This window comes from Paenibacillus oryzisoli (genome assembly GCF_050467285.1).
In the GTDB taxonomy this organism is placed as follows: domain Bacteria; phylum Bacillota; class Bacilli; order Paenibacillales; family NBRC-103111; genus Paenibacillus_E; species Paenibacillus_E oryzisoli_A.
Genome location: NZ_JBCMUN010000013.1, coordinates 1 through 57,671 on the forward strand (window position 1 = coordinate 1; position 57,671 = coordinate 57,671).

The following is a 57,671-nucleotide window of genomic DNA, read 5'->3' on the forward strand; positions in this document are numbered from 1 at the left end:
GAGATTTTTCAATCTCATTATAGTTGATTGCTCAACCGATTTGCTTACTCACTCGTTGTTCAGTTTTCAAAGATCAATGTCTTTCTTCTTTCGTGCACTGCCGCGTTTCCGAAGCAGCGAGAAATAATATACCACACTGATTTTTCAATTGCAAGTACTTTTTTCAATCCGTTCGTGAAGCTGTGCAACACATGCAGACGTCTTTAGTACTCATTTGCCCTGCCCGTTTGGGACAAGGATCATAATATAGCACACTCGTTTTCAGAATGCAACTCAGGTCTTCAATTATTTTAGCCGGATGCTCTTCAAAAGAAATTCGAGCGGCTCCTTCTCCTCTGCCTCGCCTCTGTGGTCGTGGTCTACCAGCTTCTCGAGCCGAACGATTTGATGACCGTAATCGTACATCGCCGCGGCGACGACAGATAGGCGCAGCATGCCTTTCGGATTTTGCGCGTAGCGCTCCAACAGCTCGGCCATGAACTGCTCATTGTCCGCTTCAATTTCGACGGCGTCGGAACTGGATGCTTTGAGTTTGTCGTCGAATTTGAGATGGACGAGTTCGTGGTACTTCATCAATTTTTCCAGATGGTGGTCAAAAAATACATCGGTCTCCTCATTCCGGGTAGACTGAAAATAGTGCTCGTCCACGGCATCCAGCACTTCCAACCCCTTATACATCGTCAGCAGCTTCTGCTTGTAGACGACGAGCTCGCGAATGCGGTTCATGCCGCCGCCTTTGAGCTTTTTGATCTCTTCTTCCATTAAGCTGTACTTATCGGATAGCGCTTTTAGACCGCCTCGGAGCTTATCTTTCTCGTCCCGGGACACAGACTCCTTCATTTCATTGGAAATGACTGTGCGTAGCAGCAGCGACATTTGACTGAAAACGCGGCCGATCTGCGACGCAAATTGCTCTTTGGGCTTTGGCGGAAAGAAAACTACATTCACGACAAATGCGCAAGCGATGCCGATGATACTGAGCAACAGCCGATTCAAAGCGAAGCGCCACTCCCCGGACGCCTCCATCACCGCGACGACGGTTACCAGTGTGAGGCCAATCGTCTCTTCCATGCGCAGCCGAATACTGAGGAGAATAACGACGATACAGACGAGGCCGATGGCAATAATATTTTGCGAAAAAAACATCCCCGCCAAAAGCGCGAAAGCCGCGCCGACAATGTTCGTTTGGAGCTGTTCCAGAAAATAGCGCCACGATCTGTAAATCGACGGCTGCATGGCAAAGATAGCAGCAACGGCAGCGATGACCGGCGGCGTGAAATTCAGCCAAGCGCTAATATATAAAGCAAGTACGACGGCGATCCCCGTCTTCCACACACGTGCTCCAAAAACCAAAAGAACCCCACCCCATTAATCGGTTCGACGAATTCGCTTTTTTTGTCAGCGCAAGATCATCTTCTGATCTCTATCTTACACAGGTCAAAGATTCTTTTCAAAAAATACAATTGAGCAAACAAAAAAACAGCGAAGCGCCGCGTTGTCGACGTCTCGCTGCTCTATTCCATCTTTTTATATGCTGTGTCAGTTCACAACGACGCCTCTGCAATATTTGCAAATCTCCGCATCAATCGCGATCTCCTCATTGCAATATGAGCATGCCTTATGGGTCTGAACGGCAGGCGGCGGAGCTGCACGATTTCTTCTCACACTCATCGCAATCAGTATGCCAATCACCACCACAATGACGGCCAACACCCAATAAATCATAACGAAACACCTCCGAGTTGATTGTCAACTTCTGATGTTCTCGGTATATGTATATTCGGCCTATTGAAGCTTATGAGTGTGTTTCGCGACAGAATGGCGCATCATTGTAAATAATCGGCGGCGAGGCGTATACTGAAACCATAGAAAAACTTTTGTCAGGAGTGTAGACATATGCAAGAAAAACCGTGGAAAATAGCGCTCGGCACCTTCAATCAAGCCAAACGTGAAGCCGTCGTACTGGGTGCAGGCGTGGAGCCGACCTGTCATGCGGTCCCCTCCGGTGTCTCGGATCAACCAATGACCGAAGACGAAACGATTCAAGGCGCCATCAACCGCGCCAAAAATGTGCTGCAAGCCGTGCCGGAGGCCGCCATCGGGCTTGGCCTGGAAGGCGGCCTCACCTATGATGCGGTCCATGCGAAGCAATGGTACCTGTTCTCGGTGTGCGCCGCATGGGACGGCAGCCGGCTGAGTATTGGCCGGGGGCTGTATTTTCCGATTCCCTCTGCCATCGGGGATAGATTGCTCCAAGGCGGCGGCGAGCTGAGCCAGATCATCGACGAGCTCAGCGGCACGAGCGGCAGCAATCATCGGGAAGGCGCCTATGGGCTGTTCACGGACGGCCGGATTACCCGGACGGATGTGTTCCGCGATGCGGTCATTGCCGCGTTGACGCCGTTTCAGTCCTCTTTGTACCGGAGCTAGGGCTTCTTCTTATAGAGCGGGCCAATGCGGTCGATGCGGTTCGTCCAGATGCCGGCGTTGTAGCCTTGGGGTAGATCTTTCAAATCCTCCGGCTGGTCGAAGCCGCTCGAGAATTCACTGCCGTTGCCGCGCACGGTAATGACGCGGGCATCCGCGCGGTCCATCCGGTTCAGGAACTTGTCAGGCCAGCCCCAGAGAAAAGGTGCGAGCTTGTCGGGCATGTGAATCTCTGTGTGCTTGCACGCAGCTGGCGTGTAGCCTGTCCAGCCAACGGCGAGGTACGGGATGAGGCAGCTTTTGAGCGTTGCCATGGACATGATGCGCAGATCGGGCAGCTTGTCTCGGGCAGAGGCGACCGGCTGGTCGCCGCCGTACAGCGTCAGCAGGCTGCGCCGCTCGGGAGACAGCTTGCCCAGCACGTCCGCAAGAAGCTCCCCTTCGCGGGGGTCATCGCTTTTCACATGGATGAGAAAAGCCTGATTCGGGAAGCGCTCCAGCACCTCGGTAAGCGAGGGCATGAGGCCGATACCTTTCCCACGAAAAGGGTACGTCTGCCCGTTGTCGGCGGTGTAGCCGTAGCCGATGTCGACTTTTTTCAGCTCAGCCATGGTGTAGTCCTTGCTTTGTCCCTTCACATTCGTCCGGCAATCCAAGGTCCAATCGTGGAAAACGGCAAATTGTTCGTCCTTGGTAATATGGACATCGAACTCGATCATGTCGGCTCCGTCCTTGATCGCCGCTTCCATGGAAGGAATCGTGTTCTCCAGATACGGATGCTCGGGCGGGTAGATGCGCTCGGCGGTGCAAGTGTCGTTCTTGAGATTCTCCATATGAAACGTCTGAGATTCGCCGCGGTGTGCGAGCAGAAACGGCGCCCCCGTGCGAGGCTTGGCGAGCAGCGAAGTGTTGTTCAGATAGATGAAGACGATCAGGAGGAGCAAGGTGAGAACGATTTTGTTGGTGAAAATTTTGCGCAGACGGCTCATGGCGCCTCCTTGGCGGTGATGGCCAGGAGCATGCTCCAGGACCTTGTCCAGTGCAGATTGACCTGCTGATTAAGATGAAAATTGGGGTATTCCGCTTTTTTGACGCGGATTTTTTTGAGTTTGCCGTTCTCCTGACGGATGTGGACGCGATACTCTTCAAGGAAGATCACTTCGCCTGATAGGATGCGCGAATCTTTCTGAGTGAGATCTAGCGTGAGCACCGCGCCACAGACCAGAAAAACGGCAAAAATAATCACATAGAAGATAATTAATCCAATAGGGGAATGCTGAGCTACGTTGCTAATGATCTGCAGCAGTGCACACAAGGCCATCAAGACGCACATCACAAGCTGAAAGCCTAGAGAACGTTCGTAAAGCTTCAATAAAATCCCTCCTTGTCGCTAACCATGCTGAGAGGCCTACCTCTATCCTATTCGCGTAAGCGGAACGATTCCCCTTTTTCTGTAAAGTGTTTATAAAAAGAAGCCCCGCCGCCACCTCTCGATGGAATTGGAGCTTCGCTGTGTGAAGGTTAAAGTTGATTGTCTCCCGTGCTTTGGAAAAACTCCAGAATCTCTCCGTTCAAGCCTTGAACGAAAGCGATCCGTACCGGTGTCGGAGGCGTATTGCCCAGCACGGCATCTTTTGGTGCAACAGTTACGACAGCACCTGCTGCAACCGCAGTCTCCACCGCTTGGTCTACGTTGTTCGTGCGGAACGCCACATGGAAGTAGTATCCTTCCGGTTTCGGTTCCCCGCTGCCGCCAGCGAAAACCTCCAGGTAATTGCCATCCCCTGTATCCAGCAGCACAATGCGCTTGTCGCCTTCGCCCCAAGCTTGTACCTGCTGGAAGCCCAGACCTTCCGTATAGAACTTCACTGTTGCTTCAAAATCATTTGCTCTCAGCGCGACATGGTGGAAACCGCCGCCGCCGATTTTTGCGTTCGTGCCCATGGAAATAGGCCTCCTTCTTGTTCATGACTTCCAGTCTCCCCCAGTATACCCGATTATCCCGATCTCGAAAATCAGTTACTTTGAGGTAAGTAGGTTGTGGTGCGGAGGCGTGGGGGATGCAGAATGTGTGGGAGATACACGGAGTACGGGAGATGCGCGGGCCGGGGCGGCATTCGGCTAAGTATCCAAACCTGCAAATAAGCAGGAATTTTCACCGTCCCTCTCCTCATTCGATGAAATGCCTGCGGTACTGCAGGTATTTTGGGCGAGAACCCTCTTATTGCCCGGACTCGGCCTAAAAAACTGCTTTTTCGCAGGCATTTTGCGGAAAACGCCTTTTTTAGGGGAAATTCCTGCATAATCGCAGGAAACTCTGCCTGTCCACCCGGGACATAGTGTTTTCCTATTCGTAAGTGATAAAGTCCAAGTAGCGTTCTTCTTGCAACTTCTTCTTTTCTGCAGCGGTCAGCACCATGACGAAGGTCTCGTCATCATAGTTGGACACAACGGCAAATTCATAGCCGGCAGGCTTGATCATGGCGTTCAGTTCTTTCACAATGCCAAGATCGAAATAACCGTACACATAGTCAGCATGCAGCTCTTTCTTCTGTCCGCCAAGGGTAAAGCTAATTGTAATCGGACCGTCTTCCTTCTCCCAAGTTTCCTTAACATCGGCCGGTTTGAAGGAACCACGGGATATTCGGCTCAAAGCCTCCAGAAGCTGTTTGTATGCATCTTTCCCCTTCGAAACGTCGGTTTCCGAATTATCGTACCACACGCGGTCTTCATCTTTTTGAAGCACGTAGAGATCGGCATACTCGTCATAGTACTCGCTGGAATCGAAAGGATTCCAGTCTGCGGACGCATAGCTGCTGCGATAGGCATCGCCAAATTTGGTGTCAAACTGGATGTCGTTCAACGCTTTATCCTTCTCGAAAAAGCCCATATTGCGGTAGTAATGCGCTGCATCCATATAACGTTCCGCTGGCTTCATCGCTCCGAATTTTTCTTCGCTGAGCTCATAGGGTTGCTTGATCTCTTGAAAGGTTTGGAGCATTGCAGCATACTCGTCATTCACAGTGGCATCAATCGCATCCTGACTGACTAGAATCACGCGAAAGTAGCTGAATTGCCCTTCGATGAGGGTTTGTATATACGTAAATTTCAGGTCCTTCGTAAGAGAGTAAGCATAGGTAAATTGGCGAGCCTCCAATCCGTTGACCGTAAGCTTCTTGCTTGGCTCCATATTGATTATATGCTGGGGATCCAGGGATTGACGGATAACCGCATCAAAGTCATCGAGAGTCTTCACGTCATCAAGCGACCATTTCACATTTGTCGAAGTAAGCACTCCGTTAGTGCCGGATTTTACGTAAATTTCCGCATCCGTACTGGAAGGCAGTTCCTGTGATAACCACTTTCCACCAATGGTAAGCTTTGAGCGCCCGTCCGCGCCTACAACCTCACGCTCCGGCATCAAATAAATCGTTTTGCTGGCGGCCAACCAAGTCACTTCATATCCAGAAGCTTCCCCGACAAAACGAACCGGCACGAACACGCTGCCTTCGATGTTCTTAGGCGCAACATCCAAGGTATTCGGCTTATTGTTGAGGCTTGCCTGCGCGCTGCCTACTTGCAGCGAGAGATTCACGCCTGGCTTGCTGGCGTGGATCGTGCTTGTCGCGCCGTCCCATTCCATCGTGAAGCCGAGCTTTTCGAAAAGCGGCCGGAACTGCACGAGTGTGGTACCGTTCTCGATGACAGGCGCATGATCGAAGAGAATGCGGTCTTCGTTGATTTTGACGGTGATGCTGGATGCTCCAGCCGCATTGATGGCGATGCCGGATCGCTCGAATTGCTCGAGCAGCTGTTTGGAAGCATCGCCCAGCGAGTCGCGGTCTATGTATAGATTCGCTAAGGTGTCTATCCCGCTAATCGGCGATAAATCCTGCACCGGATTATGAGCGATGTTCAACCATTTTAGAGGAGATTTGGCTAACGGTTCGATGTTCGAAATCTTATTGTGATCTGCCAACAAATCAGTTAATGCCGTTAAATGCGTTAAGCAGCTCAAATCTTCAATTTGATTGTTGCTGATGATCAGCTTTTCCAGCCCATATAGGGAGGAAAGTGCACAAACGTTGGCAACTCGGTTATCATTGATCGCAAGCATCTTTAATCTGTACAGTCCGCTAAGCGGGCTCAGGTCGGCAATCTCTTGGTTTGGCAAATACAGCCCCTCAAGATTATAAGCGAGGTTCAGGCCTGCCAAGCTTTTGATCTTGGCGTCGCCATGGACATAAAGCGAAGTCAACTCCTTCAAATACTTCTCATCCAGGATGGCGCTATCGTCCAGCTTGAGTTGGGCACGGATTGCCTTATCCAGCACAGGATCCTCGATTTTTCCTTGCGGCGCTGCCGCATAGGACGGCGTGGGCAAGACACCGGAAACAGCAAAAAAGCTAAGCAGTACGACAGACAGAAATCTCAACTTCATAGGGTCTCTCCTATTCTCTCATCAATTACAAATAATGGATGATTTTCATATACTAAGTACCCATTATAGTAGATTCCCTTGCTTTCGTATACTGAATCTTACAACTGCGAGCAGTGCAAATGGTAGAGTCTCTCCGAGACTTCATCCAACTCGCTCCTGATCAAAATCTTAACGGCATAAGCCTTCGGCAGCTGTGCGAAGCCGCAGGCGATGCCTGCCAGCCCGCCCGCGATGGCGCCGATCGTATCGGAATCGCCGCCGAGGTTCGCTGCGCGCTGCACGGCATCGCTGAAGTCCGCTGCCTCGAGCACGATATACAGCACCCACCGGAACGTGTGCACGACGTACCCGGTCGGCTCGCAGCCCGGCAGCGCACCGGCGGCGATGTCGGCGTAGGCCGTGCCGACAAGTTCCTGCCGAACGGCGGCGGCAAGCCCCTCGCCGCGCAGCAGGCGGTGCGCGATGCGGTTGTAGATGACGCAGGCTTCCGCGCAGCGCTCATCATAGTGCGTCATCGCCGATTGCTGGCGCGACAGCCGCTCGACCTCCGGCAGCTCGGCGCAGCCCAGCGCCACCGGCAGGCAGCGCATCAGCGTGCCGTTGCCTGCGCTTTGTCCCAGCGCGTCGTGCGTCGCGAGCGCCGCCGCAAACCAGTCGCCGCGGTAACTGGCGAGCGTGCGGCGGACGATGTTGCCGATGTCCTTCGGCCGCGAGGCGTACCACGCAAGAAACCGCTCCCCGATCGCGGCAACCGGATCAGCCGGACTCGCTAGGAGTCCCTCCGCCACGCACAACGTCATCATCGTATCGTCCGTGACTTCCCCCGGTCTCAGGCCCCAGACACCGCCGCCGATGATGTCAGTCAGATAACCGTACTCCGCCGCCACTTCCGCTTCGCCCATAAACTCGGTCGTGCCCCCGAGTGCATCGCCGATTGCGACGCCGTAGAGACCGCCTTTGATGCGGTCCTGCAATTCTGCGTTTGTTAACATGGTGAATCATCCCCTTATTCGTCGTATCCCATCAGTTCCCCGAAATTCTGATACTTCTCAAAGCGCGCCAACACTCGATTCACCTGCGCCGCACGCTCTTCAACAGTTCCACTAAGCAAAATATAGGGAATTCTTCGTATGGCGAGGTCGGCCAAGATTTGTTTTTGGAAAACGTTCCGCTGCACGTCGCCCGAGCGATCCCACGTATCCGCGTACGGAATGTCCGTGTCGCAGACGAATACGAGATCATAGTGGGCGGCCGCCTGCACCGCCAGCTCCGTCAACCGAGGCGTCGCCGCTCCGTGGTAATACTGTGCAAATCGATACGTCGTGATCGCATTGGTATCAATGAACAGCACCTCGCGCGCCTCTTGCACGAGCTGATCCTCCCGCGCTAGATGCCCCTCCGCGATCTCTTCGAGCTGCTCCGGCGTCAAGCGACGCTCGATCTGATGCTGCTCCCAATACTCCCGCCCGTATTCGGGCATCCAGACGGTGCCGTGCTGCTCAGCAAGGTGGGCGGCCAGCGTTGTTTTGCCTGTCGACGGGGCCCCAAGGAAGACGACTTTCAGGGCGAGGTCGCGGTACACGACCGGGTCGAGCAGATGCCGGTTGTCATACGGCGCCTGCCGTACCTGGGTGGCGGACACCGGCACCTGCGCCCGCTGCGGGTCGACCTGGCGGTTCTCCGCCTGCAAAGCCGCGCTCATATGCTCGCCATAGAACTCGCTCGAGTAAAAGTTCGTGATCCGCTTCCCGCCGAGCAGCCCGAGCATATACGTCTCGTGCATGCGCTTGATCTCCGGCGTGTCGCCGATCTCCGTCGGGCCGTCCCACGCTTCGATCACCTGTACCTGCGGGTACAGCGTTCGAATCCAATTCGCTCGCACCGGCAAAGGAACCCGGATCGTCTCCGGGCAGTCGTAGATGACGACGATGACTTCGTCATTTTCGCGCAATGCCGTTTCCACGACGAGCTGATGCCCGCGGTGAAAAGGCGCAAATTTGCCCAGCGTTAGACCTGTTGTGCGTTGTTGTTCCATCGAGCGTCTCTCCTCTGCTCAGATTGGCGCAGCTCCCGCTTCCACGAAATAAAGCCGGCTGTTGCAATGAGTAAAAAAATCACATACAAAAATGCGACGGTATACAGTTCTTTGTACATGTACATCCCAATGGAAAGGATGTCGACAGCAATCCAGATCAGCCAGTTCTCCAGTATCTTAGATGAAAGGAGGAATTGGGCGATCACGCTGAGCGTCGCGATGAGCGCATCGGCGTAAGGAATCGACGCATCTGTGTACGTATGCAGGATGAAGCCCCAAGCCCACGTTGCAGCGACCAAAATCAGGGCCAGCGTCCACACAAGCCGCCGCGTGATTCTGCGGGTCGGACGAACCTGCGCCCCTTCCCTTTTGGTCAGCCAATAGATCCAGCCATATACGCTAAGCACCAGAAAAAACAGCTGCAGCGTCATATCCGCATAAAGTTTGGCTTCCTCGAACGTGAAGAAAAAGCAGATGACATTCACAATGCCGATCGGCCAAGCCCAGATGTTCTGTCGTGCGGTGAACCAAACGCTCAGAAGGCCGGTCGTGGTCGCGACGATTTCAAGCGTAGACGATGACGTGTAGACTGCGATCGCCACCGTCAGGCTCAGGGCTGCAAGCAGCGTCCAAACATTTTTCATAGAAATTCCTCCTCTTTCGAATAAAAATGTATAATCTATATTATTAAATTGACAATATCAAACCGCAAAAGAGAAGCGCCTAGCTGTAAATCGACAGCTGAGGCGTCAAATCCGTAAACCGGTAAAGCTGCGCAGCCCGCTGGGAATAGCGATTCGACTGCTTCGGCTGGCCGCTGCGATCGAGCACTTCCTCGATGATGCCTTTGCGGCTTTGTGTGGACGTGATTTTGCGAATGAAATTCCGCTCTTCAAATTCCGGCACTACCGTCTGAATCACCTGATATAGCTCACTGATCGTAAATTCTTCAGGCAGAAATTCCTTCGCGATCGTCGTCGTGAGCATTTTCTCACGGATTTTGCCCAGTGCGTCCGTCACGATCTCCCGATGATCGAACGCCAAATCCATCTGCAGCGCCTCTTCAACCGGGAACAAGCGCACATCGGCGGCATCGTCGTCCGCGCGGCGATTGGCCAGCCACTTCTCATGAACCAACGCGAAAAACGCATGCGAAATGATCCATCCCCGCGGGTCCCGGCCGGGCTTGCTGTAAACGTTGAAATATTCCATGTGCACGTCCGTAACGCCCGTTTCTTCCTGAAGCTCGCGGAGCGCGCAATCGTACATGCTTTCCGATTCGTTGCAGAATCCGCCTGGCAGCGCCCACTGCCCCGCGTACGGCCACCCTTTTCGCTGAATGAGGAGAATTTGGAGCTCGCGGATCGGCAGCGCTTTTTTCAGTGTATTCTTCTCCGTTGACGTTATGCTGAAAATGACAATATCACTCGGCGCGCCGTCTGGCGTGCGGTATTTGCTGGCGGAATAGTTGGATGCATTGTCGCTGGATTCCATGCAGGCACCTCGGTCTATCGTATTGATAATTTCATATTAACATTATTGGTTAAAGAGGTCAAGAGGATCCCGCTAAAATGGAAAACCCAACAAACGGCCCTGCGGAAGCTCAATACCGAAATGTTTGTGAAGCGCCGCCAGGTACGCCTCTTCTGATTCCGGACGGAACGTCGTAACGCCTTCCCCTGTGAAAATGCGGAACTCCCCGCCCGCGACCGTATTTCTCCCCTCTCGGGTGCGGACAGCCACAATCGGCGCTTGTCGGAACGGTGAAGCCGGCGCCTGTTCGCACCAGAACGTGGCAAACTGGAAATCGTCCAGATACTGTGGCTCTTCCGTGAAAGAGTAAATATCTTTCCAGGTATCGTCTTTCTTTTCGCTCAGCATCCAACCGTAACCCGCATCACGCTTCAGCCTATAGCACTCGTCACCTTGCACCTGCTCCAAGCCCTCTACCCAGGCGACTGGCTTGCGGGGGACAATGCCGCCGACGCCAACATCGCACAAGTACGTTACGCCTTCCGCTTCCACTTGAAGCACATGGTGGCGCCGCTTCGGGGGCGCGTCCAGCGCATGATCGCGCCAGAACCGGGCGACCAGATCCGTGACCGGGTAGCCCAGCTCCCGCAGCAGCCAACCGAACAAGGCATTCAGCTCGAAGCAGTAGCCGCCGCGCCCCCGTTCGACCACTTTGTCGTACACAGCCTCCGGGTCCAGCGAGAGAGCGATGCCGCTCAAAATGTCCAAATTTTCATAGGGCACCGCATGTAAATGGCACTCTTGCAGATCAGCAAGCGTCTTCGCGCTGCCGTCGAGGGGGCCGGTGAAGCCGATTCTTTGAAGATAAGCTTGGATACGTGGATTTGTGTTGGACATAGGACCACTCCTTCTATCGGTATGTATCGTGCTGAAAAGCCGCGCAAGCCTGAATCCAACGCTGCACCAAGCCAGGCGACGAGGCAAAATGAACATGCGTATAACCCGCAACCAAGTTCGCTTGCAGATAACCTTCTTGTTGGGCGCCTTTCCGCCCCTTCGTCGTGTAAGCAAACGGCAGCGGCTCGCCGCCATTCGGCTCAAAGACCGAATAATGGAATTCATGGCCTTTTGCCTGATCATGCGGCCCTAACAGAAAATTTCCCGCCGTTCCGGTAATTTCCCGATAACCCAGAGCAGCCAGCTTCGTCTGCATGCGGACTTTCCCCGGCACCACACCGAGCATAGGATACCTTTTTCCCTGCGTATCCTCGATGCTCTCGGTGAGGTACATATAACCGCCGCACTCAGCGAGTGTAGGCATGCCTGCTGCGATTGCTGCGCTGATGGAAGCCTTCGCCCGTGTATTCCGCATGAGGGTTTCAGCAAACTCCTCCGGAAATCCTCCGCCGATGTACAGACCATCCGCCTCCGCAGGCACCTCTTCGCCTGCCAATGGCGAGAAATACGCGATTCGGGCGCCGTTCGCTTCCAATAGTTCAAGATTTTCCGGGTAATAAAAGTTAAAAGCCGCGTCCTTGGCAATGGCGATCGTCACCGTCTTCGGCTGCGCCTCGGCGGGAAACAGGCTCCGCTCGAAAGTAACCGGCTCGCAAGCCGCCAGCTCGAAGAGCCTGTCCAAGTCGATCCGGGCAGCGACAAGCTCCGCAAGCTGATCGAAAAATGGGGCCAACTCACCCCGTTCAATCGAGGGCACGAGCCCTAGATGCCTTTCCGGCATGTGCAGCTTAGCCTCGCGCTCCAAGTACCCGAGCACAGGAATGCGGCATTCCTGCTCGATCGCTTCCTGGACAAGCCGGAAGTGACCTTCGCTGCCGACTTGATTGGCAATGACGCCGACGATGCGAACGCCTGCCGCAAAACTTTGAAAGCCTTTTACAATCGCCGCTGCACTGCGCGCCATGCTCTGGCAGTTGACGACGAGCACAATTGGCGTGTCCAGGATCATGCCGATTTCGGCTGTACTGCCTTCATTCGAGAGCGGATTGCGGCCGTCAAAGAACCCCATCACACCTTCAATAATTGAAATATCCGCGCCTTGACTGCCTCGGCAGAACACCTCTCGGACCGTATCGTGGCTGAGCATCCAGCTATCCAGGTTCCGCGAAGCCCTCCCCGTGACCGCCGTATGAAAGCTGGGATCGATGTAATCGGGCCCGCATTTAAAGCCTTGCACGGCAAAACCTTTTTGACGAAAAGCGGCCATAAGGCCCAGCGTAAGTGTGGTTTTGCCGACTCCACTGCCAGTGCCGGCGATTAGGATTCTTCTGTTCATCCGCAACACGCCTCCCCTTTCTTGTATCTTCCTATTTAACGTGGCGGTGCGTCAACTGCTATAATAAAAATAACTAAAGGAGTGGATACCGATGACCCGATTAATCGATGCGTATATACGCAATGAAGAAGAACGCGCATGGGCCGTTAAAATCGAGCAATTAGCCGCCCGCTTCGCCGAGCGCGCCCCTCAGCATGACCGGGAAGGCTCCTTCCCGTTTGATAATTTTGCCGAGCTGCGCGAAGCCGGCTACCTCGCGCTCACCGTGCCGCGCGAATTCGGCGGCGAAGAGCGCTCGCTCTACGAGCTCGTGCTGCTGCAGGAGCGGCTGGCCTACGGCGATGGCTCGACGGCGCTCGCCGTCGGGTGGCACATCGGCCAAATGCTGCACCTGCGCACGACCCGCAAATGGCCGGAGGCCGTGTTTGCGGAGCTGTGCCGCGCCGTCGTCACGGACGGCGCCATGATCAACACGTTTGCCAGCGAAGCGGCATCCGGCAGCCCAAGCCGTGGCGGCAGGCCGGAGACAACCGCCGTCAAGACGGATGGCGGCTATGTCCTCACCGGCCGCAAAACATTCTCCACGCTCGCCCCGATCCTCGACCGTTTCGCCGTTTCCGCCTACCTGCCGGAGGAGGACGCCACGGACGACTTCCTCGTGCACCGCAAGGACGGAGTGACGATGATCGAGACGTGGAACACGCTCGGCATGCGCGCGACGGGCAGTCACGACGTGGTCCTCGACCAAGTGTTGGTGGAGGAAACCTATCGGCTGCGCAAGCAAGGGATCGATGACGGCGGCGGCTGGCTGCTGCACATCCCCGCCTGCTACCTGGGCATCGCGATGGCCGCGCGCGATTACGCGCTGGACTTCGCCCGCACGTATCGGCCCAACTCGCTGAGCGAGCCGATTGCGGCGCTGCCCCCCGTCCGGCACACCATCGCGGAGATGGAGATCGCCCTGCGGACGGCGCGGACGCTTTTGTATACCGCAGCGGACCGCTGGGACAGCTGCGAAACGGCAAAAAGGCCGACGCTCCGGGAAGAGCTCGGCCTTGCCAAATATATCGCGACGAATCACGCGATTCAGGTTGTGGACCTGGCCATGCGCATCGTCGGCGCAGGCAGCTTGTCCCGCCAGCAGCCGCTGGAGCGGTACTACCGCGACGTGCGGGCGGGCTTGCACAACCCGCCGATGGACAGCACGGTCCAGCAGTTGCTGGCAGGGGCAGCCTTGGCGGAGAAGGCGTAGCCTGGCGGTGAGCTGCTAGAATAAATCGTCGTTGCTCCGGGCAGTTGCCGCCCGATCCCACTTCATAAAATACTCATATCGGCCCAGCTTCGCCAGCGCCTCACGATCCGGCAGCCAGACCCACTCGTCGATTTCGGTCTGGCAGCGGTGCGCGCGGAAGGCTGCGAGCTTCGCTGCTAGATGCGCCTGCACATCGATTCTCATGATGTCCTGAGGCGCAAAGCCGAACCGCTCCGGCCGCGTCATCGCGTCGCCGAAGGAAATGAAGTACAGCGAGCCCTGGTGTCCGGTTCGCTGGAACGCCGCCGTCGTCGCTTTGCCGATGGCGCAGTGGTCCGGATGTCCGCCCAGCACTTCGTGGAACGTCAGGACAACATCCGGCTGCACCTCCTCGATCAGCGCCGCGATGCGCGCGATCAAGCTTTCTTCCTCGACGAACTCTACCGTTTTGTCGCGTATATCGAAAAAAATCAGGCGCTTCACGCCCAGATGCTCGCACGCCTCGCGGAGTTCGAGCTCACGGGCCGCCGCCATCGTCTCTCTGTTGAGATACGGCGGGTTGCCCATGCGCCGGCCCATGTCGCCGCGTGTGGCGCTGACCAGCGTGATCTCCACGCCTTCGCCGGCATATTTGGCCAGTGTGCCGCCGCAAATAAAGGACTCATCGTCTGGATGGGCGAAGACGGCGAGCAGCTTTTTGCCTTTGTTCTTCGTCATGTTCATTCCGGAAACGGCTCCTTTCCCAGGTGCAGCGCGACGTTCATTCGGCCGCGGTCATCATACCCTGCCAGCAGCAGGCGTCCCTGCTCATCCACTTCATAGTGCGTGAGGGCCTCCATGCGCAGCCAGCCGTGCCCGTCGTAACGGAGCGCAGCCCGGTAGGGGCCGTCCCCCGCGATGAACGCGTGCGTCACGCTGATCTTGAAATTGCGAACGAACATATAAGATGTCGCTTCGCTATGCACATAGACGTCGGCCCCGACGAAATTTTGGAGCTCTTTGGCAACTTGAGACTTATCGATTATGTTCATGATGAATGGCTCACTTTTCTATAAGATTAGGTTGCTCCCCTATCGTATCATAAAAAGCTGCTTGAAACGCAGAAAAACCGCCCATCTCTTGCGCAGAGATGAACGGTTGATGCGAATGCTAGCCAAATTGCTTCGGATTCGGCCCGTATTGGTTATCGTACGGATCACTGTCCTGGCAAGAGAAAACAAGCAGAATAATGCCGCCGATGATTGGAATCAGCCCGATGAAGAGCCACCAAGCGCTTCTTCCTGTATCGTGCAATCTGCGGAATGATAGGGCCAGCGATGGCAGCAGAGTGCCTAGCGAATAAATAATGCTTAGTACCAATGGAATACCTAGAATGTTCTCTAGGATGCCAAGCATCACACCCGCCATCAGATTAAAAAGGAAAAACATCCAGTATTCTTTGCGCCGCGCCCTCCCGGAGAATCCTACGTAATTTTGCAGCACGTTTACATACCAATCCATTTGTACAAACCCTCCATTATTTTCGCAAAATTGCAACTTTTATCGACTTTATTTTACAGAAATCCTGGCAAATGTTGATAAATTTCTACGAAAGTCTCAATAAAGATTTGATAAAGTCCTCCACTCCCCTCAACCGCCAGTTGAGTTTTCCTAAAAATCAAATACCGCGTTATTGTTCATACCTCACAGGACCGCCCCATCACGATCTATGAGGAGGCCTACCAAACGCAGAACTACTACTGGGGCACGGAGCCTAATTCCGCTTGCTATCAAGTTTTGCAGCTATTCCCGCCAACAAGGCGCGTGAAACTATTGGATGTCGGTTGCGGGGAAGGAAAGGATGCCGTACTTTTTGCCAGAAACGGATACGACGTTATGGCATTTGACGTGTCAAGTGCAGGTGTTTAAGGCGGATATTCAAGACTATCGGTTGGATACGCAGGTCGATATTATTTTTTCCAGCGGCGTCCTGCACTATATGAAGCCGGAGTTTCGCCGAGAAATCTTCGATAATTATAAAATGTATACAAATCCAGGCGGTCTCCATGCGCTGAACGTTTTTGTGCAGAAGCCGTTTATCGCTCCTCCTCCCGAAAAAGAGCCTATCGCTTACAAATGGTACTCCGGCGAGCTTCTCGGCTGCTACCACGATTGGCTGGTGAGGGACAGCTCGGAGGTTGTGTTCGACTGTAACTCATCCGGGATTCCGCATCAGCATGCCATGAGCAAGCTAGTTGCGCAGAAGGTGTGAGACTAGCACAAATAAGGCCGAGATCCCCAACAAGCGGAAATACCGGCCTACTTCTATTACAAAATCACATCCTCCAACCGGCGATCGGGCAACGTGCCAAGCTCACGCTGCAGCAGCTGCTCCAGTTCGCGGTACTGCCTCATCGCCTCGTTTTTGCGGCCCAGCTCCGCGTACAAGCGCATCATTTTATAATGAATATCTTCCCGCATGGTATCCGTCTTGAGCAATTCGCCATAGCAATGCAGCGCTTGCTGCGGACGGTCATGGCGCAGATGATGCTGTGCGGTCAGCTCCAACAGATCAAGGTACTGCCGCTCTAACGAGCGGCTGAGCTCGCTCGCCCAATCATAGGCTCTTCCTTTCAGCAATGGGCCTGTATACAGAGCCTCTGCCTGTTCCAGCATAGACGCATTCTGGCCGGACGCTCGTCTTATTTCCTTGATTAACCGCTGGAATTCATATAGATCGCACCGCAGGCCATCCGATTCCAGACGGATTTCGCTCCCCGTCGTCGTGATCCCGCCGCCAGAACGATCGAATTCGACCGCTTTACGGATAAAGTACAGCGTCGAATTCAAATTTTTCAAGGCGTTGTCCGGGGCCAGATCCTGCCACAACGTATCCGTCACTTCCTCCCGGGCGACCGTTCCTTTGCAAGCCAGAAAGGCGAACAACTCCTCGGTTTTCGGACTCCGCAATCGAATCGTTTCTTGCTTCCCTTCGCTCGTGCTGCGCATAATTTTCAAACCGCCAAACAGCTGCACTTCCAGGTTCGGGACAGGCTCGTCCTCGCGACGAACTCTGCGAATCTTTTCCATCGTGACGGCCAGCCTTTCTGACGTAACGGGCTTGACGATATAGTCCAGCGCGCTAATCGCGTAGGCCCGTACCGCGTACTCATCGGAACCGGTCACAAACACGATATCCGTCCCCCGCACCATCCCCGTCAGCAGCTCTGACAGTCGCATCCCGTTAATATCGGGCATTGAAATGTCCAGAAAGGCGACATCGACGTTATGCGCTTGTGCATAATCATATCCTTCTTGGGGATCTAAGAAAGTCTCGATACTTCCGATGCCACCGATTTCCGACAAAAGGCGCTTCAATCTCCTTACCGCCATTTCTTCATCGTCTACGATCATCACTCGCAGCATACGCGTAGGTCTCCCCTCTTTCTAAAATATGGCCCGTCGGCAGCTCCATCTCGACCCGCGTCCCCTCGCCCTCCCGGCTGTCGATGCGTAATGTCGTCCCGTACAGCAACCGGAGGCGTTGGCTGATATTCCACAATCCGATACCTCCAGCCGCCGTATCCGGCTTCATAATCGAATCCAGCCGCTCTTCGCTCATGCCGCAGCCGTTGTCTTCGATGCTGATCAGCACTTTGCCAGGCTCCCGTTCGATGACCGATAATTTCACCGTACCCCCTTTCGAGCGGGACATGACGCCGTGTCGAATCGCATTCTCCACAATCGGCTGAATCACGAGAGGCGGAATCATCATCCCGAGGTTTGCCTCGAGTTCATATTCGACCTGCAGCCTTGCCCCGAATCTCGCCTGTTCGATAGCGACATAGGATTTCACAAGCTCCAACTCATTCTCCAGCGTTGTCATCGCCTCGAGGTGCTTGAAATCGAAACTGCTTCTCAAATAGCTCGAAAGCCTAAGCGTAAGCCGCTCCGCCTGTTCGGCATCGATGATGCACAGTTCAGCAATCGCCGTAAGCGCGTTATATAAAAAATGGGGCTTGATCTGCGAACGCAAAAAAGCGATCTCCGCATTTCTCGCGAGCTTGACTGACGATTTCAACTCGGTCAAATTACGTACGCGCGCCATCAGTTCCTCGGATTCGAACGGCTTCGCGACCACATCGTTCGCGCCGTTCTCCAGCGCGATCCGAATATCTTCACTGCTGTTCCGGGCCGTCAGCACAAGCACTGGCAATTCGAACGGCGAGAATCTCTCCCGAATGCGCCCAAGCACTTCATAGCCGGACATGTCCGCCATGATAATATCCAGCACGACAAGCGAAATATCCGAACGGCTGAACACCGTTTCTAAAGCGAGTTGTCCGCGGTCGACGACGATAAAGGTGCGTCCTTCCAGCTTGAACATGTTGATCATGCTTTGCAGATTCGCAAAATCGTCGTCCACCAGCAGAATCGACTCCTGCTCTTTGCCCGCGACGAAAAGCGGGTACTGGGGAGGGCGCACGCTGCCAATTTCGGCTAAGGGTGATGAGACGGACCTGACGGATTCGGTCGATCTGCCGTCAGCGAGAGGGTCCACCTTGTTACCGGCCAGCGGCAGTGTGAAGCGGAACATCGCCCCCTCCCCTAGCTCCGAATCGACTTCAATGCGCCCGCCGTGCAATTCCACCAGACGCTTCGTTATGCTGAGCCCGAGCCCGGCACCGCCGTATTGGGCTGCTCCGCCTTGCTCGAAGTCCAGGAAAATGCGCTCTCGCATCTCCGCAGCAATCCCAATCCCCGAATCGCTTACGCGCACTTCCATCCATTCTCCGATCGTGACAGCAGTCACCTCGACGACGCCCCGTTCGGAAAACTTAATCGCGTTCCCGACCAAATTGTGCAAAATTTGAATGAGGCGATTGCCGTCCGCATAGGCAGGAGGCAAATGATCCGACACCCCGTTAATAAGCTTCGTGCTGCTGCCCTCCAGCAAAAAGCCGTGAATCTGGATAACCGATTCAACATACGCTTTCACATCGACCGCGCTTCGCTGCAGCGCCAAGTCCCCGTGCTTGAGCCTGGAGTAATCGAGCAGTTCGTTCACCAGCACCATCAATCTTCTGCCACTGTCCACAACAATGGACAGGTTGCGCGTCTGCGTGTCCGACAGCGAGCCTTCCACGCCTTTTAGCAGGGATTCCGAAATATTGACGATTGCATTCAGCGGTGTACGCAATTCATGGGAGGTCGTGGACAGGAAATCGTCTTTGATTTTATCCAGCCGCAGCAGTTGATCCTTCATCCTGTTAACGGTCTGGTAAGCTTCGAAAAAACGCAGTACGACAACAGGCAGCATCACGACGTTAAAAATAACGATGCAAAACTGCGCCAGCCAGGCGCTTTTATGAATGCCCAAGGCGAAAAAAATGGTATCCAGTGAATACAAGTTAATCATTAAGACAGCCACGCACAGCATCAGCAATTTCAGCCGGGCTCCACGCTCGCCACGAACGAACAATTGCGCAGCGACGAGGAAATTCCAGAATTGAACGATTTGATACAAAACGATCACATAAACCTGAATGGGCGTATACGCATGGATCGATAGCATCGGAATGACGACCATGAAGCCGACCAATACGATCGATACAACTTGCGTAATCCTCAGCGACAGCTTGCTCCGATGCAAATGGTGAAAAAATAACGCCAAGGACAGGCAAGCAGACACGGAGATGAAATCTTTCATTTTATATAACACTTCGAACGAGAACATGCCATCCAATAGCGGAAATAGCGCCCGCTCCCCCATGAGCCCATGATAAAGCCCGAACAGGAGACAGATCATGGCGAGCAGGACAAGAGAATTGTCTCGGATGCGATAGGCGGATGCGGCCATGTAACAGATCAAATAAATCAGCGTTAGTGTGCCTAGGATGCTGAGCACGACGAAATCCTTACTTAGCGCCAGCTGCCTCTCCGTGATTAAGCGGTCGGCCAGTCCGAAACGCAACGAGTCGGTTATACCCGAATTGACATAATCGTAATTGGCGACCTGCACGATGATCTCCATGCGTCCCTGGACCGCGGAGAAAATACCAAGCTGCGGACTGTTACCTGAGCGATAGTCCGATGGGCCGCCGGATGTTCGTCCATCTGCGAGCAGCTTGCGCCCGTTCACATAAATCTCGCTGGCGAAGCGGATATTCGTTTTTTTCAGCGCCAACTCCTCAGCAGCAGGCAGTCCGGTCAACACCATGCGGTACGTAGCCGCTCCGTATGCCGGCAGTTTGATGCCGCCCAGCGGTTTTCCGTTCCACGGAGAGGGCACTTTTATATAAGAAACACTGCCTGTATCGGGCAAACTCGACCGCTGCTGAAAATCATCTGGCGTCAGCAGCTGATTCCAGTAGAACTCCCATTCACCGTCCAAGGGGATCACCGGATCTCGTTCGGGATTCCATTGCCCAAGATCCAGGACACCGTGCTGGACAATCCATTGGTTGGACCGTTCACTGCCCCCGACTTTCCCAGAAAGAGGAACGAGTGAAAAACCAATCAATCCGATTAGGCTGATAAGCAAGACCCTTGCGAACCAAGAGGCTTTTTCGTTTTGATGCACGCTCGCTTCCCCTCCCCGTGTACACCGATATTTAACGATATAAATGATTTCGTTGTCGAGATCGTGAATTCCTATTAGGTGATGCAATTTAAAATTGCAAGAAACCGCTTCGCTGTCGGCGAAACGGTTTCTTGGTCTGCACGAATTGCAGGTTAGATCAATTCGGATTTCTGAAGCAGGCGCTGCACAATGGCGGCAACTTCCGCACGCGTGATGTAGTCCTTAGGCGCGAGCAGACCCGAGCTTCTGCCCGATACGAGCCCAGCCTGGATACTATCCGCAACGCCGTCACGCGCCCACGAGGACAACTGTTCGGCATCGGTATAGGCATTTAGCATCGCTTCTACATCGTTGGTTTTACTCGTCAGCCCAGTAACCCGCATAGCTTTGGCGATCATAACCATCGCTTGCTCCCGGGTGATGCGGTCGTTCGGACGGAAGGTTCCGTCCTCAAAGCCCGAAATCAGGCTGTAGCCGTAAGCGGTGCTCACCGCACTGCTGTACCAATCTTGCGACTTCACATCCGAGAACGGTACGGCCCCGCCATCCAGCTTCAGTCCCAATCCGCGAACGAGGATGGCTGCGAACTCTGCCCGGGTAATATCCCGATCCGGATTAAACAAACCGTTGCCCGCACCTTCAATAATCATGCGTGACCCCATGCTGTTCACCGCGTCTTTCGCCCAGTGCTTCGCGACATCGCTGAATTCCAGCGGATGCCAGACAACGGCGTATGTGCTGTTGGTCAGGCTGTTAATACGGGCATAATGACGGTCTCCGTCGACGATGACTTTCGTTGGTACATGGCGCACAGTTCCATCCGAGTCCACGACGACAGCGGTCGTTATTTTAGTCGGATCCACATCGTTTGGAATCGTTATCGTGCGCTCCACATAGCTTCTGAATGTATTTAATGTCACTGTTTGTCCTTTATAAGAAACGACAATGTCAAAATCAACTGGAGGCGCAACCAGTTCGAGTTCGCTGGCTTGAGCGGCTGCTTGCACTTGTGGCTTGCGGTCATCAGAAGCATTGGAAATCTGGATCCGCACCGTCAGGTCCTCCAGCTTCACGTCCGTCCCCAACTTCTCGGCCATGCCAGCGATATTCACTTGCGAGGCCGGGAGTGTATAGCTGCCTCGATCCGTCGCGATTTCGATCTGCGCGCCATGCGTCTCGAGCGCTTTCACCAGGCTTCCGTCCAGTTGTCCGACAACAACTGCACTGTCGCCGCTTACTGGAATCGTCAGTTTTTTGCTGTTTTCACGGCTCAGCTTGTCACTTACTTTGCCGCTGTCGAGCACAACGGTTGTTACTTTGCGTCCATCCACTGTCTCTTGCTGAGCCTTTGCCAGTTGATCCAGCTTCACACCATCGATGATGATGTCAACGCCGGGATCGCTTGATGGTGTTGAATAGCCTGGATCGCTATCGGGATCGGGTCTAGCCGCAACCGTTACCGTCGCGTGCGCTTGCTGCCCTTCATATTCCGCGGTGATAACAGCTTGTCCGTTCGCTACCGCTGTTACAAGTCCTGTCGAGGCATCTACAGTAGCGACATTCGTGTCGCTTGACGAGTACGCAGTGCCGGAAGTTACATCAAGGGTGCTTTGATCGGAATATACCGCGGTTACGACCGTTTCATGCGTATCTCCGATGTACAGCGAGTACGCTGATCTGTCCAGTTGGAGGTTCGTCATCGTGACTGGCGGCTGAAAATAAGCGGTATACGTGGTATGCGCGTTAATCACAACGGAAGCCAGTTCGGTACTGGAAAGGAACGTTGTTCCTTCATCGTTGCTCCATCCGAGGAACGTATAGCCTGGATCCGGCGTTACCGTCGGAACGGAAACCGGGGAACCGCCTTGGGCAACGTTCTCGCTGTTTGGGGTAGGGCCGCTCATACTGCCGCCTTCTTGCTTGGCATACGTGACTGTGTACGTCGGAATCGGTGTCCAAACCGCATATAACGAAATACTTTGCGTCATAGGGATCGTATCCCCCGCCGCATAGACGGCAGTCGTTGCAGTAGGCGATGTCGCCCAGCCTGCGAAAGTGCTGTTCGTTTTGAGCAAGCTGCCTTGGCCCGCTACCACAGCCGATTCGTTCGGCTTGTAGGCGATCTTCTCCGACGGCACGGAGCCTGATGTATTGCCATTGCCGTTGTAAGTAACGGTCGACCTCAGTACCACGATATTGCCGCGAGCCGAATTGCTACCGTAGATATAACCTTGGCTGTCTACCGCGACATCGATTGTAGAGATCTGACCGCTTGAATCAGGAATGGCCGGAACGTCTGTCCAGTCATCAGAGCCGCCATGATAGGCAAGCTTCTTCACGCTTGCAGTGGCCAAGTTAATCGTATACAACGTAGCGGAACGATCGACAGCGATGCCGTAAGGAATGAACAGAGACGTCCCCTGTGGTGAAGGTGTAATATCCGTCCAGCCTGATGCCCCTGCCTCCCGTTTTAAAATCTTCCCTCCCCCTGACATCATCCCTGACGTCGGTACCATACTGACATACAGGGTGCCGTCTCCATCCGTGGCAAGATCAAACCCGATCATATTGGGGAAAGTTGAATCCGAAATATCCTGCCAGGTTTCCAGACCGCTCGGCAGCTTCCAAACCTTCGGTTTAGCTACCGTGCTTTTGGTACTCGTAGTCGTATCAGTATCTACCACATACAAGTTGCCGTTCGGGTCTTCCGCTACCCCCATAACATAGCGCATCGTCAGATTATACGTAATGTCGGTCCACGTCCATGGGTTTGTGCTCGTCGTCAATTTCAAGACGCGCGCGACATTGTTTTGAATATCAATCCCAGAGTTCTTATCATTATCGGTTACATAGATACCTCCGTTAGTACCAAACGCAATGCCGACAGGATATGTGACCCCTGCATTATAGGTAATATTGGTAACACTTTGGTCATCGGGCGAAATTTTCAATATAGAGCCGCTGCCTACTACGCTGCTGCCGCCCAATGCGGCATTCACTCTAGGCATAATCATATTACCGTCTCCGTCAAAAGTTAACGTATACGCTATACTGCCCATCGTGCCAGCCGCCGTATAATCCAGCCAGTTCAATGGCCCTGTGTACGGCGGAGCAACTGGATTCGGCCGTGCATTAGCCGTTCCGCCGTAAGGGACAAGCAAAGCAATCATAAGCACAAAGCTCAGCATCACGCCAACTGCTTTGGTTAATGCGTTCCGTCTCATCGTTGTCATCCTCATTCTCTCCCCATGTGTCATGTTTTTCGACAGTATTCGAGGATATTATACAAAACGCCGATAAACAAGAAATGAACAAGAAAAGAGGATGTGCGCTGCGCACATCCTCTTCTTCCTCTTTAACCGTTCTGCACTCCGCGCACAGCTTACGGCTGCTCCACCCAGCTCTCCGTATCTGCAGCATCCTTGGTAAATCGATGGGCTACAGACGCTTCCAGGATATCGGCGAAAGCCCAATGCGTCTTCGGCACGTCGCTCCAAGGCGAAACTTCCAACTCTCCACCCGATTTGCGGCCTAGCATTCGATTGATCATCGTCACGGCTTCCGCACGGCTGATATACTGCTCAGGCAGGAAGCTGCCATCCTCGTAACCCTGCATGATTCCGGCTCCCTGAACCTTCGCAATTGCTTCATTTGCCCAATGGTTTGCGGTATCCGTGAACCCTTTCCCAGTGGTACCACCCGTGATCTGTGCAGCCGCCAGACTCGCCATCTCCGCACGGGTAATCGGCTTATCCGGGGCAAACGTACCATCCGGATAGCCGTTCATCAGCTCCATCACGGTAACTTCGGTAATTCCAACTGCTGCCCAGTAATCGGCAGGTACATCTCTGTAGTTAATGTCCTTGGCATTCGCATCCTTCACAATGACTCTGGACAAAATCGTCGCCATTTCGGCACGGGTAATCATCTTATCTGGACCGAACGTGCCGTTCGTATACCCCTCCATATAGGGAGTGTGACTCTCCACCTTCAAATCCAGATGAACGATTGAGAATGTACTGAACTTGCTGACCGAGAACTGCAAGCCCCAATCGCCTTCTGAAGCGCCATACTCCACCAGTTGGCCATAGAGCAGTTCCTTCGTACCGTCGCTATGCTCGACATAGACGGCAAGGTTCGCCAGTTCCTCACGGCTTAGCTGCACGTCCTTGAGCGGCATAACGAGATTCACCTTGCGGTTTTGTAAATTCGTTTCAATCGTCATAGGGCGGCCCACAATGGTGACGCCATGGTCGCCGACTACCGTCAGCACGATCTGATCTTGATCTGCACGCGTTTTGATCTCTTGCTTCTCCTCGTTCCTCTTGATCGGAACAAAGCGGAAGTACAAATCGTCGTTGAAGTCTTGAAGGGAGTCGTTCGGGATGCTGACTTTTACGTTATCCGTCACAATGCCGATATCGATATTGGCGCCTGCGAACAGACCACTTGCTGCTTTGGGCACGGTCACGTTGACTTCGGACACTTCATCCTTCGCATCCGGAATCATAATGTTGGCCGTCTTCAACCCGGCTTCCCGAATAGCGACAACCGATTGCTTCGCCTGTTCGGTCGTCAGCAGCACTTTATCGCTTTTTGTGCCGTCGGATTTCGTCGTTCTCTCAATTTCAGCCTTCGAAACCGGGGCCGTATCCTTTGATCCCGGCGCCTTCACGTCAACTTGAATAATCTCTTTTGTCGGCCCTTGGGCCGAGCCCCTGGACTCCTCTTCCTGCGATACCGTCACGCTGCCTGCCCGAAGCGTCTTCGTCATTTCCACGCCGAGCGCGTCCGTCAACGTAAATTGCTGGAGGTCAGCCTCGTCAGCGATAGTCAAAGCTTTCACACCGTAAGACGCTGTAGCTTTGATTTTAAAAGTGACCGTAAATAGGCTTTGGCCACCCGCTATGAGATAGTCGCCGCCGGAGCTGTCGACCCAAGCCGTTTTCAGATAGCCGTCTGTATTGCTGTAGACGCTGTCGAACACGGCCGCTTGCGGACCGGCAATGCTTACGATTTCAAGCGCCTCAGCATCGAAGGCAACGCGCATTCCGAACGAACCGACACCGGACGATGCCGTACTCAAAGTAACCGGAACCTTCACGACTGTACCTGGCTGGTTGTCCGCCGTTCCGATGGAGACGGAAGCTGCCGCCCCGGTTGCCGTCACAGGACCCGCTACCGTACTGAATACCGGCGATCCGGAGGTTGTACCGCCTGATGCGACCGGCGTCACCTCAAAAAGGATGTATTTGCCCAGTTGATCGTTCCCTAATTCGAAGGTCTTGCCCGTTGCCGCCGGAATAGGCGTTTTATCTGAACCGGCCGAATCGCTGGCCTGGTACCATTGGTAGATAGACACATCTGCTTCCGAATTACTCTCCGTGTCTGCATACGTATAATTCGCCGTCAGCGTCTCGCCGACATTCAACGTACCGCCGATGCTCGCATTGCTGGCTGTTGGAGCGTCATTCAGTACGGTCACCTTACCCGAAATCAAGTTTGTAATTTCAACCGGATCGTCGATCGAATACGAACCGCCGGCTATCACAATATCTGTGTCTCCCGGGGGAGCAGCAGGGTTAATAACAAACTTCATCGTAAACACTTGTTTTCGCTCGTCGATAAAAAGATTTGGGAACGTATCCGCCTTGACGTACACGCTGCCCGTGACTGATTCCGAAGTGTCGAATGTCGCAGCTTCCGCATCATTTGCGATGTCTCCAGCTATCGTCAATACGTTGGGATCGTAATTCACTTGCAATGTATATTTCCAAAAGCTGTCGTCCTCCATTAAAGCGATCCCCGGCTGCATATATACGGCGACAGACACCGTTTCCCCTCCGCGACCGGCAGCACTGATGACTTCCGCTTGGAACGCCGATACGGGTTCCGCTTGGGCCATCGGCAGAAGGCCAAGCATCATGCAAGCCATCAGCAGCAGCGTAACGGTATTGCGAAACGAACGTTTCGTTAAGAAAGATTGAAGGTTTCTCAAGCGGTCACACTCCCTTTCCGAGGTAAATGCCCAAAATCAGCTGGGCGTCATCCGCATCGACATCATTGTCGCCGTCCATATCTAGCGCTTTGAGCTGCTCGTCGGTCAGCGTCAGTTTCCCTTGCGTGTATCTTGTTACATATAACGCATCTGCCGGCGTGATGACTCCGTCTCCATTGGCGTCGCCCTTCAACACTCCAACCACGCCATACGCCGAGCTGCCGGCCGCAATACCCGGTGTATGGCCAGAAGCTGCCGCAGGCGTCACTTCGAAAAGAATGAACTTGCCGTACTGCTCCGCCTTCAGCGTCAGCGTCTTCGAGGTCGCGCCGCTAATAGCGGTTTTGTTCGTCCCCACGGCATCGTCGGCTGTGTACCATTGAAACGTCGTGCTTGCTTCATCGTCGCCATCTGTATCTACATACGAGTAGCTGCCGGTCAGCGTCTGATTAAGCATCAGCACGCCTGTAATCGTGACGCTCGCTGCCGTCGGCGCTTCGTTCGCAAGCACAGCGCTTGCGCTGGTATGCGCAGCTGGTGTCCCCGTCAGCGTACCCACAGTCGCTACCGGCGTTACTTCAAAGATGATGTATTTGTCCGCTTCAGCGCTCGTCAGATTCAGCGTCGTCGTCGTTGCACCGGAAATGGCTGTTTTACCCGTTCCCGCAGCATCCGTCGCCGTGTACCATTGGAACGTTGTCACGCCCTCGGGATCGCTCTCCGTGTCTGCGTACTGATACGTACCTGTCAAGGTATGTCCTTCTTTCACTGTACCTGTGATGCTGACGCTCGCTGCCGTCGGCGCTGCGTTCGCAAGCACCGCGCTTGTGCTAGTATACGTAGCCGGTGTTCCCGTCAGCGTACCCGCAGTCGCTACCGGCGTTACCTCAAAGATGATGTATTTGCCGACTTCAGCGCTCGTCAAGTTCAGCGTCGTCGTCGTTGCGCCGGAAATGGCTGTTTTGCCCGTTCCCGCAGCATCCGTCGCCGTGTACCATTGGAACGTTGTTACGCCTTCAGGGTCACTCTCCGTGTCTGCGTACTGATATGTACCTGTCAGGGTATGACCGGTCTTCAGCATGCCGCTGAAGCTGACATCCGTTACTGTCGGCTTATAGTTGGATGGCCCCAGCTGAACCACGCGAACCTGATTAACTCCGTTATTCTCCACAAATATCGCATATAAACTGTCATTGTATTCAACCAGAGAGCCGAAAGTCGCATTTGCCGTGGCACTTTTGTTCAGACCTTTGGCACCCCCGCTATCGGCGGACGTCCACGAAACACCGTCATACTTTTTGACGCGAATTTGATAGACATTGCCTTCATGCCAAGTCGCATACAAATCCCCATCAAATTCGATCATTCTGACCATGTAGGCGCTCGCTGTGCTGCTGTTATTAATACCATTTACCGGATCGTCGCCATCTGCGGGCGTCCATGATGCCCCGTTATACATTTTCACACGAATTTGATCTTTGGAATTATTATTCGACTCCTTCCAGGCAAGGTAAAGATTGCCGTTGTACAGAGCCAGATTTGGGGTGCTGGCTGTTTTGGCTGTGTTGATGTTCAAGCCTGTCGAGCCGTTACCGTCAACAGGAACCCAGTTCGTACCGTCAAAAGACTTGACGCGAATTTGCGTCACGCTGCCGTCCGACTCTTGCCATGCAAGGTACAATTTATTTCCATAAACCATAGCGCTCGGCATCTGAGCAGATTGCGTTGTATTCTTATTTAATGCACTGCCGCCATTAAGTGGGGTCCATGAAGAGCCTCCGCCGTATTTAGCCCCCCGGAGTTGATTAATACCATTGCCTCCCGCCTCGTCCCAAAACAGATACAGCGAGTTGTCGTAGACGATCAGATTCGTGTTCTTTGCGTTAGTGTTGACGAGCGCATTGAGGCCGCGAGCTCCGTCGCCGTCAACCAAGTCCCAGGAAGTGCCGTTGAATTTGGCGACCCGCGCTTGCCAATAGGGGGCTTCCTGCTCTTCCCAGGAGGCGTACAGCGTATTGTCGAATATGACCAAATAAGGATTCGATGCATTTTTCGAAGCATCTTTATTCATCGGGGCATTGTTGTCGGCCGTCACCCACGCGCCGTTCTCGTACTTTTTGGCACGGATCTGGTTAGCGGAACCGTTCGATTCCGTCCATACAGCAAACAGGGTACCGTCAAAATCAATGAGCCTCGGATAAATGGCGTTCTTCGTCGCATCAATGTTAAGCCCATCCGTTCCGTCGCCATCGACAAAGCTCCACGATACCGCTGAAGCAGGAAGCCCCTGCAGCAGGAACAGCGCGATCATCAGTGCCATAACAGCCGGGAGACCGAAACGTGTAATCCAAGATTTTTTCAAGCTAAGCCCTCCCTCAAAGTCCTTACTATGTTTCTCCTACGCTAATCCAAACCATTTCAAACAGTCTAAAAGACCCAAAAAACCATCAAACCTCACCTGCTTTTTGACATAAAACGACAAAATAACCGTACTTCTCTCTCCATTGTATGAAATTTGTCCTATATCGGCATAGTGACGAATAGTCACTTTTTTTCGCATGCATGTATGTTGGTGGGAGCTTGATTGAAGTATAATAGAACCATAAAAGGGAGGAGTGGGAGCAAAAGGATGCACAGCCCTTTAAAAGTGATGGTTGTAGAGGACGACGCCCTATTAAGAAGCGGACTGGAGGTTATTATTGCTGCTGAGGATGGGATGGAGGTCTGCGGCGCGGCACAGAACGGACTAGAGGCACTGCAATTGTTGGAAACTTTCCGTCCGGATGTCATTCTGATGGATGTGCAAATGCCCCAAATGGACGGCCTCACCTGCATTCGAGAAATCCGCAAGCGGGATGTGGCACTGCCGATTCTTATTTTGACTACATTTAATGAAGAGGAATATATTTTTCAGGGACTTGCCGACGGCGCCAGTGGTTATATTCTGAAAGGTCTCGATTTCGAAAAGCTGGTTCAGGCGATTCGGGATACCGTAAACGGGCAGTTTGTGCTGCCGGCCGAGGTGGCCGTCAAGGTTGCACAATACGCTGCAGGCAACAGTGATTTTATGAAGGAACAACGGTTAAAGCAATTTTTCGAAACGAATACGCAATTTTCCAAATCGGAGCATCCGATCATGGCTTTGCTGCTCAAGCGATGGTCCAACAAGGAGATTGCCGACAGCTTGTTCCTTACCGAAGGAACGATCAAGAACAAACTGTCTGTCATCTATAACAAGCTTGGCGTTCAGAATCGCCAAGACGCCATCCGCTGTTTGGAAAGCAATTTCCTCAATTAATCCTCTCCCGATATGCAGGCAGAATAAAGTAAAATACGCTGCCTGCCTCCGATTCGCTTCGGACCCCAACCCTTCCCTGATGCTGCTCCACGATTTCCTGCACAATGGCAAGCCCGAGACCGCTGCCCGATTCGTTGTGATCTCGGTTGGTATAGAATCGGTTGAAAACTTGCGTCTGCTCAGCTTCCGATAAGCCCTTGCCTGAGTCGGCCACTTCAAACACGAATTCGCTGCCTGTTCCATTGGCATCCGGCTGTATCTTGCCGCGGAGCTCGACCGCATCGCTGATGCCTTTGCTGAATTTGACGGCATTGGCCAACAGATTCTGGATCACCTGAAGCATCCGGAATCGATCGATCCGGACAAAGAAAGGGGCGGCTTCGCTGTCGGCGCCTGTTATTTTTTTTCGTAAAATCATCCCTTCTCCGTTTAAATCCGCCTCGAATCTGATATAAAGCTCTTCCATCCATGCCCACACCTCCACCTGTTCCAATTGGAACGCCATATTCCGGGACTCCAGTTTGGACAGCTCGAACAAATCGTCAACCAATCGCTTGACGTAGCTTGTCTTGTCCAACAACTGCGCGGTCATCGTCGGATTGTCCGCCGTCAATTTTCCTCTCGCCATCAAATGCAGACAAGTCTGAACGGCTACCAAAGGGGTGCCCAAATCATGCGCAATATTCGCCAGCATTTTCCTTCGACGCTCATTAGCCTCATGCAGACTGCGGGTTCGGTCGTCCACTTTGCGCTCAAGAAGTCGATTCGCCTCGCCAAGCTCCTCCACTAGCGCGTCATTTCGTCTGGACAGCCGTACATACCGGTGTGAGACAATGACCGCCTGGGCCATCATAAATGGCACGATGCTGTAGTCGAGCAGTTCGACCGTGTCCGCCATTCGCAAGTAATACAGTGTATCGTTCACCAAAGCACAGCCGATCAGGAGCAGAGCTGCCATATGAATTAGCGCGCCTTCCCGCTTGCGCAGATATGCTTTTATGCCAACGTAGATAATGAAGTAGAGCAGAAAGACAGCTTTTATGATCGTCTGGAGCAGCATAGACTCTGTGTAAATGCGGGCGGGCGTCAGACAAATAAACAGGAACAGGAGTGCCGCAACGATCACGGCGAGCTGCAGCATCCGCTTGTGAACCTCATGGGGATACAAGCTTTTCATGAGAAACACTAGCGTGATGAAGGCGGCAATTTCACTCAAATATTCCAGCCTGGTCAACCATTCCCAGCTTTCGATATGAAGAAGCTCGGTGGACAAGTACCCGTTAATGAACATCGTTCGCATCGCAACGGCAATCGCGACAAGACCTACGAATAAGGACGGATGATCCCGTTTTCTCATACCGCACATCACAAGATGGTAAACGCCGATCATCAGAAAGCCGCCAATGACAAAAATATCGTAGAGCATCTCCTTGAGGATGCCGGGAATTAGAGCATCCGTATCGCCGTATACGATATCCCTATTGATGCCACCCTCCCGAAACGAGTAGTTGGATACCTGAATAACGATCTCCATCGTCATGTGTCTAGGCTGAAAAAAGACGAGATTCACATGGGACTTCGGCTGTTCTTCCGTCAGACTGGTGCCCACCTGGCCGAGTCCCGGCTTTTCTTCCCCGTCAATCCACAATCGATAAGCGCTCCCGATCGCGCGAAGAAACAAGGCCTTGCTCTGGCCCAGATCGGATTCCGGCACCTGCAGGAGCAGACGGTAGGTGCCGTAGCCTCTGCCCGAGCTGTCCATGCCGGAAAGTGAGGCGGCAGTCCATGATGAGGGCACGGTTATATAAGCAGGCCTCAAGCCGCCCTTCGCAAAATCCACGGGAGCCAGCAACTGCTGCCAGTAAAACTCCCACTCCCCGTGCAAAGGAACAATCCTCTGATTCTCAGCCCCATAGCCGGTAATATCAAGCACACCTTCCCTCGGCTGCGCACTAGACTCCGCTGCCGCCGTAAATGGCTGTAACGAGCTTGACAGTATAACAATCCAGAATGCCAGTATGACAAAAGACTTCATTTTCATGCTGAACCGCCTTCAATTCCGAAGAATGGTATTGTTTTTCTTAGCTTAATAGTATAAGAAAAACCTAGCGGCGGGCTAGGTTTTTATCAAAATCATATGGCTTTTACCTGAAACTAATTAAACAGCCTCATTTCGGCGGCTTTGACGTGGCAGGGCAACTGCTCGTAAGTTCCCAAATCTTGTATGATCACCCCCCGTATCTAAACCCTTAGCGAGCCGCGGAACCCTCTTGCCCCATAGTAGGATTCTGCTCCGTTGTGGTACACGAAAACCGTATCGTAACGACGATCGCAAAAGATTGCCCCACCGAGTTTTCTAATACTATCGGGTGTCTTCACCCAACTGGAAGTTTTCAAATCGAAATTTCCCAGCTTCTGCAGCTCCCGGTATTGTTCTCCGGTTAAAAGCTCAATGCCCATGTCAGCCGCCCATTCGACCGCGCTATTGTGCGGTTTATGCTCTTTCCTAGACTCCAGCGCTTCACGGTCGTAACAAACACTTCGGCGGCCTTTCGGACTTTCGGCTGAACAATCGCAAAAAATGTACGCGCCAGTCGTTTTGTCATGGTCCACAACATCCGGTTCACCGCCGGTTCTCTCCATTTCATGAAGCGTCCACAGTTTTTCAGGATGATCTTCGAGCTTATCTTGTACATCAGTCCATTCAAGGCCCTGATGGCGGTTCATATTCTTCTCAAACCGGACTTTCAATGTTTGGATCAATCCTTCACGTTGTTCCGGCAACAATTCCTTGGCACGGCTAATCTCACTCATTGCCATTTAGCACCTCACATATTTACGCTTAAAACCGAGCTGCCCTCGAGCCACGGCTTTTTGAATATTGTCGGAAGCGTTCAAGAACTTGCTTTTTTTCTTGTCACCTTGGACTTCTACCGGACCGACTGCCTGTGCTGTCTCAACCGCCCGTTCGTGGAGCGCCGAATACGATGTCGCCACAGTGAAGATAAAGTTATTCATCGCGTATTTGGTTCGTTCAGGCGCATCATGAATCGTCTCTTGTACAAGTGTAAGCATATCGGCCAATTTACTTTCAGCAAACTCACCGTCCGGACGGCTGCCCAGCAACCAGCAATAACAGCTCCACCCCGCTGACCTTCTCAGCTCTTTGCCGCTTGCAATCCATCGATCGGCAACAGCTTGGGCAATATCCGTTTCCGCTAACGTGACGGCAACGACATAGTCGGACAGCATATAAAAATAAGCGTCCTCGATCCATCGCTCAAAGTCCGCTTCCGTCATGGCTTTCGGATCTGCGATGACGCCGGCAAAGTACATCGCGTCGTAGTTCCCTGTGGCATAAAGCTGTTCGGCCAGTGGCTGATTTTTCTTTATTTGTTTAGACATCGGCTTCATCGCACCTGTCGCTATGCCAAAAAGCGGCTCGTGCGCACCGTTCGATATGTACATTTTCTTAAGTCGTTCCTTGCCGAGACTTTCAAGTTCTTGCATAACGGCTTCTACATTCATGATGTAAACGCTCCCTTCCATGAATACCTGCCAGCGCAGCCAAATAGGCCGAAGCAATGAACGCTCACTGCTTCAGCCTATTTATGCTCGTAGAGTCCCTACACGTGCTCCTCCGCATGCTTCTTGAAATTGTCCAAAATCGCCTGCCACCCGGCCTGCTGCATCTCGGGCGCATTCTGGCTTTCCGCCTCGAACGTCTCCACAACGCGTGTCGCGCTGCCTTCACGAATAAAATCGATCTTCACCTGCCGGCCGTCGCCGATCGTGTAGGCAATGTGTTCGTGAGGACGAACATCATCATAAACACCGCCGAAGTCGAAGCCGAAGCTGCCGTCCTTCGCTTCCATACGCGAGGAAAAGCTGCCTCCGACTCTCAGATCATTCTCAGCGCGAGGCGTATGCCAATCCGGGGAAGCACTGTTCCATTGGATAATGTGACGCGGCTCTGTCCAATACTCCCAAACCTTCTCAACAGGGCTTTGAATCAGTGCCTCTACCTTCAGAATTGCCGGTTTGCCAGTTTCCATGCCTGCAGCCTCCTTCAAGATCATCCTTCTATTCTTGTCCATCATACCATAAGTTCAATCTTGGGTAATCCTTCCATTCCCACCATCAGCCAATTAGCTGCAAAAAAAAGAGCCAAAGCATTCAGAATGCCGGCTCCTTTCCGTTATTTAGATGCAAATACGCCCGCCCATCGCTCCAACTCATTTGTGCAAGCCCAAATGTGCGGGTAGCGCGACCGCAAATTCTGCATATCCGCCTCGTCGTCAATCGTCCAGGCGATCAGTTGGATGCCTTCTTCACCGCAGCGATGAACGAACTCGTCCGTTAAATAAATATGTTTGACGGAGACGTACTTCGCGCGAATCTCGCGAGCGAGCGGGAACACGGCCGGCGTCGCCCCGTAAAGGACCAGCCCCAGCTCGAGGCTATCGGACAGCTCCCTCATGCGAACCACCGCGTAATGGTCGAACGAGGTGACGAAGACCTGATCCTGCACCCCGGCAGAATGAATCGCGGCTAGCACCTTTTCCTCCAGCCCCGGATACAGCGCCCCGCTCTGCTTCAGCTCAATGTCGACCTTGGCCCGGTCTTTGGCCAGCAGCAGCACTTCCTCCAGCGTCGGAATCGACTGCCCCCCGCCCGCATCCAGCTCGCGGATTTGCGCAAACGTAAAGTCCGCTACGCGCCCGGTCCCGTTCGTCGTCCGGTTCACGGTCGTATCGTGAATGACGACAGGCACGCCGTCCCGCGTCAGCTGAACGTCGAGCTCCAGGTGACTGTAGTTCAACTCTAAAGCGGCCTGAAAAGAGGCCATCGTATTCTCCGGATACTTCTTCGGGTAGCCTCTGTGTGCAAGTCCAGTGATCATATCGAGATGTCCACCTCCGGTTATAGTGAGTACCTCACCATCATAACGCAAATTGGGACAACCGACCACTACATCGATCCGCCTACTCACGCCATGGCAAAATATGAATACGGTCCAGCGCGTAGGTCGAAGACGTCATGTACTTCGTTGCGCCGGATTCGAACAAGATATGCAAGTCTCCGCTGTGTTCAAAAATGCCTTCCGCCATGGGCGGAACCACCATCTTTTTCCCCTTGTCCTTGCTGTCCAGGAACCAGACGGGCACATCGGCTTGCCCCAGTTTTACCGTCGCATGCGGCGCTTCCGATGCCGTATGTTTGTAACGGGTAATGTCGCTGATGCTGTTTCTGCCGTAAGACTGACTGAGCCACACGCCATCCGCATTCAGATACATCCCCTGCACGCTGTCCGGCAGGGACAGAATAAGATCCGGTGTCAAGGCGGCGCCCGCCGTCTCACCCTTCAGGGCTACCGGCATATCCGTCGCAGGGTCCAGCTTGTAGCCGACGGCCCACGCTTTATGCTCTTTCCCGTCCCGATTCGTCATATAGTGCGAAGCATCTGTCGGATAGCTGGTGCCTTGTGCAAATTCACCCGCCCAAAGCACGCCGTCGGCGTAAGCATTGAACGAAGCTCTCGTACCGGTCGAGACAAGACCCTTGAACACAAGTTTGCCGGTCTCCCCAGCTTTCAGCAGATCATCTTTCGGAAAATAGTAGAGATTGCCGTCTGAGGAAAGCCAGACATATTTGGAAGAAACGGCAACCCCGCCAGCGTGGCCAGTGTAAGGCGTCGCGGCGTCCTTATACAATTCAAGCGCTTTCACAAGCTTGCCGCTCCCTGCATCCACCACGGTCAGAAGTCCGGACTTACCCTCCTCCCGATAATGGGAGATGACGATCCAGTTCTTCTCTTCCACATAGGCCATGCCTTGCGGGATCGCATTTTGCTTGAGTGCCGGGATAATCGGCCCCTGCTTGCTTTGCGCCAGAAAATCTTTGATTTCCGGCATATCCACGCGGATTTTGATGCCCGCTTCTTCTTGGGTAATTCCCCCCAATGCATTCACCTGCTTCGCTGTGGGTTCCGTCGCTTTAGGCACGGCGGTCAATGCAGCGGTCGGCGCAACACTCCCTTGCGCCGCCGCCACCGTTTCCCGCTTTTGACAGCCCGCCACGGTCAGCGCAATTAAACTTGCCGCAAGGACAACGCAAGAGAGCTGAGCGATTCTCATTTTTTCACCTCTGAGGGCACACCCTGGTCGGCCAGGATGTCGCGCAACCGGCCCGGGTAATCCGTAATGATGCCCGAAGCGCCGTAGGCAATCGCCTTTCTCATTCTTTTCTCATCGTTAATGGTGTATGGGTACACTTCGATTCCCTTGCTCTTCGCTTCGCGGATATCTTCGCGGTTAATGCGTTTGAAGTTCGGATGCAAGGAGTACACAGGTACACCGAGCCCCGTCGCCAAATTCACATGGCTTCCCGGATTAAAATCATACAGGAGCCCGATCTTCGCATCCGGCAAAAGAAGCTTCAGGAACATCAAGCTTTTATGATCGAAGGAGGAGACGACGACATTGTGCACGCGGTCCTTCTTCTTCATTAGCTCGACCAGCGCCGGCTCCAGCTTCCGATCGTACGAATCTTTGATCTCCACATTGATCATGATGTCTGGAGGCACAAGGTCGAACACCTCTTCCAGCGTCGGAATCCGTTCCCCTTCAAAGCGCGTATCGAACCAACGGCCCGCATCCGCCTGCTTTAACTCGGCAAGCGTCAGCTCATGGACGACGCCTTTTCGATCTGTTGTGCGATCAATCGTAAAATCATGAATCACGATAATTTCGCCGTCCTGCGATAAATGGATATCAAGCTCAATGGCATCGCAGATTTGCTCAAGCCCGAGGCGGAAAGCGGCCAGCGTATTTTCAGGAGCTTCTCCTTTGGCTCCGCGATGAGCGATGACTAATGGTTGGTTCATACGATCCGTTCCTCCTCACCTATTTAAAGGTCGAATTGGCCATGGCAGCCACAATGTATTTTTGCGCGAAAATAAACAGTACGACGATTGGCAAAATAATCAGGATACTCGCGGACATGATGATGTGCATGTTCAATGCTTCGTCCCCGGCAATCGAGTCGCGCATCATGGAGATCCCGACAGTCAGGACGCGCATTTTGTTGGAGTTCGTCATAATGAGTGGCCAGAAGTACGAATTCCAGCTGCTAATAAAGCTGATGACAGCCAGCGTCGAGACCGTCGGCATCGCCATCGGCGTCAATATTTTGTACAGCACCTGGAACCGGCTCGCACCGTCTACCCTCGCCGCCTCGATCACATCGTTATTAATGGAGCGGAACATTTGGCGAAGCAGGAAGATGCCGTACGCAGAAGCAGCATGCGGGATAATCAACGCATAATACGTATTAATCCAGTTAAGTTTGGACATGAGGACATAGACAGGCACGAAGACAACTTGCTCCGGGACGATAAGCGCCGCGAGCACGAGGGCGAACAACTTGTCTCTGCCCGGAAACGTCCCCTTGGAGAAAGCGTAGGCCGCCATAAGTCCGATATTGATTTGCAAGAAGACAATGCCTACCGTTTGAACAACCGTGTTGAGCGTAAAGCGGTAGAAAGGAAAGGCTTTAAAGGCGGAGGCAAAGTTACCCCACATTGCCTTCTCCGGCCAAAAGGTCGGCGATGCCAGTCGGAGCTCCGACGGTGCTTTTAAAGCGGTAATCAACATCCAGTAAATAGGAAAAAACATAACCAGCGTAATGAGAATGGCAACAGCGACACGGGTAGTATGCAGCAGCGGATTTTTCATATTCTTCTACCTACCCCTCGTAATGAACTTTCTTCTTGGACACATACATTTGAAGCATGGTCAGCAAAATAATAATGAAGAAGAAGATAATGACCAGCGCGGAAGCCCGGCCTGTTTTGAAGTCTGTAAAGGCCATTTCGTAAATCCAGTACACCATCGCTTTGGTCGATTCCAGCGGTCCGCCGTTCGTCATAACGTCAACGGATTGGAATACCTGCATGGAGGAAATGAAGTGCGTCACTACAAGGAACAAGGTTGTCGGCGACAGCAGCGGTACGGTGATTTTCCAGAATTGCGTCAACTTCGATGCGCCGTCGATGCCGGAAGCCTCATAATATTCAAGTGGAATGCTTCTTAATCCGGAGATGAAAATGATCATCGTAAAGCCGACGCCTTTCCATACCGCGACCGCAACCAGCACCCACAACGCAGTCTTCGTATTCGTGAGCCATTGGATCGGTTCGAGGCCGAGCCATGTCATAATGCTGTTCATTAGCCCGTAATGGCCGTTGAAGATCCAGAGGAAGATCATAGAAACGATAACCATGGAAACGTAGTGCGGCATGAAAATGACGGCCCGCATGAAATTGAAAGTGCGTGAAGCATAATTGAACAGCAGCGCGAGCAGCAGCCCCAGACCCAGCGTCAACACAACGTCCGCAATCGTATACGTAAAGGTCACTTGCAACACTTTATAGAAGGTCTTGCTGTGAAACAAATATTCATAGTTATCGAACCCGATGAATTTCTTCGTCGGCTTCGTCATATTCCAGTTTGTGAAGCTGATAAACAGCGAGTTGACTAATGGATAATAAATAAAAACAGCCAAGATCACCAATGCCGGAACAGCAAACGAAAAATCTTTCAAATAGTCTCCCCACCGGGAACGGGAACGTGTGGTCACGATACCGTCGACTTCGTGGTGGAGCTGGCTCTGCCTTTTGTCTGTATTCATGGCCTATCCCCTTTCACATCCTCCAAAGAACTGCCATGCAGAAGGCTTTCGCCTTCTGCACGACATGCCGCTGGCAGCAAGCCTTTAGCTTTCATCCAAGATCGTATTGATTTCCTTCACGGCATCTTTCATCAGCGGTTCCGGATCTGCATTCTCCAGAATCATTTTGCCTACGACTTCCATGTATTTCTTGCTGAATTCTGTATATGCCGGATGCTGCGGACGTCCTACGACGTTGTCGAAGTTATCGAATACCGCTTTGTATTGCGGCAGCTTGGCGAAATACGCTTTGCCTTCGTCCGTGTTCAGCACCGATTTGTGCGTAGGCAGGTAACCGGTTCCCTCAGCCCATTTGATGTTGTGCTCGGCATCCGTCATGAACTTGATGAATTTCCAAGCCGCTTCCTTCTGGTTCGCAGGTGCGCCATCCATCATAACGATACCCGCGCCGCCGATATGCGATTTGCGCTCTTTATCGCCAGGAATGAAGGATACGCCGACTTCAAATTTCGCATTTTGCAGATACGTTTTGAGTACCGCGGAAGTGTGCTGTACCATGGCGATCTTCTCGTCCAGGAACATTTGTCTCATTGTATCCGAAGCGCCTTTGCCGTAGCCCATGTGCATCGAGCCGTCTTTGAGCCACTTGTTGAAGTTCTGGATCCAACGCAAGCTGTCAGGCTGATCCAGCAGAGATTTCGTTTTCTCCGGATTCAAGATAGCGCCGCCGCCGTTCGAAATCCACGGATCGTAGTACCATGTATCCCAACCTGGGACGGAGAACGCGTACCGTGTTGTCTTTCCGTTTTCTTTCACGGTTACTTTCTTGTTGAAGTCCTCGATGTCGGACCACTTCTGAGGCGGTTGAACGCCCAGCTTATCGAGCAGCGTCTTGTTGTAAATCATCACGCTTGTGCTGACGATCAGCGGGAAGCCGTACTGCTTTTTGTCATATGAATACGCTTGCAGCATCCCTTGAGAGAAGTCGTTCATATCCACTTTATCCCGTTTGATGTACCCGGATAAATCCGCGAATGCACCGCTGTCCGCAAAGCTTGGCAAAGCCGATACTTCTACGTTGGTAACAGCCGGAACTTCTTTGGCCGCGATGGCCGCTTGCAGCTTCTTCTGAAGATCCGCATAAGCGCCCTGGAACACCGGCTCGACGGTAATGTACGGATACTTCGCTTGGAAAGCGGCGATCATATCGTTAACCGCGGGCATCTGCACTTCGGCGTGCGAGTGCCAATATTGAATCGTTACCGGCGTTGTATCTTCAACTGCGGGTGGAACTGAAGCCACCGCTTCGGTGTCCCCGCCGCCGTCTCCACTGCTGCTGCCGCAGCCAGTTAGTGCCGTCAGTGCCAGGGATGAAACCGCCAAAATAGGTAACCATTTTTTCCTCTTCATGTACAAAAACCCCTCTCCGGATTATATCGAGTAGAATGAATGGCGTCGTTCCTGGACAAGATGGGCACAAAAAAGGAGAGCACCGAGCAGACAAGAAACAGAAGGGCCGCACAAAGCTATGCACGGTCCGTTCGTCTCTTGGGCTGTCTCAGTGATCTCCGCACCCAATCGTTTGGAACGAAATAAAGCGTTTTCTTAGTGAAAGTATGTCATACCTGCGGGGGCTGTGTCAACCATTTTGTTCAATGTACTTTTTGCCAATCCCGCTTTTCTCAGCTAGACCGCATAGGTTTGATTCATGCGTGCAGCGCCGCTCAGCTGCAGCCCTTTGGACTCCAAGGAAATAATATCACTGGATTTCAAAATACTGTCAACCGCTTGCAGCAGTGCTTCCGTATAGCCGTTTTTCAAATGAAATCGAAGCTCCATCACCCCTTCCGCAGTGCCAGAAATCTCCATCATGCCTTCCGCCTTCATCTGAACATTCACAACCTGAATCCCTTGTTCGCCAAAATGCGTCGCAATTGTCCCCAAAACACCCGGTTTGTCGACAATCTTAATCACAACCTCCTGGGTTCGGCGGTTGCGCATCACGAGCTTTTCCCACTTGTTCAAGACGAACAAGCTCAGCAAAACCATGACCGTTGCGAGCACGGCACAGTAAAAGAAACCTGCGCCGACGCAAAGGCCGATCGCGGCAACAACCCATACGGAAGCAGCGGTCGTGAGTCCGGATACCGTGGCTCCCGTTCGCATAATGGTTCCTGCTCCCAGGAACCCGATCCCGCTGATAACCTGCGCAGCCAGGCGCGCTGGGTCCGTTCGCACGTTAGGTTCCGTGACGAACTGTGAAAACCCGTAGATCGACAGCAGCATGATGGCGGTGGAGCCGATGCAGACCAGAATATGCGTCCGCAGGCCTGCCGCGTGGTTGCTCCACTCCCGTTCAAGGCCGACAAGCCCGCCAAGGGTTACCGACATCAGGATGCGGATCGTTAAATCGAAATAGCTAATATGCCAAATGCCAGCCGTCATAACAGTCACCCCTAGTTTCAGATTGCATGATCATTCGCCGGCAGCTCATAGATAGACTGGAACAACGCCTCGACTGCCGCGCGCTGCTCCTGCATCTGGCTCTCGCTGTAAAGCAAGCGGTCAGCTACCAGTTGGAGCACCGTTTCGGCGTATTTCTCGGCCTTCTCAAGCCGGAAATAGGACCATCCCGTATGCAGTCGCAGGAAATCGACAGCGGTCACCGTCATTTCCTCTTCTAAGCTGTAGAGCAGCTGTGCGTAGACACATTGAACGTCCGGAAGCGGCGAGACCCGTCTCGCGGCAGGAAGCAGCTCCACGATCCGCAGCGCGTTCGTCCCATAGGTGTCCACCCATTCCTGCATCGTCGCTCGATCAACACCTTGCGCGGCGCCAAGCTTCAGCATCGCCTGCTTCCAATCTTGAAAGGAACCTGTCCCCTGGTTCTCCCCGCCGCTAACCGTGATCGTATCCGTGCTGCACGGCGCGAATGTCCTGCCCGCTGCATTCGTCAAATTGTGCGCGACGAGATCCACGACCTTTTCCGCCATTTTACGGAAGCCGGTCAATTTGCCGCCTGCAATCGTGATCAGACCGCTGTCGGAGACGAAAATCTCATCTTTTCTGGACAATTCGGACGGTCCTTTGCCCTCTTCATAAATGAGCGGCCGCAAGCCCGCCCAGTGAGAGCGAATATCCTTGACCGTCAGTCGGACGCTCGGAAACATGGCGTTGACCGCCCGCAGAATGTAGTCGCGGTCCTCCTGCGTCGTTCTCGGGTTGTCGATCGACTTGGTGAACGCCGTATCCGTCGTCCCGATATACGTCGCCTCGCCGCGCGGGATGACGAACACCATCCGGCCGTCCGGCGTATCGAAATAAGCCGCTTGCTTGACCGGCAGCTTCGCATAATCGACAACGAGATGAACGCCTTTGGTCAGGAACAGGCGCTTCCCTTTCAAAGAGCCGTCGATTTCGCGCATTTTATCCACCCAGGGCCCCGCCGCATTCACAATATGCTTCGCGTAGATCGCGTAGGTCTGCCCGTGAATCCGGTCCTTGACGGTGACACCGACCGCCTTGCCATCCCGGTAAATAAACTCGGTCGCCTCCGCATAGTTCACAATGTCGGCGCCGCGCGCGTAGGCCGTCTTCATAATGTCGATGGTTAGGCGGGCATCATCCGTCCTGTACTCGAAATACAGGCCCCCGCCCTTCAGGCCGTCCTGCTTCAGCAAAGGCTCCTGCAGCGTGGTCTGGCTGCGTCCCAACATCTTTCTGCGTTCCTTGCGCGCCACGCCGGCGAGCCAATCGTAGATATACAGGCCGATGGAGGAAGCCAAATAGCCGTAAGTGCCACCCTTATAAACCGGCAGCAGCATAGGGGCTGGAATGACAAGATGCGGAGCATTTTTATATAAAATAGCCCGTTCCTTGCCTACCTCCTGCACCAGCTTCACATCCCCCTGCTTCAAATAGCGGAGCCCGCCGTGAATGAGCTTGGTCGATCGGCTGCTCGTGCCGGAACCGAAATCGTTTTTCTCGATCAGCCCGATTTTCATGCCGCGTGTGACGCTATCCAGCGCAATTCCCGCTCCGGTGATCCCTCCCCCGATGACAAGTACGTCCAGTTCGGACTGCTCCATGCTCTTCAAAATTTCACTGCGGCTCTGCGCCGAAAATGTCGCTCTCATCGAAAGTCCCCCCATGTCTGAAAAAAATAAAAACCGCTTTAGAAAAGTGCGCAAAAATAAAGATCGCACTTTTTCCAAAGAGGTTTCTCCTCGTCTCTCCCGCTTGGAATCAGCTGATGTATGGATTTATGTTAGTGCCATAAGTCGGATGCCCCTGCGGACACCGCCAGTGCTCCCGCCTCCAGCGCCTCCGCAATTTCCTTCTGATTGCCGACTAAGCCGCCTGCAATAATAGGAAGCGAAGTCATGTCCGTCATTTCCCGGATAATGCGCGGCATGATGCCCGGCATGACCTCAATCGCATCGGGACCGCTTTGCTCAGCCGCCTTAATGCCTCGATGAACCGCACTTCGGTCGATGAGAAAAATACGCTGGATCGCCATAAGCCCCGCTTCCTTCGCTCCGCGAATGAGATGGCTTTTGGTCGAAATGACGCCGGTCGGCTTAATGACTTGCGCGGCATAAGCCACACCGCTCTTGTCGGAGGCAATCCCTTCAATAAAGTCCATATGAATGAACACATGCTTCCCGGCTTCCTTCAGCCGATCAACCAACTCTTTCAGATTAAAAATGGATCCGACAAGCAAAAATACAATATTCGCCGGGCTTTGAATCGCCAGCTCGAGATCTTCTACTTTTTGAACAGCCGCAATGGTTTGATGTTCTACAAGATCAACAATCGGATACACGTTATTTCCCACCTTTCGTCGATGTTAGAACATTATACCACGATTTTTTATAAGTTATAGGTCGATGACTTCTTTGATACTGGGAATGATATACGCCGGGCGGTACGGCGAGTTCTCCGCCATTTCCTTCGTGGCGACGCCCGTCAGCACCAGGACGGACTTCATGCCGGCATCGTTGGCCATCTTGATGTCGGTCTCCAGCCGGTCGCCGATCATAAAGCAATCCTCGAACGGCAGGCCCAAATGCGCGGCGGCCTCTTCCGCGGCAATCAAAGACGGTTTGCCCACAACAAGGTCGATCGCTTTGCCTGTCGCCACCTCCAGCGCGGCGATAAATGTGCCGGTGTCCGGAATCTGGCCGCCGTCCAACGGACAGGTCGCATCCGGGTTGGACGCGATAATGATCGAGCCCCGGATCGCCGCCTGATACACGCTGTTAAGCTTATCGTACGTGAACTGACGGTCCCACGAGAGCACAACGTAGCGAGCTTGCTCGCTATCTTGCGTAAGCGGAACGCCGTTCGCCTCCAGCTCTTCGATAATCGGCTCCTCGCCGATCACAAACACCAGCTCCCCCGGCTGCAGCCGCCGGTTCAGATACTTCGCCACAATCTGCGAGGAATTGAGCACCTCGTCCAGCGTGACCGGAATCCCCATTTTCGATAGCTTTTCCACATAAGATTGACGGGTTGCAATCGGTTTATTCGATAAAAATACGACTTTGTCGCCCCGTGAACGCAGCGTCCCAATCGCTTCCGCCGCGCCTTCAATCGTTCTATCCCCCAGGTACACGGTACCGTCCAAATCAAACACATAGCCTTTTGCCATCGCTCTCACCCTCGATTCATGAAGACTGAAATGATGTCCGGCCAGACGCAGGCACGCAAAAAAAGACCCTATCCATGTAAACACACTCCGCCAAAACATGGCAGAATGTGATTACGGATAAGGTCTTCTCCTAGACTCGCGCCTAAACCGTACATTCATCGTTTGTAGGTTAACTATAAAGCGGTTACATCGTTCTTGTCAAGCGGGAAAATTTTGGCTGGTTACAGCTTCTGCGATAACTTCGCATAGGCGGAAGGCGTCATGCCGGTAATCCGCTTGAACACCCGGCTGAAATAGAACTCATCCTCATAGCCGACCAGCTTCGACGTTTGCGCCAGCGTCTGCCCTGCGCCTGCGAGCAGCTCCTTCGCCTTAGCCACCCGCAGACGAATGATGTAATCCTTCGGCGAGAAGCCGGTGAGCGCCTTGAACTGCCGCGAGTAGTAGCCTTCGCTGAGCCCCGCCAGCTTCGCCAGCTGCTCGACCATCAGCGGCGCCTGGATGTGATCCGCAATATACCGGCACGTGTACTGAATCGCCGAATCCGCGTCGCTGCTGTATTGTTGATCGTGCATTTGATCAATGAGCGAAAGCCACAGCTCCCTGAATGCCAGTTGGCAGCGATATTGCGAAAGTGGATCGTACGCATGCCATAGCTGAAACACGCGGTCGAAGCCTCGGCGCACTTCGGCCGCCCGAAGCGTCGGCAGCATGCCACGCAAGGGGGCCAGCCAGCTGTCCGGCGCGTGGACGATCCAGTCCTGCTTCTCTTGATAGCACAGCCGATAATCGAAGCGGATATGGTAGATTTCCACATCCTCTTGCTCGGAAATCGCCCATTCGAACGTCGTCTCCGGAACGAAAAGCATGACCGCGCCCGGTTCCAACGTATATTGAACCTCATTCATCTTATAGAAGCCTGAGCCTCTAACGATGTAATGTATCGAATGAATCGTGTGGCTGTACGGCGCTTGGTACGTCCCGGCTGGCAGGATCGTATTCCCGGCGAAGGTGATCGCAAACACCGATTTATGCAAATGATGGGCTAGTTGGCTCGCGTTCACTTCTCCACCTCATCTCTCCTATGCGCTAACCAGCCGTGATTCGTTCGTTACGCCGGCCGCAGCACGATATGCTGCTTGCCTCGACCGAGCGGCACCGTCGCCTCCTGGTACGAAACAATGAACGCGCGCCTTACGTGATCCGTTTCGTTGCCTTTTGAGGAATGCCAGGTCAGCGCGTTAAAAAGCAGCATCGAGCCCGCCTTCATCGGCACAGGCTGCGCGGTGGATAAATCCACCTGCTCTTCGACCAGCGCCTTCCGGCAGGTGCCGTTATTTTGAACCGTGTAGGGCTGCAATCCTTGCTTATGGCTTCCAGGAACAATCCACAAGCATCCGTTCCGCTCGTCCGTGTCCTGCAGGGGCACCCAAATCGACATCCTCGTGTCGCTGTTCACCACTTCCGTGTAGTAGGCATCGTCTTGATGCCAATGACACACCGACGGACTGTGCGGCAGCTTCGTCAGCAGCTTCGAGGAAAAGATCGCAATCCCTGGCTTCACAATGTCTTCAAGCAAATTTAGAATGCGATCGTCATGCGCGAATTGTTTCGTCTTATCTGTCAACATCGCCAATTGGTACGTAAATCCTTCATGCTCACCCGATGGCTGGGCCGGCGATTCGCAATTGTCCAGCTCTTGGTTAATTTCACTTAAGACGTCCACCGAAAAGAAATCGGGAACCACCACATAACCAAGCTCATCATACTGCTTCTTCTCTTCTACCGTCAATTTTCTCACCTGAATCACTCCTCTTGTCAGTGCTTGCATGTATTGTAGCACCGGGCTTTGGGGGCCTACCATGGAGAAATATGATAAGAAGACTGGACAAATCTGATGTGGGAAAACCCTCACCGAAATCCATTTTCTGCGCATGCTGCGCTCTATCCTAGTTGTTTACTCGTGCCAATGCCTCATTGTAAATCTTCTCCATTTCAGATGCGCCATTTTCTTGGCATTGCTGGATGAAGCTATTCCACTCATTCAATGCACCATCATTCATAATGAATTTATCCATATTGAGCGTTAGGAAAGCATCTAATTGCGTGCGGAGCTGCTTCAGCTTTTCCCGTTCCTTTTTATTAAAAGGCGGGTCGTTCACTTCTCTGAAATTAATACCGTCAGCTAAATCCTTAATCGCCTTTTCGGACCATTGGATGAGATCCGATGAAGAAGGCACGATGGGATGATCGTCAGAATTCAGCGCATAGCCGAGGTACCCGGTTCCAAGCGCGGATTGCATCGCACGGAAAGGATCCTGTTTATCCTTGAACTTCATTTTCGTGGCTTCCGACATTTGATACTCGCCGTTCACTAGCGTGTAATCGACGTTCTCTACGCCGAAGCTGGTCAAGTTCGTTCCCTCGTCTCCATACATCCAGTCGATCAGCTTGATCACTTCCTCAGGATTTTTGACCTTGGCGTTGATGGCGTACAGTTCCCCCATATGATCAAGCTGATAAACATTATTGCGTTTAACCCCCTGATTGCTAGCCATGACAGGCAATAATTCGAATCTGGCGTTCGGCTCCCGAATTCGGAGCGCTTTGTTGAAATTGACACCAAAGCCGTTGTTGTCCTGATAAAAGAACGACTTGCCTGTGCTTAATTTTTCCTGCCAGGCTTGCGAGGTGGCTACGGAATAATCCGGATCCAGCAATTTTTCTTTGTAAAGCTTATGAAGATATGTAATGGCATCCTTGAATTCAGGCGAATACGGCCCAAATTTATACTGCTTCGTTGTTGGCTCATAATAAATCTTGTTCCCAGTGATATTGGTGTACCCACTGCCAAAACCGAAAGCGATCGGATTGATCAAATTTTCCGTCCCTGTTTTGCCATTGGCTGCGCGGCTAGTAAAAGGATAGGACTCAGGATAAGCTTCTTTCAGCTTTTTGAGGACTTGATACAGCTCTTCGTAAGTTCTCGGCGTCTGTAAGTTAAGCTTGGCGAGCAGATCCGTACGAATCATCGGAAGCTGACCTGACTGAACCGTCCATTTGGTTAGCAGCGGAAAACCGTACAGCTTATCATCGACCTTCGTCTTATTAATCTCGGGCTTCTGCTTCATCAGCTTTTGGAAATTGGGCATCTTCTCCAGATAAGGCGTGATGTCTAGAAAAATCCCCGAATCCGCATAGTTCCAAAGATCGTTCTGGTTGACCATGATCACGTCAGGCAACGTGTTTGTAGCAATAAGCGTCTTCTTTTTGTCCTCATAATTGCTTTGCGGCACACTCTGTAATTCCAGCTTCACATTTTTCCTTTTGAGAATCTCTTGTGAAACGACTGAATTCGGGTTCAACGCCTGAGAAGAATGCTCATATCTCATCCAAGTAAGCGTTCTCTGGTTAGCAGAAGATCCTGTTGCGTTGTCCGACATGGATGGATTGTCCTTGCTGCAACCTGCCATAAGACTTCCCACAAATACCAGTGAACAGCAAGCGGTCAGCATTTTTCTACGATTAATAACCACGTTGTCCCCCCTCAGAACTTCGATTGCGCCTGGCTGTCTCACATCTTCTCCTTGATGCCATGAGCGCTGCGGTATTCATTAGGCGAAATGCCCTCATACTTTTTGAACAAACGAAGGAACGTTGTCCGGCTGAAGATGCCGATTTTATCCGCGATGTCACTAATTTTCATATCCGTATTCACGAGCAGATCTCTCGCTTTGGCAATCCGAACGATACTGATGTAGTCTGAAATATTCGTCCCCGTCGACTCTTTAAAAATTCTGGAGACATACTTCGCCGATAGACCGATTTCGTTCGCGATCACCTCGAGATATAAGTCCTGCTCATAATGCTTCTCAATATAATCCGTAATGAAGGAAACGAGTGCGCCGGATTTACTTTCAGGCTTAGAGAACGTCTTGGCAATAATTTTATCGTAAAATTCGAAGATCAGTTTCAATCTGCCATCGAACTCGCTTGGCAAGAGCTCCTTTTGACTCAAGCTTACATGCTCATTCGTATCTAGAAAATCATAAACACTCAGCTTCTTATCCGTAATATATCGATTCCCGGTATTAAAGAACTCCACGAGCAAAGCCCCAAGATAATGGAAGGAGACCCCCCTTGATTTATTCAAAGCAATGATGCCTTCCAACTCCGATTTTACGCCCTCGACGTCGCCTGATTTCAAAGCATTCACGATTTTGTTCTCATCGAGGAAGGAATAATAATAATTCTGTTCAATTTCAAAATGATTCGCATCCAAAATATTCATTTTTGAGGCTTCCGTCCGCTTATCGATGGCGGTAATCGCATCACTATATGATTTCGAAAATTCTTCGATTTTTTCGTAAGTTTTGCCTAAACCAATAATTAATTCGCAATAGATCATGTCATAGGCAAATGTCGTTCTCACCATCTCTAAACCTTGATCTAATTGCTCACGCTCATCGTCCCCCTTTAAATTGACCATGCAGACATATAAGTTCGGCTCGTATTCCGTCAAATAGCAGTTCACATACTTTTTCATAATGCCCGAAAGCAAGCGCTTCATCTTTTCCAAAATTAATAAACGATCCGCTTCCACAATCTCATGATAAAACCGATCTTTAAACTCAATAATGAAGCAGCAGCATAAGTAACTGCCGGTTTGGAAATCGATTTCATTTAGAATCGTGTGAACGGAATACGGCTGCGGCCCCCGGTATCCTTTGAGCAAATTCGTAAAAAACTGTTCGAGAATTTCATCTGAAAACGTACTGATTTTAATATTGTCGTCCATATGCCGCTTGATCAAATGATTAACGCTGTTTCCAATCATTTGAAGCTCACCGCTGCGGCGCGTTTCCATTTGCCATTCATCCGCATTATCGTTTTTCTGTAAAATGTCTCGAATATTTTTGATTGGATTGTACAAGCGGAAACTAAAGATGAAAGAAAAGGCGACGCTAATTACAAGCAAGCTGATACAAATCCAGATAATCAAATTCAAAATGCTGGAAGACTCCTGATTGAACGAGTGTACAGGGGTAATCGATACATAACGCCAACCATAATCAGATGTGGTCTGCACCATCCAGCTTGGCTCTTCACCGTTCTCCACTGCCCGGCTGCCGCTTTTTTCTGGTGGAACCCAACCCATGATATCTCTCTTGGCATTGTCCTCCAGCCCGCTTGTTTGCAAAATGATGTTATTATCTTTATCCAGCACCATGTAGTCGGTCGTCATGAAAATCGAGTTGTTTTGCAAAGTGGCTTTGATCGTAGGAATCGATATGGTTGTCACCATCGTTGCCAAATGCCCGCTCAAATATTGCGTCGTAATACTCGGGACCACCTCGCGGGTCGTATTCATATCCGCATTCACCACACGGGTCGGTTTCAATAATTCAAATAGGCTGCTTTGGGTTAAGCGTTGACGCCAAAAATCTTTATTGTATTCGTCAAATTTATAGAACTTATCAAAGAATACGTCAAAATCAGCGACCCCATCGCTTAAATAAACGCGTTGATCATCGACATAAATAAATATACTATCTACAAAATGACTGATCGGGTTGCGGTTGCCTGCAATCGCTCTCAAAATGGAAGGCATCTTCACCTTCTCTTCATCGGTTAATAACGGATAGGGGCGCAAGAATTGCTGAATCGTCTCACTGAGCAGCAAGCTATTGTTCGTTGATTGCGCCATGCTTAAATAAATATCCATCGTTTTGGAAGAGGCCCTCAAGTTATCGATGAGCTTCTCCGAGGTATCCTTCTTCATAATCTGGTCTGCGTTAAAATAGGCGATGATTCCGATAATTACAATTGGAATTAACAGCGAGATGAAATAAAGCAGAATCTTAAAGAATAGCCTATTTTTATTCAAAGATTGCTTCACATGCATCCAATTCAAGTCAAATTCCCCCAATAATGTTCATATCTAAAAACTTTTCCGCTTCCATCATGTAAACCGCCAAGGATGCTCCAAGTTAGAATTTTCCTATTAACTCTATAGTTAATTTCACCACAGGTTGAAGTAAGTCCTGTTCATAGTCGGATACAACTTTATCCAAATGTAAGAAAAAGCAGAAAACGCAGGGGCAATGATACGTTGTCCCTGCGTTTGTATGGGATGAAACGGCCGGCCACCGATGCATTAGGCCAAATAAATACGGAATGTTTTCAACTCATATGGTTTGAAATATGCAGTAAAGCCTTTAACATCGTGCGTCATCGCCTGCTCTTCCCGCTCCATCAGGTTGACTTCCTCCACCTTGGCAATCGCGAAGCTGGAGATGAAACCTACTGTACCACGCTGGTTCCCATATTCGTAACAGCGAACGATCCAAGCATCGGAGTCCTCCGCCTTTTTGATCGTATCGACGATTACGTTTTTGCTGTAACAAGCAAAGAAGCTCTGCCAAGCCGGGAGCTTCTGCTCCGAACCGATGCTGCCGGCAGGCAGTTTCGAAACGGAGGTCTTGCTGTTCAGCTTGTGTGCCTCGATCGAAGTTCCCGCTGTAAACCAGTCTCCGGCATGAGGCAGCAGCGAATACGTAAAGGTATGTTCGCCCAGATCAGCTGTCGGATCGGGATTGATCGCCGATTTCAGCAGCGTCAACCGCAGCACGTTATCACGCACGTCGTGACCGTATTTGCAGTCGTTCAAGAGGCTTACGCCAAATCCTCGCTCCGATAAGTCGACCCAACGATGCGCACACGTTTCGAAGCTGGCCAGATCCCAGCTCGTATTCCAATGCGTCGGACGTTCCACGTTCCCGAACTGGATTTCGTATGTTGCTTTGGTAGCGCGTACGTCAACCGGAAACGCCACCTTCAGCAATTGCTGCCGCTCCTGCCAATTGGCCCAGGTTTTGAAATCAATTCTAGGATTGTCCGGATACAACACCATGTCTTGTACCAATTGGGACTGTTCATACGCCCATGTAAAACGGATGACTGTGCGGAGAGCACCTTGTTCGACAGCTTCAACTGACATCAAATCGGTGATGTTCCGCACTTTCTCGTAATAGAAAATGTCAATATCCCACGCATCGTTAGCAAGCGGTTTATCCTCATGAACGTCGAACCGATTTCCGATCTCGCCGGCGGCGAGCACGTCCCTAGCCAACCGCTTATCGAACAATCGTGTTAATTGCCCGTATGCGTTCCACTCGATGTCATAGAGCGGCGTTACCGCAGAACGGCTCGTGACTTGAATCCGGCTCTCCGCAGGCAAATCTAGTACGACGTTCTCGCAATGAATCATTGTGTAGCCGAACGCCGGAATATGATCGACCTCAATCAGCAGCACGTCACCCTGTTCGGCATCCGCCACCCGCTGGGTCTGCAGCGCACTGCCATCCGCGTCAACCCAGCCTTTGCCTTCAAAATCCGGCTCCCATGGCAGCATAATGTGATCTTTGCGCTCCCAAGGAAGCGTGTTCACGACCATCCAGCTTGACGAAGCTCCGCCGCGGATAAGACCGGCAAGCCCTTGCAAGCTTCCCAATTTTGCCTCCGTGGCTAACCTTTCCGCCTCCGCGTACTCGATACGGCAATCCTTGTAGACCTCCTCAATCGAGGAGCCCGGCAAAATATCATGAAACTGGTTGCGTAATACGATCTTCCAGCTTTCATGGATTTGTGTCTGCGGATAGGAAGCGAAGCCTGCCAATGTACCCAGGAAGGTTGCGATCATTTCCGCGTCATGCAGCAAATTTTCCATTCGCCGATTCATCTTCTTGTTATACGCTTGCGACGTATAGGTGCCGCGATGGAGCTCCAGATAGAGCTCTCCGTCCCATTTGTGCACATAACGATCCGTACTCGCGACGGTTTCTTCCAGCTCGTTGAAGTACTCATCTGCACGGCCGACCGTCACCTTGGGCAAGCCCGGCATATCCTCTAGTCTTCGTCTGATTTCCAGCATCGTCCGTGTCGGTCCGCCGCCGCCATCCCCATAGCCGAAGGAAAGCAGCATGTTGCGATTCAGCTCTTTATCTTGGTAGTTGTCCCAGACACTCGTTGCCGTTTCCGGCGTAACCAGACCGTTATAGGTATAGAACGTTGTGCCAGGCTCCGCATCCGGCGCGGTCGTCGTGATATAATGCGTCAAAATTTGACTGCCATCGATCCCTTGCCAGTAGAACGTATCATGCGGGAATCGATTGTAGACGTTCCAGCTAATCTTCGTCGTCATGAAATAACGCAAGCCCGCCTTCAGCAAAATTTGCGGGAGGGCCCAGCTGTAGCCGAACACATCGGGCAGCCATAAATATTCGCATTTGGCGCCAAATCGCTGTTCGAAAAAGCGCATGCCATACACAAGCTGACGAACCAGCGATTCACCTGACGGTACGTTGCAATCCGATTCCAGCCACATCGCCCCGCCTGCTTCCCAGCGGCCTTCCTGGATGCGCTCAGCAATTTGACTGTACAGCTTGGGGTAGTCCGCCTCTAGATACTCATAAAGCTGCGGCTGTGTTTGTAAGAACGTATACTCCGGATATTGTTCCATGAAGCGCAGGACCGTAGAGAAAGATCGTGCTGATTTTTCTCTGGTGTGCTTCAGACGCCACAGCCAAGCGACGTCAATATGGGTATGCCCTATACAGCGAACGGTGACCTCGTGATGTTTGGGAATCAGAGCCAGCTCCGCCTTGAGTTTGGCGTTCGCTTCTTTTACACTGGCATAAAATTTGTCATCTCCGGGAACCCGCCAATCAATAAGGTGAAACGCTAGGTCCAGTGCGCGCAGCAGGCTTTTTTGTTCCCAACTGTTATCACCTAGCACTTGAATGGTTTGCAGGACCGCGCTCGCCGTGTAATACAGGTCATCCGTATCTTCTTCAAGCAATGCAAGCGTGGAAACCTGAACTTGATGCTCAAGTATACTCTTATCGCCGGTCATGCCGTTCAGCCCTGTCCATACCTTAAAGAGCAGTTCAACCTTCTGTCCAATCAGCTCTTCCGTGAAAAACACTTCTGGATGGTTGCCCCCGACACCTTGATACGGCTCTCCATTCAGATAAACAAGCGATTCGAATCCTGAGTTGTGCCCTGCTCCCGTTTTACCGAAATCGAATAGCCCTAATGACTTCTTCCCTTTCCACTCCGCCGGAATGGTTACCTCTGTTTTCAACCAAGCTGTCAAATCCCATCCGCGCCATCGTTCGCCATGGAACATCGTGCGCCACTCCGCGTTCTCAGGCGGCATCGCCGCTACGACCGCCTCTTCATCCACCCAAAATTGATAGCTGTGGATCGGTCTTTGATCGATATAGCGATAGGGTTCCAATTCGAAAATGCGTTTTTCCAATTTTTTATCAGCTAAATGGAAGCTTTTGGGGAGCATCGGTTTACCTCATTCCTCTATTCATTCTTATTCTGCGGCAGCTGGAAACTGTTTGGATAATTCCTTGGAAAGACGGTATAGTTGATCGATTTCCGCCTTGTTCGTGGCTGTAAACTCATCGTGATTTCTTGCACGCGAGCGGTAATTCGAGCTATTGCCTTCCTTCATTTGATAATATTTCGCATTGACCGGATACAGCTGACGTTCAATAAAGGAAGCCACTCCTAGCATGTTCATTAGACGCTCGGCCTCTTCCGGCTGCTTCTCCCAATTGTTCAGCAGCCACACGTACAGATCTGGGTGGAAATTCGCCATGACCCCGCTGTAACCGTCAATGCCAAGCTTCAACGTTTCCAGAAGTGTTGCTGTATTCGCGTTGTAAAGCTTGAGCGGAGATCCCTTAATCACTTCAAGTCTTTCCTTAATCGTTGCCGTATCGCAGCACGTATCCTTCAGGAAGAAAAATCTGCCGGTATCCGCACACCATTTCAATGTAGCTGGCGTCAAAAGGCGTTTATACGGGTACGGACATTCATAAATGCCAAGCGCCACATGAGCCGGCAGCTGCTCCAGCAGCTTTTGAGCGTTAGCAATCCATACATCGTCGGATTCATCCTGATTGGCCATACGGTTCGAAATCAGGATCACAGCCTCAGCGCCCGTTTCGGACATCGCCGTCAATTCCTTCACTTGGTCCTCCATCGCGTCTGCTGTATGCCCCGAAGCAATAACGGGAACTCTGCCCGCTGCCTTCTCCACGACAAATGAAGCTAGCTTTACGCGCTCTTCCAAGCTGAGGAAGAACATTTCGCTCGACTGACAAACGGCAAATAAGCCGTCAACTTTGTTATGAATAAACCATTCGACCAAACGGCCCATCGCCTCATAGTCGATTTCTCCGGACTCGTTGTATAAGGTAATCATCGTTGGCCATACGCCGTACGGGTTATTAATTTTCATTTGTCATCACTCTCTCATTTGGTATTTGTCAATTCTACAAAGTTCACTTCTTGGATTTTCTCTCGTGTTACCCCCTTAACCTTTTACAGAGCCGAGCATTGCGCCCTGCACGAAATACTTTTGCACAAACGGGTAAATGATCAGTACTGGCAAAATCGCAACGAATACGCAGGCGTACTTAATATTTTCCGTCATAACGGCTAAGCCCGCCTCTGCCGCGCCAAGCGCCGCTGATTGCGATGCCATGTCGCCGGCAATGACGATATTGCGCAAGATGATTTGCATCGGGTATAGCTGCTTCTCATTTAAATAGATAAGCGCCGGGAAGAAGCTGTTCCAATGCGCAACTGCGTAGAACAGGAACATCGTAGCCATCACAGGCATCGAAAGCGGAAGCACGATTTTATAGAAAATCTTAAACTCGCCGTAACCGTCAATGAGGGCAGATTCATGCAGCGCTTCCGGAATATCTTCGAAAAAGGTTCGCATCAGAATCATATTGAAGACATTGATCGCCGTAGGAATTAAAATCGCCCAAACCGTATTCACCATGCCCAGCGCATGGACAACCATGTAACGCGGGATCAAACCGCCGTCGAAGAACATCGTAAACACGACAAACAGAGCAAAAAAGGAGCGTCCATACATGTATTTACGCGAAAGCGGATAAGCACAAAGCGCTGTCATCAGCAAATTAATAAGAACCCCCGCACCCGTATAGAAGATGGTGTTGAAGTACGAACGCACTATGGCAGGGTCATTCAAAATAACGTTATACGCTTTGAAATTGATTTCAATCGGACGCCAGAATACTTCGCCGCTGCTTGCTGCCGACCCGGAGCTAATGGAGATGATGCCCATATAATAAAGTGGGTACAGGGTAGCAAAGATCAATAGCAGCATAAAAATAATGTTCATCGAATCAAAAAGACTGATTTTCTTGCTTTGCATCTTGATGCCCTCCCACTAAAATAATCTCGATCCATTTATTCTTTTTGCAATTTCATTGGCGGAAATGACCAAAATAAAGGAAATCACGGATTGGAAAATACCGACAGCCGAAGCAAAGCTAAAGTCGCTATCAATCAAGCCTCGACGATACACAAAGGTTTGGATCACATCGGCGGTTTCATAAGTCGGTCCGCTATACATGAGTAGGACTTTCTCAAAGCCTACAGAAAGCATTTTGCCTAACGTTAAGAGGAGCATGATGGTAACGACCGTCGAAATACCCGGCAGTGTAATGTGACGCAGTTTGTGCCAACGATTGGCACCGTCGACCGTCGCCGCTTCATAGAGCTGCGGGTCAATGGCAGTCAACGCCGCCAAATAAATAATGGCGTTCCAACCGAGATTCTGCCAAATTTCGGATCCGACAAAGAGCGTTCGGAACCATTGCGGCATCGACATAAATGTTTTCGGTTCCCCGCCTAATATCTTAATCACTTCATTAAATAGACCGTCGATGGATAGAAAGTTAACCAACATCCCGACGACGACAACGGTGGATAAAAAGTGAGGGATATACGTGATACTTTGAACAACTCGTTTGAAGTATTTCTGAGAAAGCTCGTTTAATAGCAACGCAAAGATGAGTGAAGAAGGAAAATTAAAAATAAGTGAATACAAGTTAATGAGCAAGGTGTTGCGAACGACGCTCCAGAAATACGGATCCGTCAGGAATTGACGGAAATACTTCGTTCCCGCCCACGGACTGTGAAAAAATCCTTTCACGATCGAGTAATCTTCGAAAGCCATTAAATTACCGACCATCGGCGCATAGTGAAAGATGAGAAAATAAATAAATGGCAATAAAAAAATGAGATACAAAGACATGCTTTTGCGGATTTTCTTTCTAATTTCCACAGCTGGAAACATACTCTTCACTCCTTTCTGCATATAAAGAGGGCAGGTCGCCCAGGTATGCATAGGTAACCTGCCCACTCCCTGATTTAATTCTTACTTCACACGTGCTAATGCATCGTTGAAGATTTTCACGATATCGTCTGCACCCTTGGCTTTCAATTGTTTGACGAAGTTATCCCAATCGTTCAGTGCGCCTTCAGTCGTAATGAATTTATCCATGTTTTGCGCCAAATAAGCGTCAAGCTGTGTACGAAGCTGTTTCAATTTCTCACGCTCATCTTTAGTAAACGGAGGATCGTTAACGAAGGCAACGTTTTCACCGGATTCTAGGTTTTTAGCGGATTTCGCGCTCCACTCTGTGACTTCGGGACGGTTCCAAGGCAATAGAGCATGATCGTCGTTGCTAATGCCAAGACCTAGGTAACCGGCGCCATACTCGGATTGATACGCGTAAACAGGGCTTGGTTGTTTGTCTTTGTACTTATTCACGATCGCGTCAGTGAGCTTGTAGTCACCGTTATCGCCGGTAAAATCTTCGCCTTTAATCCCGAAGTTAGTAACCTCGATACCTTCTTGGCCATAGAACCAATCCATGAACTGAACCACTTGCTCAGGATTTTTAACTTTAGCGTTAATGACATAGGACTCCGACAAATGTCCAAGCGCATAGATGAGGTTACGCTTTGTGCCGTTTGGCGATGTCATGGTATCCAACAAATCAAACTTCGCATTCGGATCTTTCTTCTGAAGATTCATGGTGAACGTGGAGCCGAAACCGTTGTTGTCTTGGAAGTAGAAGGACTTGCCTGCGTTAAGCTTTTCTTGCCAAATTTGGGATGTCGCAGTCGCATAATCCGGATCAAGAAGCTTCTCTTTGTAAAGTTTACGCAGGAAGGTGACTGCCTCTTTGAACTCCGGCATAGCTGGACCGAACTTATACTGTTTTTCTTTTGGCTCGTAGTAAACTTTTGTTCCGTTAAACGTTGTGTATCCGCTTCCAAAACCGAAAGCAATTGGATTAATTAAGTTCTCTGTTCCTGTAAGACCGTTTGCAGCGCGAGCCGTGAATGGATAGGAGTCGGGATTTGCTTCCTTCATTTTCTTGAATGCATTATACAAATCATCATAGGTTTTCGGTTTTTGCAAGCCCAGCTTCTCCAGCACATCCACACGGATCATTGGAAGCTGTCCGCCGATTTGCTGCCAGTTCGCAACAAGCGGGAACCCGAAAAGCTTGCCGTCAATTTTGTTTTTGTTGATCTCTGGCTGCGCAGCAATGACTTTTTTCAAATTCGGCATTTTATCCAAATAAGGTGTCAGATCGAGGAATGCGCCTGTATCTGCAAAGTTCTGAATATCATCTT

46 protein-coding genes and 1 pseudogene (1 of these 47 running past the window's edge) are annotated in these 57,671 nt (G+C 51.9%); 4 read left to right on the top strand and 43 right to left on the bottom strand.

Annotated elements, in window-relative coordinates; all coding sequences use genetic code 11:
* Positions 1–285 precede the first annotated feature (285 nt).
* A complete protein-coding gene (locus ABE504_RS22220) occupies positions 286–1,353 on the bottom strand; it encodes an FUSC family protein (protein WP_430092798.1) in 1,068 nt (355 codons plus the stop codon).
* Between the two features lie 186 nt (positions 1,354–1,539).
* Positions 1,540–1,725 (bottom strand): hypothetical protein, encoded by a 186-nt coding sequence (locus ABE504_RS22225; RefSeq protein ID WP_430092800.1) that lies wholly within the window; start codon positions 1,723–1,725, stop codon positions 1,540–1,542.
* Positions 1,726–1,896: 171 nt separating this feature from the next.
* Between ABE504_RS22225 and ABE504_RS22230 the strand changes: the two genes are divergently transcribed.
* Positions 1,897–2,430 (top strand): DUF84 family protein, encoded by a 534-nt coding sequence (locus ABE504_RS22230; protein ID WP_430092801.1) that lies wholly within the window; start codon positions 1,897–1,899, stop codon positions 2,428–2,430.
* Here the strand turns inward: ABE504_RS22230 and ABE504_RS22235 are convergent.
* The 10 genes from ABE504_RS22235 to ABE504_RS22280 all read right to left on the bottom strand — a co-directional run bounded on the left by ABE504_RS22235 (position 2,427) and on the right by ABE504_RS22280 (position 12,675).
* Positions 2,427–3,416: a glycerophosphodiester phosphodiesterase family protein gene (locus ABE504_RS22235; protein WP_430092803.1), complete on the bottom strand. Its 990-nt coding sequence runs from the start codon at positions 3,414–3,416 to the stop codon at positions 2,427–2,429. The two genes, ABE504_RS22230 and ABE504_RS22235, sit on opposite strands and share 4 nt — an antisense overlap.
* The gene (locus ABE504_RS22240) at positions 3,413–3,799 is read right to left on the bottom strand and encodes a hypothetical protein (RefSeq protein ID WP_430092804.1); all 387 of its coding nucleotides are present in this window, start codon (positions 3,797–3,799) and stop codon (positions 3,413–3,415) included. The genes ABE504_RS22235 and ABE504_RS22240 overlap by 4 nt, the downstream gene beginning before the upstream one ends.
* 149 nt (positions 3,800–3,948) lie before the next feature.
* Entirely contained in the window at positions 3,949–4,371 is a 423-nt protein-coding gene (locus ABE504_RS22245; protein WP_430092806.1) for a VOC family protein, read from the bottom strand.
* Positions 4,372–4,774: 403 nt separating this feature from the next.
* On the bottom strand, positions 4,775–6,868 hold the full coding sequence (locus ABE504_RS22250) for a stalk domain-containing protein (protein WP_430092808.1): 2,094 nt from the start codon (positions 6,866–6,868) through the stop codon (positions 4,775–4,777).
* Positions 6,869–6,966: 98 nt separating this feature from the next.
* Entirely contained in the window at positions 6,967–7,860 is an 894-nt protein-coding gene (locus ABE504_RS22255; protein WP_430092810.1) for an ADP-ribosylglycohydrolase family protein, read from the bottom strand.
* Positions 7,861–7,874: 14 nt separating this feature from the next.
* Positions 7,875–8,903 carry an AAA family ATPase gene (locus ABE504_RS22260; protein ID WP_430092812.1) on the bottom strand — a complete coding sequence of 343 codons (1,029 nt, stop codon included), beginning with the start codon at positions 8,901–8,903 and terminating at the stop codon, positions 7,875–7,877.
* The gene (gene pnuC / locus ABE504_RS22265) at positions 8,876–9,547 is read right to left on the bottom strand and encodes a nicotinamide riboside transporter PnuC (RefSeq protein ID WP_430092815.1); all 672 of its coding nucleotides are present in this window, start codon (positions 9,545–9,547) and stop codon (positions 8,876–8,878) included. The genes ABE504_RS22260 and pnuC overlap by 28 nt, the downstream gene beginning before the upstream one ends.
* A gap of 79 nt (positions 9,548–9,626) precedes the next feature.
* On the bottom strand, positions 9,627–10,397 hold the full coding sequence (locus ABE504_RS22270) for an NUDIX domain-containing protein (protein ID WP_430092817.1): 771 nt from the start codon (positions 10,395–10,397) through the stop codon (positions 9,627–9,629).
* A gap of 72 nt (positions 10,398–10,469) precedes the next feature.
* Positions 10,470–11,273 (bottom strand): arylamine N-acetyltransferase family protein, encoded by an 804-nt coding sequence (locus ABE504_RS22275; protein WP_430092819.1) that lies wholly within the window; start codon positions 11,271–11,273, stop codon positions 10,470–10,472.
* Positions 11,274–11,286: 13 nt separating this feature from the next.
* On the bottom strand, positions 11,287–12,675 hold the full coding sequence (locus tag ABE504_RS22280; RefSeq protein ID WP_430092821.1) for a cobyrinate a,c-diamide synthase: 1,389 nt from the start codon (positions 12,673–12,675) through the stop codon (positions 11,287–11,289).
* 85 nt (positions 12,676–12,760) lie between these two features.
* On the opposite strand from ABE504_RS22280, the gene ABE504_RS22285 reads away from it, so the two are divergent.
* Complete coding sequence (locus ABE504_RS22285) at positions 12,761–13,921, top strand: acyl-CoA dehydrogenase family protein (RefSeq protein ID WP_430092823.1); 1,161 nt, start codon at positions 12,761–12,763, stop codon at positions 13,919–13,921.
* Positions 13,922–13,936: 15 nt separating this feature from the next.
* On the opposite strand, the gene ABE504_RS22290 is transcribed toward ABE504_RS22285, so the two are convergent.
* From ABE504_RS22290 to ABE504_RS22300, 3 genes are all read right to left on the bottom strand, one after another.
* Positions 13,937–14,644, bottom strand: a complete 708-nt coding sequence (locus tag ABE504_RS22290; protein WP_430092826.1) for a PIG-L family deacetylase — start codon at positions 14,642–14,644, stop codon at positions 13,937–13,939.
* Entirely contained in the window at positions 14,641–14,952 is a 312-nt protein-coding gene (locus ABE504_RS22295) for a DUF1806 family protein (RefSeq protein ID WP_430092829.1), read from the bottom strand. Before ABE504_RS22295 ends, ABE504_RS22290 begins: the two co-directional genes overlap by 4 nt.
* A gap of 118 nt (positions 14,953–15,070) precedes the next feature.
* Positions 15,071–15,421, bottom strand: coding sequence for a DUF805 domain-containing protein (locus ABE504_RS22300; RefSeq protein WP_430092832.1), 351 nt, complete (start codon positions 15,419–15,421; stop codon positions 15,071–15,073).
* A 180-nt stretch (positions 15,422–15,601) separates the two neighbouring features.
* Here ABE504_RS22300 and ABE504_RS22305 point away from each other — a divergent pair.
* A pseudogene (locus ABE504_RS22305) lies at positions 15,602–16,172 on the top strand (class I SAM-dependent methyltransferase); the annotation flags it as partial.
* A gap of 56 nt (positions 16,173–16,228) precedes the next feature.
* Here the strand turns inward: ABE504_RS22305 and ABE504_RS22310 are convergent.
* From ABE504_RS22310 to ABE504_RS22330, 5 genes are all read right to left on the bottom strand, one after another.
* Complete coding sequence (locus ABE504_RS22310; RefSeq protein WP_430092835.1) at positions 16,229–17,326, bottom strand: BTAD domain-containing putative transcriptional regulator; 1,098 nt, start codon at positions 17,324–17,326, stop codon at positions 16,229–16,231.
* A complete protein-coding gene (locus ABE504_RS22315) occupies positions 17,298–20,483 on the bottom strand; it encodes an ATP-binding protein (protein ID WP_430092837.1) in 3,186 nt (1,061 codons plus the stop codon). Before ABE504_RS22315 ends, ABE504_RS22310 begins: the two co-directional genes overlap by 29 nt.
* A 152-nt stretch (positions 20,484–20,635) precedes the next feature.
* A complete protein-coding gene (locus ABE504_RS22320; protein ID WP_430092839.1) occupies positions 20,636–23,716 on the bottom strand; it encodes an S-layer homology domain-containing protein in 3,081 nt (1,026 codons plus the stop codon).
* 149 nt (positions 23,717–23,865) lie between these two features.
* Positions 23,866–26,481: an S-layer homology domain-containing protein gene (locus ABE504_RS22325; protein ID WP_430092841.1), complete on the bottom strand. Its 2,616-nt coding sequence runs from the start codon at positions 26,479–26,481 to the stop codon at positions 23,866–23,868.
* A 4-nt stretch (positions 26,482–26,485) separates the two neighbouring features.
* The gene (locus ABE504_RS22330) at positions 26,486–28,843 is read right to left on the bottom strand and encodes a dockerin type I domain-containing protein (RefSeq protein WP_430092844.1); all 2,358 of its coding nucleotides are present in this window, start codon (positions 28,841–28,843) and stop codon (positions 26,486–26,488) included.
* A 267-nt stretch (positions 28,844–29,110) separates the two neighbouring features.
* Between ABE504_RS22330 and ABE504_RS22335 the strand changes: the two genes are divergently transcribed.
* Complete coding sequence (locus tag ABE504_RS22335) at positions 29,111–29,779, top strand: response regulator transcription factor (RefSeq protein ID WP_430092847.1); 669 nt, start codon at positions 29,111–29,113, stop codon at positions 29,777–29,779.
* On the opposite strand, the gene ABE504_RS22340 is transcribed toward ABE504_RS22335, so the two are convergent.
* The 23 genes from ABE504_RS22340 to ABE504_RS22450 form a co-directional block, all read right to left on the bottom strand.
* Positions 29,772–31,820, bottom strand: coding sequence for an ATP-binding protein (locus ABE504_RS22340; protein WP_430092850.1), 2,049 nt, complete (start codon positions 31,818–31,820; stop codon positions 29,772–29,774). The two genes, ABE504_RS22335 and ABE504_RS22340, sit on opposite strands and share 8 nt — an antisense overlap.
* Before the next feature lie 200 nt (positions 31,821–32,020).
* On the bottom strand, positions 32,021–32,593 hold the full coding sequence (locus ABE504_RS22345; protein WP_430092852.1) for a DUF4256 domain-containing protein: 573 nt from the start codon (positions 32,591–32,593) through the stop codon (positions 32,021–32,023).
* 6 nt (positions 32,594–32,599) lie between these two features.
* On the bottom strand, positions 32,600–33,307 hold the full coding sequence (locus ABE504_RS22350) for a DNA alkylation repair protein (RefSeq protein ID WP_430092855.1): 708 nt from the start codon (positions 33,305–33,307) through the stop codon (positions 32,600–32,602).
* A 98-nt stretch (positions 33,308–33,405) separates the two neighbouring features.
* On the bottom strand, positions 33,406–33,834 hold the full coding sequence (locus tag ABE504_RS22355; protein ID WP_430092857.1) for an SRPBCC family protein: 429 nt from the start codon (positions 33,832–33,834) through the stop codon (positions 33,406–33,408).
* A 143-nt stretch (positions 33,835–33,977) separates the two neighbouring features.
* A complete protein-coding gene (locus tag ABE504_RS22360) occupies positions 33,978–34,682 on the bottom strand; it encodes a glycerophosphodiester phosphodiesterase (protein WP_430092859.1) in 705 nt (234 codons plus the stop codon).
* An 82-nt stretch (positions 34,683–34,764) separates the two neighbouring features.
* Positions 34,765–35,916: a hypothetical protein gene (locus ABE504_RS22365; RefSeq protein WP_430092861.1), complete on the bottom strand. Its 1,152-nt coding sequence runs from the start codon at positions 35,914–35,916 to the stop codon at positions 34,765–34,767.
* On the bottom strand, positions 35,913–36,665 hold the full coding sequence (locus ABE504_RS22370) for a glycerophosphodiester phosphodiesterase (protein WP_430092863.1): 753 nt from the start codon (positions 36,663–36,665) through the stop codon (positions 35,913–35,915). Before ABE504_RS22370 ends, ABE504_RS22365 begins: the two co-directional genes overlap by 4 nt.
* A 19-nt stretch (positions 36,666–36,684) precedes the next feature.
* Positions 36,685–37,515: a carbohydrate ABC transporter permease gene (locus ABE504_RS22375; protein WP_430092865.1), complete on the bottom strand. Its 831-nt coding sequence runs from the start codon at positions 37,513–37,515 to the stop codon at positions 36,685–36,687.
* A 10-nt stretch (positions 37,516–37,525) separates the two neighbouring features.
* Positions 37,526–38,470 (bottom strand): carbohydrate ABC transporter permease, encoded by a 945-nt coding sequence (locus tag ABE504_RS22380; protein ID WP_430092867.1) that lies wholly within the window; start codon positions 38,468–38,470, stop codon positions 37,526–37,528.
* Between the two features lie 84 nt (positions 38,471–38,554).
* Positions 38,555–39,880 carry an ABC transporter substrate-binding protein gene (locus tag ABE504_RS22385; protein ID WP_430092869.1) on the bottom strand — a complete coding sequence of 442 codons (1,326 nt, stop codon included), beginning with the start codon at positions 39,878–39,880 and terminating at the stop codon, positions 38,555–38,557.
* A gap of 276 nt (positions 39,881–40,156) precedes the next feature.
* Positions 40,157–40,915 carry an MgtC/SapB family protein gene (locus ABE504_RS22390; RefSeq protein ID WP_430092871.1) on the bottom strand — a complete coding sequence of 253 codons (759 nt, stop codon included), beginning with the start codon at positions 40,913–40,915 and terminating at the stop codon, positions 40,157–40,159.
* Between the two features lie 17 nt (positions 40,916–40,932).
* Entirely contained in the window at positions 40,933–42,606 is a 1,674-nt protein-coding gene (locus ABE504_RS22395; protein ID WP_430092874.1) for a glycerol-3-phosphate dehydrogenase/oxidase, read from the bottom strand.
* A 131-nt stretch (positions 42,607–42,737) separates the two neighbouring features.
* Positions 42,738–43,295: a glycerol-3-phosphate responsive antiterminator gene (locus tag ABE504_RS22400; protein WP_430092875.1), complete on the bottom strand. Its 558-nt coding sequence runs from the start codon at positions 43,293–43,295 to the stop codon at positions 42,738–42,740.
* 54 nt (positions 43,296–43,349) lie between these two features.
* Positions 43,350–44,123, bottom strand: coding sequence for an HAD-IIA family hydrolase (locus tag ABE504_RS22405; protein ID WP_430092878.1), 774 nt, complete (start codon positions 44,121–44,123; stop codon positions 43,350–43,352).
* 221 nt (positions 44,124–44,344) lie between these two features.
* Positions 44,345–45,187 (bottom strand): helix-turn-helix domain-containing protein, encoded by an 843-nt coding sequence (locus tag ABE504_RS22410; RefSeq protein WP_430092881.1) that lies wholly within the window; start codon positions 45,185–45,187, stop codon positions 44,345–44,347.
* 47 nt (positions 45,188–45,234) lie between these two features.
* Positions 45,235–45,924, bottom strand: a complete 690-nt coding sequence (locus ABE504_RS22415; RefSeq protein ID WP_430092884.1) for a phytanoyl-CoA dioxygenase family protein — start codon at positions 45,922–45,924, stop codon at positions 45,235–45,237.
* Positions 45,925–46,072: 148 nt separating this feature from the next.
* Positions 46,073–47,659, bottom strand: coding sequence for an extracellular solute-binding protein (locus ABE504_RS22420; RefSeq protein WP_430092886.1), 1,587 nt, complete (start codon positions 47,657–47,659; stop codon positions 46,073–46,075).
* 38 nt (positions 47,660–47,697) lie between these two features.
* Complete coding sequence (locus ABE504_RS22425; RefSeq protein ID WP_430093166.1) at positions 47,698–50,028, bottom strand: helix-turn-helix transcriptional regulator; 2,331 nt, start codon at positions 50,026–50,028, stop codon at positions 47,698–47,700.
* Between the two features lie 252 nt (positions 50,029–50,280).
* The gene (locus ABE504_RS22430; protein ID WP_430092889.1) at positions 50,281–53,481 is read right to left on the bottom strand and encodes an alpha-mannosidase; all 3,201 of its coding nucleotides are present in this window, start codon (positions 53,479–53,481) and stop codon (positions 50,281–50,283) included.
* A 27-nt stretch (positions 53,482–53,508) separates the two neighbouring features.
* Entirely contained in the window at positions 53,509–54,441 is a 933-nt protein-coding gene (locus ABE504_RS22435; protein ID WP_430092890.1) for a dihydrodipicolinate synthase family protein, read from the bottom strand.
* 75 nt (positions 54,442–54,516) lie between these two features.
* On the bottom strand, positions 54,517–55,392 hold the full coding sequence (locus ABE504_RS22440) for a carbohydrate ABC transporter permease (protein WP_430092892.1): 876 nt from the start codon (positions 55,390–55,392) through the stop codon (positions 54,517–54,519).
* Positions 55,393–55,407: 15 nt separating this feature from the next.
* Entirely contained in the window at positions 55,408–56,319 is a 912-nt protein-coding gene (locus tag ABE504_RS22445; protein ID WP_430092893.1) for an ABC transporter permease, read from the bottom strand.
* A gap of 81 nt (positions 56,320–56,400) precedes the next feature.
* On the bottom strand, positions 56,401–57,671 hold the 3' portion of the coding sequence (locus tag ABE504_RS22450; protein WP_430092895.1) for an extracellular solute-binding protein. It continues 343 nt past the right edge of the window; 1,271 of the gene's 1,614 nt are visible here — the last part of the coding sequence; its start codon lies beyond the right edge, outside the window; its stop codon occupies positions 56,401–56,403.

Excerpts from the sequence above, each read along its gene's own strand:
- ABE504_RS22285 (WP_430092823.1), top strand. The coding sequence starts at position 12,761 with ATGACCCGATTAATCGATGCGTATATACGCAATGAAGAAGAACGCGCA.
- ABE504_RS22445 (WP_430092893.1), bottom strand. The coding sequence starts at position 56,319 with ATGTTTCCAGCTGTGGAAATTAGAAAGAAAATCCGCAAAAGCATGTCT.
- ABE504_RS22320 (WP_430092839.1), bottom strand. The coding sequence starts at position 23,716 with ATGACAACGATGAGACGGAACGCATTAACCAAAGCAGTTGGCGTGATG.
- ABE504_RS22230 (WP_430092801.1), top strand. The coding sequence starts at position 1,897 with ATGCAAGAAAAACCGTGGAAAATAGCGCTCGGCACCTTCAATCAAGCC.
- ABE504_RS22310 (WP_430092835.1), bottom strand. The coding sequence starts at position 17,326 with ATGCTGCGAGTGATGATCGTAGACGATGAAGAAATGGCGGTAAGGAGA.
- ABE504_RS22260 (WP_430092812.1), bottom strand. The coding sequence starts at position 8,903 with ATGGAACAACAACGCACAACAGGTCTAACGCTGGGCAAATTTGCGCCT.
- ABE504_RS22250 (WP_430092808.1), bottom strand. The coding sequence starts at position 6,868 with ATGAAGTTGAGATTTCTGTCTGTCGTACTGCTTAGCTTTTTTGCTGTT.
- ABE504_RS22365 (WP_430092861.1), bottom strand. The coding sequence starts at position 35,916 with ATGAGAATCGCTCAGCTCTCTTGCGTTGTCCTTGCGGCAAGTTTAATT.
- ABE504_RS22390 (WP_430092871.1), bottom strand. The coding sequence starts at position 40,915 with ATGACGGCTGGCATTTGGCATATTAGCTATTTCGATTTAACGATCCGC.
- ABE504_RS22225 (WP_430092800.1), bottom strand. The coding sequence starts at position 1,725 with ATGATTTATTGGGTGTTGGCCGTCATTGTGGTGGTGATTGGCATACTG.
- ABE504_RS22255 (WP_430092810.1), bottom strand. The coding sequence starts at position 7,860 with ATGTTAACAAACGCAGAATTGCAGGACCGCATCAAAGGCGGTCTCTAC.
- ABE504_RS22380 (WP_430092867.1), bottom strand. The coding sequence starts at position 38,470 with ATGAATACAGACAAAAGGCAGAGCCAGCTCCACCACGAAGTCGACGGT.
- ABE504_RS22300 (WP_430092832.1), bottom strand. The coding sequence starts at position 15,421 with ATGGATTGGTATGTAAACGTGCTGCAAAATTACGTAGGATTCTCCGGG.
- ABE504_RS22405 (WP_430092878.1), bottom strand. The coding sequence starts at position 44,123 with ATGGCAAAAGGCTATGTGTTTGATTTGGACGGTACCGTGTACCTGGGG.
- ABE504_RS22245 (WP_430092806.1), bottom strand. The coding sequence starts at position 4,371 with ATGGGCACGAACGCAAAAATCGGCGGCGGCGGTTTCCACCATGTCGCG.
- ABE504_RS22355 (WP_430092857.1), bottom strand. The coding sequence starts at position 33,834 with ATGGAAACTGGCAAACCGGCAATTCTGAAGGTAGAGGCACTGATTCAA.
- ABE504_RS22425 (WP_430093166.1), bottom strand. The coding sequence starts at position 50,028 with ATGCATGTGAAGCAATCTTTGAATAAAAATAGGCTATTCTTTAAGATT.
- ABE504_RS22340 (WP_430092850.1), bottom strand. The coding sequence starts at position 31,820 with ATGAAAATGAAGTCTTTTGTCATACTGGCATTCTGGATTGTTATACTG.
- ABE504_RS22270 (WP_430092817.1), bottom strand. The coding sequence starts at position 10,397 with ATGGAATCCAGCGACAATGCATCCAACTATTCCGCCAGCAAATACCGC.
- ABE504_RS22430 (WP_430092889.1), bottom strand. The coding sequence starts at position 53,481 with ATGCTCCCCAAAAGCTTCCATTTAGCTGATAAAAAATTGGAAAAACGC.
- ABE504_RS22375 (WP_430092865.1), bottom strand. The coding sequence starts at position 37,515 with ATGAAAAATCCGCTGCTGCATACTACCCGTGTCGCTGTTGCCATTCTC.
- ABE504_RS22275 (WP_430092819.1), bottom strand. The coding sequence starts at position 11,273 with ATGTCCAACACAAATCCACGTATCCAAGCTTATCTTCAAAGAATCGGC.
- ABE504_RS22440 (WP_430092892.1), bottom strand. The coding sequence starts at position 55,392 with ATGCAAAGCAAGAAAATCAGTCTTTTTGATTCGATGAACATTATTTTT.
- ABE504_RS22360 (WP_430092859.1), bottom strand. The coding sequence starts at position 34,682 with ATGATCACTGGACTTGCACACAGAGGCTACCCGAAGAAGTATCCGGAG.
- ABE504_RS22345 (WP_430092852.1), bottom strand. The coding sequence starts at position 32,593 with ATGAGTGAGATTAGCCGTGCCAAGGAATTGTTGCCGGAACAACGTGAA.
- ABE504_RS22295 (WP_430092829.1), bottom strand. The coding sequence starts at position 14,952 with ATGAACATAATCGATAAGTCTCAAGTTGCCAAAGAGCTCCAAAATTTC.
- ABE504_RS22395 (WP_430092874.1), bottom strand. The coding sequence starts at position 42,606 with ATGAGAGCGACATTTTCGGCGCAGAGCCGCAGTGAAATTTTGAAGAGC.
- ABE504_RS22290 (WP_430092826.1), bottom strand. The coding sequence starts at position 14,644 with ATGAACATGACGAAGAACAAAGGCAAAAAGCTGCTCGCCGTCTTCGCC.
- ABE504_RS22370 (WP_430092863.1), bottom strand. The coding sequence starts at position 36,665 with ATGAACCAACCATTAGTCATCGCTCATCGCGGAGCCAAAGGAGAAGCT.
- ABE504_RS22350 (WP_430092855.1), bottom strand. The coding sequence starts at position 33,307 with ATGAATGTAGAAGCCGTTATGCAAGAACTTGAAAGTCTCGGCAAGGAA.
- pnuC (WP_430092815.1), bottom strand. The coding sequence starts at position 9,547 with ATGAAAAATGTTTGGACGCTGCTTGCAGCCCTGAGCCTGACGGTGGCG.
- ABE504_RS22335 (WP_430092847.1), top strand. The coding sequence starts at position 29,111 with ATGCACAGCCCTTTAAAAGTGATGGTTGTAGAGGACGACGCCCTATTA.
- ABE504_RS22385 (WP_430092869.1), bottom strand. The coding sequence starts at position 39,880 with ATGAAGAGGAAAAAATGGTTACCTATTTTGGCGGTTTCATCCCTGGCA.
- ABE504_RS22235 (WP_430092803.1), bottom strand. The coding sequence starts at position 3,416 with ATGAGCCGTCTGCGCAAAATTTTCACCAACAAAATCGTTCTCACCTTG.
- ABE504_RS22435 (WP_430092890.1), bottom strand. The coding sequence starts at position 54,441 with ATGAAAATTAATAACCCGTACGGCGTATGGCCAACGATGATTACCTTA.